Below are 57,671 nucleotides of genomic sequence, written 5' to 3'. Positions count from 1 at the left end.
GAGCCCTCAGATGGCTTTACTGTTCCGGTGTATTTCGTGCCGGAAGGTGCGCCAGACCGAACGGCAGCACCAATTGCAGCTAGGTTCTTAGCCTTTCGTGCAGCTCTCTCTTGTTCCTGCTGATCCCGAGCAACCTGGACTCGCTTGGCTTGGTAGGTATCGGCTTTACCCTGAATCTTGGACATCGCTTCGTTGAATTCTTCGAAAGCCTTTTTGGCTAAGCGAACATCCTTCTCCATCCGCAACACCCTGGCCCAGTCGATCAATTCCAGATCCGGGTCGTCAATCCAATCATTGACCACGCTCCGAACTCGCTCACAAGAATTGGCTTTACTGTTATCGAAACAAACACTCAACTCCTTATTTTTCGAGGCCCCCCTGAAGGTAAGGTTCTGGCTGCCAAGTGTGACGAAGTCAGCCTCGTCCATGATGACTTTCGCATGAAGGTCCTTCACCTCGTAAATCGTGCACTTGTTGATGAGCAACAGCTTGAAGGCAGCGATTGTTGACGCCATACAGACGAAGTCCCTTACCTCGAACCGTGTGTAAAACGTTGCTTGCTTGTTGGCCAAGAGCTTAAGCGTGCTGTTTTCTGTGATGTAGGGGGACAGCACTGTCAGAGGCGTGGTGGCTTCTCGGATCTGCCGATTCCATCGAGGAGCCAAATTGGTTCTGATGCGGATCATTCAACCGTCCCTGGTCTGCCTGGGCGCGAGGCGCGGGGTATATTGCAATCCCTCCAGTATACCGCCGGCGCAGCTGACCATCACAGGCTGTAACCTTGATCGGCAGAGAACAGCCAAAAGCGAACGATCAAGAGAGTGTCAGATTTTTTGTGTACGAGCGGTGATGGCCTACCGTGAGGCAAGCCTTCATTCGACAGTCGCCACCGCCCCTCTTCCGGGACTGATGAGCAAACCTCATGAAGCCTTGCCGATTTACCCGTCTAGTCCTCAGTCGTTAGCGCGCTTACTGTCTCCCCACGCCCAACGGGAGATCAACATGCACAAACGCACACTCGGCAACAGTTCACTCGAAGTATCCGCCCTCGGCCTCGGCTGCATGGGTCTGAGCCATGGCTATGGCCCGGCCACGGATACCGAGCAAGCCATCGCACTGATCCGCTCAGCCGTTGAACGAGGCGTCACGTTCTTCGATACCGCCGAATTCTACGGCCCCTATATCAATGAGCAAGTAGTCGGCGAGGCGCTGGCGCCAGTTCGCGACCAGGTTGTGATCGCTACAAAATTCGGCTTCGCCGTCGGCACCGACAATACAAAACAGGCTCTGGACAGCCGGCCCGAACGTATTCGAATAGCCGTCGAGGGTTCGTTGCGTCGACTGAAGACCGATTACATCGATTTGCTCTACCAACACCGCGTCGATCCGGACGTGCCGATTGAGGACGTTGCCGGGGCGGTGAAAGACCTGATTAGCGAAGGAAAGGTCAAGCACTTCGGCCTGTCGGAGGCAGGCGCGCAAACCATTCGTCGCGCCCATGCGGTACAGCCGGTCACGGCGCTGCAAAGCGAATACTCGCTGTGGTGGCGCGAGCCTGAGCTGGAAATCCTGCCGACCCTTTGGGAGCTGGGCATCGGCTTCGTACCGTTCAGTCCATTGGGTAAAGGCTTTCTCACCGGCACGGTGTCGGCCGATTCCACTTATGGCAGTGACGACTTCCGCAGCATCGTCCCGCGTTTCAGCCAGTCGGCGCTGCAGGCAAATCAGGGTCTGGTGGTGTTGATCCGTCAGATTGCTGCGCAGAAACAAGCGACACCGGCCCAGATCGCGCTGGCCTGGCTGCTCGCGCAGGCACCGTGGATTGTGCCGATTCCGGGCACGACCAAACTGCATCGCCTGGAAGAAAACCTCGGCGGCGCGAACATCACCCTCGACGCTGCCGAACTCAAGGCCATTGATACCGCGCTGGCGCAGATCCGCATCGAAGGCGAGCGCTATCCCGAGGCTCTCAAGGCGCGCGTCGGTCGATGAGTACCGATCACGATCCGCTGCGGCGCACGGTCATCGCCGCACTGGCCAGCGCCCCGCTGCTGTCGCTCGCCGACGCGCAAGGCGCCAGTGAAACACCGCGTTCGGGCTCGCGGATTCTGGTCGCGTATTTCTCGCGCTCGGGCAATACCCGCGTGGTCGCCGGGCTGATCCAGCGTGGACTGGGTGCCGATCTGTTCGAGATTCGCCCCGCCCACGCCTACCCCGAGGACTATCTGCAAACCGTGGAACAGGCGCGCCAGGAACGTGACAGTGGCTTCGAACCCGAGCTGCAAAACACGGTTCACGCCCTCAGCGACTACGACACGATCTATCTCGGCTTTCCGATCTGGGGTGAAACCGCCCCGCCGATCGTGCGCGCATTCCTCAGCGCCCACGATCTGACCGGCAAGACCCTCATCCCCTTCAACACCCATGGTGGATATGGCCTGGGCAACAGCCGCCGTGTGCTGGTCAAGCATGCGCCGAAGGCCAAAGTGCTGGAAGGTTTTGTGATGGAGGGTGAGCAGGAGCGCAAGACCATGGAACGCGTGAACGGCTGGCTGAAAGATCACCCTCTCACGCACTAATCGAATTCTGTACGGAGTAACTCCATGAAAATCCGCACGTTGGGTAATGGCCTGGAAGTGTCCGCCTTGGGTCTTGGCTGCATGAGCATGACGTCGGCCTACGGGCCGGCAGCCGACCAAGCCAGCATGATCAAGCTGATTCGTTCGGCCCACGAGCAAGGCGTCACCTTGTTCGACACCGCCGAAGCGTATGGCCCGTTCGCCAATGAAGAGCTGCTGGGGGAGGCCTTGCAGCCGATCCGCGAGCAGGTCGTCATCGCCACCAAGTTCGGTTTCGATATCGACTTGATCACCGGCGCACGTGGCGGCGGCACCAACAGCCGCCCGGAGCATATACGCGCCGTGGCCGAAGCGGCGTTGAAGCGTCTGCGCACCGATTGCATCGACCTGTTTTATCAGCACCGCGTTGATCCCCAGGTGCCCATCGAAGACGTGGCCGGCACCGTCAAGGATCTGATCGCCGAGGGCAAGGTCAAGCATTTCGGCCTTTCTGAAGCGGGTGTGGAAACCATTCGCCGGGCCCACGCGGTGCAACCGGTCACGGCGGTGCAAAGCGAATATTCGCTGTTCTGGCGTGGCCCGGAGCTGGAACTGCTAGCCGTGCTGGAAGAACTGCGGATCGGCTTCGTACCGTTCAGCCCGCTGGGCGCCGGTTTCCTCACCGGTCAGATCGACGAGAACACGCAGTTCGACGCGAGCGATTTCCGCAATTTCGTCCCGCGCTTTTCCCCTGAAGCGCGCAGGGCCAATCTGGCGTTGGTCGATGTGGTGAAAGCCGTCGCGCAACGCAAACACGCCACGCCGGCGCAAGTGGCACTGGCCTGGTTGCTCGCACAGAAACCGTGGATTGTGCCGATACCGGGCACGACCAAACAGCATCGCCTGGAAGAAAACCTGGGCGCGGTCGAGCTGCAATTGAACGGCGACGATCTGCGCGTGATCAACGAACAGATGGCACAGATTCGGGTGCACGGCGAACGTCTGCCGGAGTCGGCACTGAAAATGACCGGACTCTGAGTCTGCCCGACGCGGCGCCATGTGCGGCGTCGCTTTCTCTGTCTGACCGGAGAACTCATCCGATGAACCGATTGATTGCGCCACTCGTTGCTTTGTCACTGATGGCGGCAGAGTCCCAGGCCGCCAGCGAAATCCGCGTTACGCCGAACGGATCCCAGCCTTCGATCAAGGGCGCAGCGGAAAACTTTACCGGCTCTGTACGCGTCGATGGCCTGTTCAAAGGTGAAGCGCCCGCGCGCATCGGTGGCGGCACGGTGACCTTCGAACCCGGCGCACGCACGGCGTGGCACACCCATCCGCTGGGACAAACGCTGATCGTCACTGCCGGCGTCGGCTATGTGCAGCAAGAGGGTGGCGCGCGTCAGGAGATCCATCCGGGCGACACTGTCTGGATTCCACCGAACACCCGTCACTGGCACGGCGCCACGGCCAGCAACGGCATGACCCACATCGCCATCGCTGAAGCCGAGGATGGCAAGACCGTCACCTGGGCGGAGCAGGTCTCGGAGGCGCAATACGCCGGCCAATAAAGTTACGGAATGTGTCGAAGCTGCTCGACCGGCACGTTCGCGGCGAACCGCCACGTAACCTCAATGCGCCGTAACAACCTGCCCGCACCGGGATTCCAGCGGTTATCGCACGTCGACTCATGAGTTCTGCTCATGAGTCCATGCGCTATTTCGGGGTTAATCGCCACAACCATCCTCCTTACGATCCAGCAACACCGCAGCGCCCCGCAATGGATGGAGCCCTTCACGATGATCACTGACACCCGCAACCGCACTGCCCTCCCCACACTCATGGCGCTCTGCCTGAGCGTCGGGGCGATGTTCAGCGTCACCACTCAAGCAGCCGAGGCTTCGCCCACCATGACCAGCACACCCGCCAGCGCAGCCCGCTTGTCGAGCCAGCAACAAGCCATTCCACTGATCGCGGCGTTCATGGCGACCAGCGACATGCCCAACCTCAACACGGCGCTCAACCAAGGGCTTGATGCCGGCCTGACCATTAGCGAAACCCGCGAAGTCCTCGTGCAGCTCTACGCCTACGTCGGCTTCCCGCGCAGCCTCAACGCCTTGAATGAATTGATGACCGTGGTGCAGGCGCGCAAACAACGCGGCCTTGACGATGCGCCGGGGCGTGAGCCGAGCCGGGTGATACCGGTGGGGGATGAGCTATTGGCAGCGGGTACGGCGAATCAAACGAAAATCTCCGGCGCCCCGGTCAAAGGCCCGGTGTTCGAATTCGCCCCAGTGATCAACCAGTTCCTGCAAACGCACCTGTTCGGCGACATCTTCGAGCGCGACAACCTCGACTGGCAAAGTCGCGAATTGGCGACTGTCGGAGCGCTGGCAGCGACGCCGGGGGTCGAGCCTCAGTTGCGCTCGCACATGGCGGCGAGCCTGCGCGTCGGGCTCAGCGCAGCACAGTTGCACCTAGTCACCGAACTGCTGAAAAAGCATGGCGATGCACAGACTGCCGAGCGGGCCAACGCAGCGCTGGTCCAAGCCCTCGCGGCGTCGAGGAAGTGACATGAGAACTGCAAAACGTCTGCTGAGCGTCATGCTGTTGAGCCTGTTGGCGGCCTGCGCGAACCACTCCGAAGGCCCGCTGCTGATCCAGAAACAAGGCAGCTTCGCCGCCGGCGGAACGATGACCACGGCACCGGGCACCTTCAACCCGCGCCAACCGATGACGCCCAACGGTCAGACCTACCACGGTGACCACGCCTACGCCTTCTATCAAATCCCGGTGGACGCGCGAAAACTGCCCATCGTCATGTGGCACGGCGCAGGTCAGTTTTCCAAGACCTGGGAAACCACCGCCGATGGTCGCGAGGGTTTTCAGAACATCTTTCTGCGCCGCCACTACGGCGTCTATCTGATCGATCAACCCCGGCGTGGTGATGCCGGGCGCAGCATGGTCGAGACTACCATCAAGCCTGTGCCGGACGAACAACTGTGGTTCAACCAGTTCCGTATCGGCCTTTGGCCCCGCTACTTCAACGGCGTGCAAGTGGCACAGGACGCCCAGACCCGCGAGCAGTTTTTCAGGGCTATGACACCGAACACCGGGCCGTTTGACATGGGCGTGGTCTCCGATGGTGTGTCGGCGCTGTTCGACAAAATCGGCCCCGGCATCCTGTTTACCCATTCTCAGGGCGGCGGGCCGGGCTGGTTGACGGCGATCAAGAACGACAAGGTCAAAGCCATCGTGGCGTTCGAACCGGGCAGCAGTTTCGTGTTTGCTGACGGTGAAGTGCCGGCGCCGATCCCCAGCGCGTTCGACACGGTGCAAGGCGCAGCGGTGCCGATGGAGCAATTCATGGCACTGACGCGCATTCCGATTCTGATCCTGTACGGCGACAACATCCCGGAACAGGCAGTCGATCTGCCCGCTCAGGACAGTTGGCGCGCACGCCTGAAAATGGCCCGGCTCTGGCGTGACGCGGTCAATCGCCATGGCGGTGATGTGCGACTGATACACCTGCCGGAGATTGGCATTCACGGCAATACCCATTTCCCCATGTCGGATCTGAACAACGTGCAGATCGCTGACCTGGTCGCGCAGTTCCTCAAAGAAAAACAGCTGGACTGACCCAAATACTTTCGCAACTGCCGTCCTTTTTTTGCTCAGGAGCTTCACGTGAAGAACACCCTCAAAGCCACGTTCATGTCGGCATTGGTCGGCCTCTCGGCAGGCGAAGCCTTGGCCGCCGACTACAAGAAGAACCCATTCACCCTCGCCTACGACGGCGCGATCACCCGCAACGAACCGGGCAGGGTCAACATCCACCCGGTCAGCTATAAGCTCAACGGTCTGGACATCGCCGCCAACGTCTACACGCCTGCCAACTACGACGCGAAGAAGACCTACCCGACCGTGGTGGTTGCGCATCCAAATGGCGGCGTAAAGGAGCAAGTCGCCGGTCTGTATGCCCAGCGCCTCGCCGAACAGGGCTACATCACCATCACGGCCGATGCGGCCTATCAGGGCGCCAGCGGTGGTCAGCCGCGCAGCATCGATAAACCGGCGTATCGCATCGAAGACATTCACGGCATGGCCGATTTCATCAGCCAGTTCGCTGGCGTGGATGACAATCGTCTGGGCCTGCTCGGCATTTGTGGCGGCGGTGGTTATTCGTTGGCGGCGGCGCAAACCGACAAACGCTTCAAATCCCTGGCAACGGTGAGCATGTTCAACTCGGGTCGAGTACGCCGCAACGGCTACAGCGACTCGCAACTGGACAGCATCCAGCAACGTTTGCAACAGGCATCAGCAGCCCGCGCGCAAGAAGCAGCGGGGGGCGCGGTGCTGTATACGGGGGATGCCAACCTCACCGATGAGCAGACTGCCAAACTGCCTTTCGAACTGTATCGCCAAGGCTATGAGTACTACTGGAAAACCCACGCGCACCCGAACTCGACCTTCAAATACACCACCAGCAGCCTTATTGACCTGATGCGTTTCGACGCCACCGACCATATCGAGTTGATCAATCAACCGTTGCTGATGATCGCCGGCAGCAAGGCCGACAGCCTGTACATGACTCAGGATGCGTTTCCCAAAGCCGCCGGCACCACCGACAAGGAAGTGTTCATCATCGATGGCGCCACCCACATTGAAACCTACTGGGTGCCGCGTTATGTCGATGCGGCGATCGGCAAACTGACGGATTTTTACGCACGCACCTTGTGATCAGCGCGCCAAGGGTCGCACATCCGTGCGCGACCTGCTTTCATGGAATAATCACGCGCTCCTCATGAGAGGTTCTCATCAATGTCCCGCCCCAATCTCAACGACCTGCAAGCCTTCGTGGTCATCACCCGCGAAGGCAGTTTTACCCGTGCTGCCGCGCAACTGGGCGTTTCGCAGTCAGCGCTGAGCCACACTCTGCGGGCACTGGAAACCCGGCTGGGCGTGCGCTTGCTGACGCGGACTACGCGCAGTGTTTCACCAACGGAGGCGGGCCAACGCCTGTATCAAGCGATGGCGCCGCGCTTTGAAGAAATTGAACTGGAACTGGCTGCCGTCAGCGAGTTTCGCGACACCCCCGCCGGCAATGTACGGATTCAGGCGTCCGAGCATGCGGCGAACAATATTCTCTGGCCGAAGCTGCTGAAGGTGCTGCCCGACTACCCGGACATCAAGGTCGAAATCACCGTCGATTACGCCCTCGCCGACATCGTCGCGCAGCGCTATGACGCTGGTGTTCGACTGGGTGACCAGGTGGCCAAGGACATGATCGCCGTGCCGATCGGGCCATCGTTACGCATCGCCGTTGTCGGCTCACCGCAGTATTTCCAGCAGCGGCCTTACCCGATGGAACCGAGAGATCTGGCGGCGCACAACTGCATCAACCTGCGCCTGCCGACTCACGGCAGCCTGATGCAATGGGATTTCGAAAAGGATGGCCACGAACTCAAGGCCCGCGTCGAAGGCCAATGGACATTCAACAGCAGCGTGCCCATTCTGCGTGCGGCCGTGGCGGGATGTGGCTTGGCTTTCCTGCCAGAGGACATGGTGGCGAAGGAGCTTGCCGACGGTAGCCTTGTGCGGGTGTTGGAAGATTGGTGCCAACCCTTTGCCGGTTACCATCTCTACTACCCCAATCGCCGTGAACATTCGTCAGCGTTTGGCGTTGTAGTTGAGGCGTTACTCTACAAGAGCTGAGTCATCGACCTTCAAGGCGTCTGAATTTTTCCCGCCCCCTCAAACCGTGAATGAGCAGATGATTTTGATCGACTGCGTCGGGCGCGACCGGCTGCAAGCCGATTGCTGCCCCTCGTAACAAGCAGCTTCTGGCTTATCCCCCCTAAAGCCCCACCCAACACCGCCGATAACCTCCTACCACCAATCACCCCCCCGCTCCCCCACACCCGATTCGCTCCCCGCATGCCCGTATGGCACGTCGCATGCTTGCCTCACCCCGGCCCGTCCACATGGAGTACGAGTGAATGCCTGCCCAAGCCCGTTTCATCGAGCACTACCGCAAAGCCGACCGCATCATGCTCGCCCTGATCTGGCTGATGACCCTCTTCTCCCTGGGCCTGGCGTTCTGGCACGACACGCTGCTTCAAGCGCTCTTCATAGGCGCCGGCACCAGCGTGGTGCTGACCCTGGCCTATCGCGTCATCGGCGGCACCCGCCTGATGCGTTGCGCCCTTGGCGTCGGCCTGATGGTCATGGCGGCGTTGCACATCAACCAGGCCCAGGGTGTCATCGAATCGCACTTCGGTATCTTCGCGCTGCTGGCGGTGCTGACGTTCTACCGCGACTGGCTGCCTATCCTGGTGGCCGCTGTCACCATCGCGGTACACCACGTGGTGTTTCATGCCTTGCAGCACCAGGGTTTCCCGGTGTTTGTGATGGAGCATCACGGCGGCTGGAGCATGATTTTCGTCCACGCGTTCTACGTGGTGATGGAGACGGTCGCCCTGCTCTACCTCGCGGTGCACAGCCAGACAGAAGCGGTAGAAAGCCAGGAAATGCTCGAAAAAATGCTCGCCGTCACCACGCAGTTCAGCGGTGAGGCCGTCAAGGGCAGTCCGGAAAAAGTGCATGTCTCCCTTGCCACCCGTTTCGATCACTTTCTGACCCAGATCACCGGCCTGATCGACGGCGTCGCCCGCGACTCCCACGGCCTCGGCCAACTGGGTCAGGAGCTGGCTCACGCCAGCGGCACCTTCAAAAAAGGCGCGCGCCACCAACTGGCGGAAATCGCCCAGATGACCGGTTCCATGCAGCGCATGGACTAATGGCCGACAGTAGCCGCTCATGACAGACCACTTCCAGCCAAGCCAGTGAGCCACTCCAACCCTATCGGCGAACAAAACCAAAACACCCCGCACTTCAACCAAAGGCGGGGCGTTCTCTCCAGCATCACTTTACATCAATCACATCGCGGTATGAAAAATCTGCTCAATCTCATCCTGATTGGCAGGACGCGGATTGGTAAAACCGCAGGCATCTTTCATCGCATTGGCTGCCAGTGTCGGAATATCGTCAGCCTTCACACCCAGCTCAACGAGCCCGCTCGGAATCCCCACATCCGCAGACAGTTTACGGATGGCCGTGATAGCCGCCGCAGCACCCTTCTCCGCATCGAGTTGCTGAGTCTCAACCCCCATCGCATGAGCGATATCCTTAAACCGGGCCGGGCATACGCTGGCGTTGAAGCTCGACACATGGGGCAGCAGAATCGCGTTGCACACGCCGTGAGGCAGGTCGTAGAAACCGCCCAGTTGGTGCGCCATGGCGTGCACGTAACCCAGCGAAGCATTGTTGAAGGCCATGCCGGCAAGGAATTGCGCGTAGGCCATGTTTTCCCGGGCGGTCATGTTGTCACCCTGGGCAACGGCGGTGCGCAGGTTGGCCGAGATCAGTTCGATGGCTTTGAGTGCGCAGGCATCGGTGATCGGTGTGGCCGCGGTCGACACGTAGGCTTCGACGGCGTGGGTCAGTGCGTCCATGCCGGTGGCGGCGGTCAGGCCTTTGGGCATGGCGGCCATCAGCGAGGGGTCGTTGACGGATAACAGGGGGGTGACGTTGCGGTCGACGATGGCCATTTTCACATGGCGGACTTCGTCGGTGATGATGCAGAAACGGGTCATTTCACTCGCCGTGCCGGCGGTGGTGTTGATGGCGATCAGTGGCATTTGTGGTTTGGCGGATTGGTCCACGCCTTCGTAGTCGCTGATGTGCCCACCGTTGGCGGCGCACAGGGCAATGCCCTTGGCGCAGTCATGGGGGGAACCGCCGCCCAGGGAAATAATGAAATCACAGTCGCTGCGGGCCAGCAGTTCCAGGCCCTTTTCCACGTTGCTGACGGTCGGATTCGGTTTGGCGCCATCAAACAGGGTGGAGTCGATGTCTTGCTGGGCCAACAGGCCGGCGACCTTGGCCGCCACGCCGGCTTTGGCCAGGCCGGCATCGGTGACGATCAAGGCTTTGCGGAACCCGTACTTGCGGATTGCGAGCATCGCCTCGTCGAGGCTGCCAATGCCCATCATGTTCACGGAAGGAATGAAGAAGGTGCTACTCATGATAAATCCTCTTTTTATTATGGAGACACGGGAGTCAGTGAGGTTTTCTACTCATCTCGCAGGTGATGCGGCGCCTCTTGTTGTCATCGTTGACGATCACAAGGCTGAGCCTAAACCTATGGCGTCAGACCGAAATGGTCCTTTAGCGGGCATTGACACCTCCTTTAGTACTGGAAGCAGGGCTTCACCCACTCCATGGGGGGCGGCAGCAAAATCTGACTTGCGCAGACCCCGACCCGCACGGATGGTTATGATGGTTCGCTGAGCAACAACCCTCACCGACTCTCCTGTGCAGGAACTGATCGGGCTGTCCGTCAGCGTGTTTGTTCTCGGGTATCTGCCCTGGGCCTGCGGTCGCCCTTCTGTTTACCGGGCACTGGCAAATTCTCATCTTCGTAGTGGCGATGCTGGCGGGTATGCATGTGTTTTCCAGCCTGGAAGGCCGGCGCACGTCTTGATGGGGTTTGACCCCGATTTTTACTGAACGCAACTCAAGGACGGCTTCATGGAACAACTCCAACCTCGTGGCACTGATGCGGACGGTTATATCCTCACCGTGTCCAACGTCGAGACGCAGCCACAGTTTCAGGCTTTGCTGACGGACGTTTGCATGACGCTCGCGCGGCCGGAACCTTTGCTGGACGGGATTTATCTTTATGGCAGTGTCGCGAGAGGCGACGCCGTGCCGGGGGTTTCTGACCTTGACCTAACCCTTATTCTGCACAGCCCACCTACGTCGCAGGATCTGGAAATGCTGGAGTCGAAAAGGCGCACGCTGGAAAGTCGGCATGCCGAAGTCACCAAGATCGATTTCGATATCGGTAGTCGTGCTGAAGTATTGGCACCTGACAATCGATTGAGCTGGGGGTATTGGCTCAAGCATCACTGTCGTTGCTTATGGGGCGATGATCTGACCCAACGCTTCGACCGGTTCAAGCCGTCGCGCGCTATCGCCATTGCCGTGAATGGTGACTTTGAATCCGTGCTGACCCGGTATGCCGACCTTATCGACCAGGCGACCACACCGACGCAATCGCTACGCTTGCAGCGAGAAGCTTCGCGCAAACTCATCCGGTCAACTCAAGTGCTTCGCTCTGAACAGGACCTGATGTGGCCGCAAACACTGGAAGAGCTTGTCGAGCAGTTTGTTCAGCATTACCCGAGTATGAGAATGCAGATCTCTTTTTTCTTGTCCCAGGCAAGAAACCCGGATGCCAAGCCAAAGAAATTTACGACTCAGCTCCATGATTTTTTGACCTGGATGGCTACACAAACCGGTTGAATCCATAACGCGCCTATGAAATCAGGGGCGATTCATGTACCTACAGACGGGTTATCACGCATGCGATTACCGCGAAATTCGATATCCATAACCTGTTGGCTGCTCCGTGGTTTTACTGAATTGAGTGAGTCATCCTAAGCGTCTCAGGATCATCATCGAAAGATACACCTCCAAGCGACAACAGGCCTTGGATCAACTCCCCATGAATGACCGATACACCTTTTCTTATTGATGAGTGTCAGCCTCCTCTGCGGGATAAAACTCGCCCTCCTTCCCCATTTTTTTCAGCCGTTCGCGCACAATTACCTCGACGCTGGCTACGGCGGTTTGATCGTCAGGGTTGACCAACTGCAAGCACAGGCGTTGGACATTCTGATCGTGGGTGCCCTCGCTCATCATCTCGTGGGTGAAGACCTGTTCGCCACGCCATAGGCATAGCTGGGTATGCGTCCCGCCAAGCCATATTTCGTTGATTGATCCAAGGTCGGTGGTCTCTAGTTGATCGACGGTGATTGTCTTATCCATTGCGCTGTACCTTACCCATGAGTAGATACAGGTAGACTTGCCGGCATAGCGGGTCGTTCCACGCGTTGGCAGTTCAACCGGGCTAATGGTGGTTAAGCACGTCCCGGTTAGAACCAGGACAATTGACGATTGAAGGCGGACAGTACGAGCCGAGAAGGGCCATCACATGACTGATCCTGCTGTTTTACATGCAAATGACCGCGCTTGGATCAACTTTGATCTCCCCTCCTCGGGCCGATACTGCCAGCTCACAGATGGCGTGCAGCCTACGGAACGACCGGCTGCTATCGGCCAGAAGCGGCCGCTCCCGCAGAGCGGTTTTATAGCTGCGAGAACAGCGATATCTAAATGCGACTGATAGGATAGGATCTAGCTTGTGCATCGGTATTTGGCCGAGCGTCGTAGCGGTACGACGGCTGAACACTGCGAGCCGTAAGCTCAGACTGGATTTCCCGCCAAGTATCGCTATGGTATCCAGTAAGAGAAGGGTCATTCCAAGTGCCCGAAATGGTCACTTTATTGTAATCGCATATAAAATCTATAAATATGACTCACTGCAAGGATGATCAGTATGGCGGTAGAGAAAAGAGTGCGATCAGTGGGATCTGTAGCGGGAGAACTTATAAAAAAATCTAGAGAGTCCGCCCTTGCGTCAGTACAGATATTTAACAACCCTGCGCTCACCTTCAAGTCTGAAATATTTATTGTTTTAATGATGATATCTTGGACTTATCTCCTCCATGCATATTATCGTAAAAATGGAGTTGAGTATCGTTACTTCAAAATGGAAGGTACGCGAAAGAGATTTCAAAAAACTGCTAAAGGTGCTGTAAAGCATTGGGAGTTAGAGAAATGTCTGAATCAGCCAGAGTCACCGGTCGATTTGAGTGCCGCAAATAATCTTAGATTTCTAATCGGCTTGAGGCATGAAATCGAACACCAAATGACGACCAGGATAGATCAGTTTTTAAGTGCTAGATTTCAAGCTTGCTGCCTAAATTATAATGAACTTATAAAGTCGCTATTTGGCGCTAGCTTCGGTATAGACAAGCACTTATCCTTTAGCCTCCAATTCTCATCTTTGAATAAGGAACAGGTGGAGAAATTATCCCAGGCTGACGGTCTCCCTGAAAATATCCGGGCATATATAACTGCATTTGATCTGGCTCTAACCGATGAAGAGTTCAATGATCCAAAATTTTCTTATCGTGTTTTCTTCGTTCCCAAAACAGCGAACCATAAAGGTCAGGCAGATCAAGTTATTGAGTTTATCAAACCTGGCTCTGAAATGGCCCAAGGAATAAATACCAAATATATTCAAATCAAGGAGATTGAACGCCCTAAATATTTACCTTCGAAAATTATCGAAAAAGTACAGAGGTCTGGCTATCCACGATTCAATATGAGGCACCACACGCAAATGTGGCAGCTCAACGATGCAAAAAAACAAGGCAAAGGTTTTGGCGTCACCATAATGAACACATGGTACTGGTATGAGACATGGTTGGAAAATGTTCTAGCTGAGTGCGAAAAACGTAAAAAAGAATTTGTTTAAGATGTGCGCAACTTGCACTATTCGAGTTATAGAAACCGCTTGCACAGCGCCGGAATGCTCATGCTCTATAAAATTATCTAGTTTTTATCGAGTAATCACTAACTGAATAAGCAACAAAACAGCTGAGGCCGATGGCTAAATTTGAGCATTTATTCAGCTTCGTACTCATCCAGCGAATGCCAGCAGACCAATTAATTACGCACGCACTGGAGTAAAAATGTTAAAACTACATACTCAGTTGATTTGCGTTTATCACATGAGCAACCCAGACGACCCTTCTGAAGGCATCCCGACCCCGGATAGACGCGCAAACAAACCTATCGGCATTCACGAAACCTCCACAAATAAGACAGCTTTTTTTCAGAAAATAATAAAGCCAAAAATTGGTTCAAAAACCATTACAATAGTGGTCCCCAATGAAATCACTCTTGCAATAAATGTAGCAACCAAGTCGTTACAGCAAGCTAAAAAAATTAAAGTAAAACTCGAACGGTTATCAGAGTCTACTCAATCGATATATGATCACAATGTGGGGCTGGCATATGACTATCTTGAGAGCATACAGACGGCAATAATTTTCGCATATAAGGCAGTGGAATCATTTTGCAATGCGGCAATCCCTGACTCACATGTATACATAAAGTCCACCAACAAATCTACAGAACATTATAGCAAGGAGCAAATCGAACGATGGATTTCTACTTCTGAGAAAGTTTCATCAATATTGCCACCAATATTAAAATGCCCTCCACCTCAATCCGAGAATTTCTGGTCCGATTTCAAGAGTCTTGAAAGACTAAGAAACGAGATAGTACACAGCAAGTCCAGTAATACAGATGCAATATTGGAAGAGTTATTCGCAGAGTGTGTATACAGGCACATACAGTCAGCACTGGTTTTACTGGAGTTTTTTATTGCGATCGACCCGTCAAACCCAATATTTCCGTTAGGCTTTGGAAAATCTATGGTGCGAGTTATGAATGTAGCAAAAGCGGAAGATATATTAGGTAAGGTTGACGAAAGTTAACTCCGTCCATCCGGTTACGCATATAGAATAATTTCTACGATGCGTTAAATTTTTAAGAACACAACGCTCGCTCACGACCGGAATTTACCACTTCACCAAAGGCTGCTTTTGGCCGATTGCAGCCCCTCGTAACAAGCAGCTTCTGGCTTATCCCCCCTAAAGCCCCACCCAACACCGCCGATAACCTCCTACCATCAATCAACCCCCGCTCCCCCACACCCGATTCGCTCCCCGCATGCCCGTATGGCACGTCGCATGCTTGCCTCACCCCGGCCAGTCCACATGGAGTACGAGTGAATGCCTGCCCAAGCCCGTTTCATCGAGCACTACCGCAAAGCCGACCGCATCATGCTCGCCCTGATCTGGCTGATGACCCTCTTCTCCCTCGGCCTGGCGTTATGGCACGACACGCTGCTTCAAGCGCTCTTCATAGGCGGCGGCACCAGCGTGGTGCTGACCCTGGCCTATCGCGTCATCGGCGGCACCCGCCTGATGCGTTGCGCCCTTGGCGTTGGGCTGATGGTGATGGCGGCGTTGCACATCAACCAGGCCCAGGGTGTCATCGAATCGCACTTCGGTATCTTCGCGCTGCTGGCGGTGTTGACCTTCTACCGCGACTGGCTGCCTATCCTGGTGGCCGCTGTCACCATCGCGGTACACCACGTGGTGTTCCATGCGTTGCAGCATCAGGGTTTCCCGGTGTTTGTGATGGAGCATCACGGCGGCTGGAGCATGATTTTCATCCACGCGTTCTACGTAGTGATGGAAACGGTCGCCCTGCTCTACCTCGCCGTACACAGCCAGACCGAAGCGGTAGAAAGCCAGGAAATGCTCGAAAAGATGCTCGCCGTCACCACGCAGTTCAGCGGTGAGGCCGTCAAGGGCAGTCCGGAAAAAGTGCATGTCTCCCTTGCCACCCGTTTCGATCACTTTCTGACCCAGATCACCGGCCTGATCGACGGCGTCGCCCGCGACTCCCACGGCCTCGGCCAACTGGGTCAGGAGCTGGCTCACGCCAGCGGCACCCTGGAAAAAGGCGCGCGCCACCAACTGGCGGAAATCGCCCAGATGACCGGTTCCATGCAGCGCATGGAAGATGCCATGGGCCATATCGCCGTGCACGTGGAGCATGCCGTCGAGCACGCGGGGCAAGCCAGCCAGCAGATCATCCGTGGCCAGGAAAGCGTCGGCCGCGCCCAGCTGGAAATCACTCAACTCGCCACCCGCCTCCACGACACTAACGAGACGGTCGAAGGGCTGGCCGTGCAAGCCGAACAAATCGGCTCGGTGCTGGAGGTGATCAACAGCATCGCCAACCAGACCAACCTGCTGGCCCTCAACGCCGCCATCGAAGCCGCCCGCGCGGGTGAGCAAGGGCGCGGGTTTGCCGTGGTCGCCGATGAGGTCCGCAGCCTGGCGCAACGCACGGCGGTGTCGACCCAGGAGATCAAGACGATTATTGAAGGGTTGCAACACGGCAGCCGGCAAGCGGTAGAGGCCATGCACGACAGTCGCCAGGGCGTGGAGCGCTGCGTGGAGGACAGCCAATTGGCGGTGGAGATGCTGCGGGCGGTGGGCAATGATATTTCGCAGATCGATCAGTTGAATGGGCGGATTGTGTCGACCACTCGGGAGCAATCCACGGCGAATGTGGAGATTGTGGGGCGGCTGCAGTCGGTGCAGAGCATCGCGCAGAATACGGCGCAGGATGTGGAGACGCTGGCCAGGAGCAGTGAGCGGTTACCGCCGATTGCGGTGCGGTTGGATGCGTTGGGGCGCCGGTTTCATCAGTGAGTGGGAGCATGGGCCGGTGCTTGATTCAAGCGCTGCTTCTGACGCGGATTGTTAGTCCAGGCGTGAGCGTCGCTACGGGCAGATCGGGTTTCAATCAAATGAATCGGGCCCTTTCTGCTCCTTTATTTGGACGTGCCGTGTTCATTTTGAGCGTGGGCCGGATAACGCATAGCGGCTTGCCTCTTCCATCAAGTCATCGCACATCGGATTGGCTTTGAGCATGTACGCAGCCGGGTCGATTATCGACAAGCCAGGCGATGTCTCTTCTGTGGCAGATGCCCAAACTTCTCCCATTGGCCCGACAATCTATTTCACTGCCCTCGCAGGTGCGTAGGGGTTGATTTACCGCTACCTTCCCTGGAAATCTTGCAAAGAGACGATGCACATGGATGTTGAATGGGCGCATGCCATCGAAGCCGCAGAAAGCGAGTACTTGTGTTCCCGCGTTGAGAGCTTATCGCGGGTTAGTGGAAATCCTTTTGGTGCTCGTGTGTTTTCCAATGGGGCCTTTCCGTGCTTTCAGGTGAAGGCAACACCTAGCCCGATGTTCAATCGTATCTACGGTGACAGCACCGGCAACCCCCTTTCACTGCTGAGCTTGCTCAAGGAGTCAGCGGAGTATTCAACAGTAACGCCCCTTATCGGGAAAGCCTCGACGTTGGAGCAATTCGCTTTTGTGGGTGAGGAGCGATTCGAGCGTTTGAGGGGGTGGACGCATCTGCAGCTTGCGTGCCCCATCGAGGATGCGGTGTTGCCACCCCAATTATTCAACATCGAAGAGGCCACTTCAGACTCTCTTCCGGAGTTCGCGGCAGTTCATGCGAGTGGCTTTCATACCAAGCCAGAGCATCGTCAGTTGAGCCAGGCTTGTTTTGCAGGACTGATGTCGAATGAACGCCTGAAAATCTACGTCCTTAAAGCTGATGGGCAAGTCGTTGCAGGCGCGTTGATGTACCTGGCCAGCAATGGCGTTGCCTACCTGGGCACGGCTGCCACTCGAAAAAATGCACGAGGCTTGGGCTATCATGGAGCGCTGATATCTCACCGGATAGAGCAAGCAAAGAAGCACGGCAGCCTGGTGATTGCTGCAACTGCGCTTCCAAGTTCGCAGAGTCGCCGCAATTTGCAGCGCATTGGGCTGGCGGCGTCTCATGCTCAGGCGCTGTACCGCTTGGCAGATGGTTGAAACAGATTCGTAATCTACCTTCCGCTTGTGCGAACGGTAGATGTAAAAAGCTGCTGCTCCTATGGCGAAAATGGTAAGTCAGCCAGAGCTGTTCATATTCATTTAAAACCTCGGCACATCGACGTCGCGCAGAAGTTCCTCGGTGGCACATTTGAAACGCTCCACCAGAAAGTCCAACAGGACCCGCACTCTGGCAATTCGGTACCGATTGCCATGCAGCACCGCAAACACCCCAGCTTCTGCTACGCAATAGTCAGGCAGCAGCACCTTCAACCGCCCGGCACGGATATCCGCTGCTGCGTCCCAAATGGTCTTGCGTGCAATGCCATGACCGGCCAATGCCCAAGCACGTGCCACGGCGCCATCGTTGGCTTCCCAGGCGTTTTCCAATGGCACACTGTGGTTCCATGTCTGGCCGTCCACCCTGAAATGAAAGGTGTTTAAAGGACCCGCCGGAGTCACCAGCAGAATAAATTTATGCCCGGTGAGCTCGGCCGGCGTCTGCGGCTCGCCGTGGCTCGCCAGGTAGTCCGGCGAGGCACAAAGCACCCGCCAGTTGGGTGCCAGTTGCCGGGCGATCAACGAGCTATCACGCAGTGGGCCGAAACGAATGGCTAGGTCGACATCGTCCTGTACCAGGTTAGACATAGCGTCCGACAAGGTCAGCGCCACCTTCAACTGCGGATGCTGCGCGCAAAAGGTCTCGAGCCAGTCATTAAGCAGGTGACGGCCAAAGTCAGTAGAGGCAGACAGACGGACTTTACCGCGTACTTCCTGCTGACTCGCCTGCAACCCTGCCTCCGCCTCATCAATGGCGCGCAAGGCGACCCAGCATTGCTGCAGATAGAACCGGCCTTCATCAGTCAGGCGCAGTTGACGGGTTGTGCGATCAAACAAGCGGGTATGCAGCGCCGCCTCCAACTTGAGCAACCGTGCGCTGGCCGCCGCCGGCGACAACCCCAACTTGCGTCCAGCGGCTGAAAGACTGCCGAGGTCGGCAGCCTCAACGAACAAGCGCATGTCCCCCAATCGATCAGTGGCCATCTTCAATCCAGATTTGATTAAGCATCAAATTCTAGACCAATTATCAAATCACAGACACTTCATCACAATCAGGCCTCACCTGTTTTTCGAGCAAGCTCATGAACCGCGAAGAATCGATTCAACCCAACCCCCCGCCGTCCTCAGAACTACCTATCACTGGCTTACTGGCCCTGACCACCGCGAGTTTTATCGCCACTGCCAACGAGAGCGTACCCGCCGGCCTGTTGCCACACATCTCCGACACGTTTGAGGTTTCCCAGGCATGGGCGGGGCAATGGGTCACCGCGTGTGCCCTCGGTTCCGGGCTGGCGGCCGTTCCCTTGACCTTGGCCTTGCAAGGTTGGCCACGGCGCCTTGTGTTATTACTGACAGTGGGGGTGTTCTGTTTGTGCAACGCGGTAACTGCCTTGTCGCCGTATTTTGCCCTCACCCTGGTCGCGCGCCTGATCGTCGGGGTCGCCACTGGTGTGGCGTGGAGCCTGTTGGCCGGTTATGCGCGACGCATGGTCGCCGCGCCCTTGCAAGGCCGCGCGATGGCAGTGGCTATGCTGGGTATCCCCGTCGCCTTGGCGCTGGGCGTACCACTGAGTGCCTGGCTGGGTGAACAGATCGGTTGGCGCAATGTGTTCGGGCTGCTAGCGGCGTTGAGCCTGGCGCTGATGGTTTGGATTCGGCTGAATGTCCCTGACTTTGCCGGGCAACGGGCTGGTCAGCGCTTGTCCCTGGGCCATGTTTTGTCCAGGCCAGGCGTGCGACCGGTGCTGACGGTAGTTATGCTGTGGATCATGGCTCATTACATGCTCTACACCTATATTGCGGCATTCCTGGCATCGGTCGGGTTGGATGGACAGGTCGAGCAGGCATTGCTTGCGTTCGGCATTGCGGCTCTCGTGGGTATCTGGCTCACTGGGCTATTGATTGACCGCTGGCTGCGGCGGTTGGTGCTGTTGAGCCTGGCCGGGTTTGCGCTGGTATCGCTGGCATTGGCGTTGGGTGGCTTGCCTGCCATAGCGGTTTATGTGGCGATGGCTGCCTGGGGCCTGAGTTACAGCGGTGCACCGACCCTGCTACAGACAGCTTTGGCGAATGCTGCTGCCGACGGTGCCGATGTGGCTCAGTCGATGCTGGTGACCGTGCTGAACCTCGCGTTTGCGGGCAGTGCCGTAGTGGGCGGTGTACTGCTTGAGACGACAGGCGTGGGATCGATCCCCTGGGCAACCTTGGGATTGGTGCTGCTGGCCTGGTTGGTTGTTAAGGTGGGTGGCCAAGCTGGGTTCAGGAGCTTGTCCAAGCCCTGACCGGTTTTACTGCCGCTTAGTCCGAATTCGGCTCAGCCAAAATGCAGGCAAGCCAGTTCACACAAATGCTGTGTGATGCCTTCCTCGGAGTGTTCCGGAGCTGCAATCAACAGCATCTCCGAGGCACTCGATGAGGCTCAAGCGACGGCACGCAATGCCGGTGATATTACGCCGCCGCTCAATCTCAACTTCGTCACTCTAAGCAGCTCGATTAAATTGTTCGGAGCGCCGTCTGAGTATCTGCGTCCAGTTCAGATGCTCGGTTACTACCCTGACGAAGTCCTCAAGCGCTAATTTTAGCTCGATGAAGCACGCCTAGCCGAGCAGAGCATCCTAGTGTCACAGGCCATTTGAACGGCCTCTGACTGCTAACATTCCGTTGGCAGCCAGTCGGATAATGGCCGTAACGTTGGGCCTCATAGTGGTGAGGCATTTTCAGACGATATAGCCACTTATGCCGTCCCACAGAAGTTTTACCGCCGTGACTACGAGCAGGCAGTAGCAGGCAAGGTACATCTGGCGTTGATCCAGCTTGGTGTGCAGTCGCCAGCCCAGCCAGACACCACTTGGAACTGCTAACAGGCAGATGACCATCAGGCTTAGCACGTTACCGGTGGGCCTGGCTAACAGCAGCCAAGGCACTGCCTTGAGCAGATTGCCTACGGTAAAGAACATGCTGGTGGTGCCGGCATAGGTTTTCTTGCTTAGACCGAGCGGCAACAGGTACATCGCTAATGGTGGCCCACCAGAATGCGCGACCATAGTCGTGATCCCAGAGGTGACGCCTGCGGACACCGCCTTGAGCGATGAGCGCTGGCTGACCCTGATTTCCCCACCGGTTTTGAACCAGAGGCCGACAAAAATCAGGGTAACCGCCGCCATCACTAACGCGACTGCGCGGTGATCCATGACGCGAAAGAGTAGATAGCCGACACCGATGCCGACAATCAGACCTGGTAACAACAGCACCAAGTCGGGTTTAGACCAAGTGGATGGCTTCCAGTAACGCAGGCCGAACAGGTCCATCGCGATAAACAACGGCGCTAGCAGTCCGCCGGCTGTGAGCGGATCCATCACCAGCGACAGCAGCGGAATGCCGACAATGGAGAAGCCTCCACCGAAGGCACCTTTCATAAAGCAGATCAAAAAAACTCCGGCGAAGGTCACCAGAATCGTGGTGGTGGTCAACTCAAGGTCCACGGTGCTGCCCCCTGATCCGGCTGCTCAAGGTTGGCCAGCATTATCGAAGAAAGCTCAACGTGCCCGCGCTCGCGCAAGTGCGCGATCGCAGACAAGCGATCAGCGTGCGACTTGTTTTGATTGAGCTTGCGCTTGCATTCAACGCACTGCATTTCGATCTCGATACCGACGACTCTCGACACCATCTCGTCCAGATATTCACGCGGCGCATCGCCCATCTTCCAGGGCTTGATCTCCTTGGACTCCTGGTGGCGAGTCAGCAGGGCCAGGGTGCGGCGCAGGAGTTTTTCTTCCGACATCACGTGCATGACGCCATGCACATGCACCACCTCGTAGTTCCATGTGGGAACCTGGCGATGCGTTTCGTGCTTGGACGCAAACCAGTTGGGCGAAATGTAGCCTTCTGCCCCCCTGAAGATCACCATAACAGGCGTGCTGCCGGCGCAACGTTGCCACACAGGATTGGCGCGGGCCACATGAGCGGTCAGCAACCCGTATGTTCCGTGGCCGGTATCGAGTTCAAAGGGAATGTGGTCCGCATCCATGCCGGATTCACCCTCAGTCACGAGGATGCCCAGCGGATTGTCGCGGATAATTCGGTGCAACTGTTCCGGGCGGTGCTCTGCGAAGTGTTCGGGAATGTACATGGGATTTCACTACGGATTGTTGGGAGTCCATAATGTCGACCACGACCTGCATCATCGAAAGTGCCAGTTTCGAGGTTTTTCCATGGGCCAGTTTTCAGCCAATCCGGATGCATTTTCCCGCGGCGCGCAACGTCGGATCTATGCCAGGCTGCGCGCGCAGATAGAAGACGGCACGCTTGCCGCCGGCACGAGGCTCATGTCGACGCGGGCAATCGCGGCCGAACTCGGCGTGTCGCGAACCACGGTAACGGCGGCTTACGAGCAACTGGCGGCCGAAGGCTTTGTCCTGACATCAGTGGGCAAGGCCGCCACGGTAGCGAGCATAATCAGCACTCAATCCGGGCATGCCCAAGGGGACTCGGCGCAGCAAAAGGAACTGCCGCCAGTGCTTTCCCTTTACGGGCAACGAGTGGCCATCATGAAGCCGTACAACATGGCGTCACCCCAAGCCCGCATCGATTTCAGGTACGGCTCGGTCGCTACCAGGGATTTTCCGGCGCTGGGTTGGCAGCGCGCCTACCGTTCCGAACTAGTCAAGCGTCAACCGAGCCTCGCTTACGGCCACCCCGAAGGGGAAGAGCGCTTGCGCAATGCGCTGCAAGGTTATCTGCGACGCGCACGCGGTCTGGCGTGCGATGCGGATCAAATACTCGTAGTGCATGGCTCGCAGCAAGGACTTGACCTGTGCGCCCGGCTTTTGCTGAACCCGCAAGATGCATTCGTCTTCGAAGAGCCTGGCTACCGCATGGCCAGATATTGCTTTGAGGCCACGGGCGCGACGGCGTTGCCCATACCCGTCGATGCCTCTGGACTGGATACCAGTGCTCTGCCGGAAGGTGATCGCGTGCGCCTGGCCTTTGTCACTCCGTCGCACCAGTTTCCCATGGGGGCGGTGCTTCCTGTCGCACGTCGCCTCGAACTGCTGAGTTGGGCGAGGCGACATCGCGCGTGGATCATTGAGGACGATTACGGCGGCGAGTTTCGCTATGGCCAGCGGCCCATCGACGCACTGCAATCCATGGACGCAGATGCTCGCGTCATTTATGTCGGAACGTTCTCCAAGGCACTCTCACCGCAACTCAGGTTGGGTTATCTGGTTCTTCCACGCGAGTTGGTTCACGTTTTCCGTGAAGCAAAACGGCTGACCGATCGACACTCACCGCGCTGGGAACAAAACGTGCTCGCCTCATTGATCGAAAGTGGAACCTATGAGCGTCACGTTCGCCGCCTGCGGCGGGAAAATGAACTGCGGCGAAGGGCATTACTGGAGGCTTTTGAACAGCATCTGGCGGAATATGGGCAACTGGCCGGCATGGCGGCGGGCTTACACGGCGTATTAACGCTACCCGCGCTTCGCGCTCAGGATGAGCCGACGTTGCAGGCGATAGCGCTCGAACGCGGGGTTGGCGTATATCCGCTTTCGCCGCTGTTTGCCGAACCCACGTCGGTAGAATACGAGCGACCGGCAGGGCTCATTTTGGGCTATGCCGGCCTGACAACGCAGCAGATTCATGAAGGGATCGGCATTCTTGGCACGGTGGTTCGGGAGGTTGAAGAGCTTGGGGCTCGGTCCGGATCAGTGGATGACTATGTCATCTAATATGCGGCTCGAACACGAGCAAATTTACAAGGTAGAGATAAGGCGAATAAGAAAAAGTGGTCGGCTTGAGTGACTGCTAAGGGTGGAAAATGGTTCTGGACGGAGGGACCGCTATTGGCCGATTGCAGCCCATCGTGACGGGTAGCTTTTTGAAAACTGGCCCCCATTATCGGCCCCAATTTTTCGATGCTGATAATTGGCTACTTTTCCCCGGAAAACCTCCTGGCTTGGGTCGAAGTCGTCGATACAACTACCACCGCCTCCACCACGCTTTCTGAGCAACCACCTCAGGCTTCAGCGAGGCGATCTTAGAGCCAGCAATCTTTACCGGTGCGACGTCCAGACCATCGAAGCTACCTAGACCCAGAGGGGGGCTTTCTGTTTGTAGAAAGCGAGTGGTTTCTGCTGAAGCCACCGCATGCAGTAACGACGAGGGCATTATATTCCGACTCAAGACGTGAATGCCGCTCTCTGGGTCATGCAGACCACTTACGTCGGCGCCTTCAACCCCATCTATCAGAAGCGGCTGGATCATGACCGTGCCAAGCTCGTAGGTGATATCCAGATCACCGCAAACGCAACGCAGCCTTTGCAGTTCACCATTCGACGATACACACACAAAATCCAACCCGTCGTCATCCGTGCAAAAGCTGCAAACGTGTAATTGAAGGCTTTTACTCAGCGCTAAATTCACATTCAGGAAAGCTCTCTTGAAGTAGTCGGCTAGCTGAGCATCCTTAAGCACTTTGTATATCCGCGATAGCGCTGCCAATTCTTGAGGGAGCTCAAGCGGTACATCCTTGATGGGTGGCATAGACGTAAAGGGCCATTTCCGTTCTTCGCCAGCCTTGAACGTGTCTAAGTAGAACGACGTGGCGTTTTCATCCTGGTGCAATGACCAACCAATGCTCACCGGCAACGTAGAAAGTGGTTCTAACTCCGGCTTCACATTCATCGCGTGAGCAACGACAAGGTACCCCATTGTTTAGATCCTTCAGGTACAGGGCTGAATCGCTCCAAGCATAGTCGATACTTGAGTGTGTGCTATTGGCCGATAGCATTCGCGCATGGCCGAGAGCTGACTCAAACAGCCTGAAAAATTCCGGGGATTGAAAATGGAAGAAACGCTCTCTTCGATATTTATGCACTAAAGGAAAACCCATAAATATGAATGGGAAAACCGTAGTTGCGATCATCAACCCCGATTTTTCCTAGCCGATTTACAAATGTTAACTCCTTCAACTGGCTATTGGCTTTAGGCTTCGAATCACAAAGTCCGATCGGACCCAATCAGCTCTAAGACGACTCTACAACCATGAATCTGCACGCCATCGCCGCGACGCTTTTTGCGTTTTTCACACTGCTTCCTTCCTCAGTGCACGCCGCGACACCCATCGCCCATGTCGCTATCTACCGAGGCCCGGCGGGCTGCGAGGGATGTTCAGAGAATGTCAAAACAGCCCTGCTGCGCGTCCGCCCGAATGCGCAGATTGACTTTGTAGGTGCCGATGAATCGATCGACATCACGCCGCAAAGCCTCGCTCGTTATGACCTCTACGTTCAACCGGGTGGCGGTCAGGACATCCCTGCGGCGCTTGATAGTTTGGGGGATGCGCGGGTGCAGGCCATTCGTGACTTTGTCGCCCAGGGTGGGCGCTACCTGGGGCTTTGTATGGGTGCTTATCTGGCCGACGACAGCAACTTTGGCCTGATACCCTACGACCTTGATTCAGAGGCGGGCAGGCCTGGGTTTGAGGTCGCGGGCATTGCGGACGCGGCGGTGCAGGTTGTGTGGGATGGGAAAGCCGATAGCGTCTTTTATCAGGATGTGCCTTACTTCCCCAAGCCTGACGCGACCTCGCCTTCTTCAACCATTGCGACCTACCGGAATGGTGATGTGGCGGCAGCGCGTTACACCTATGAAAACGGGATAGTGGTGCTGAGTGGCCCGCATCCTGAGGCGGATCGGGAGTGGTTCGAGAAGGCGAATATTCCCTTGAGCGAGATGCCGCGGGGTGAGCTTTTTGGGGCGTTGGTGCGCAGCATTGAGGGGCACAGGTAGGGGGCGATGATGACTTCCGGATTTCAGCTGGATGCTCCAGCCAACTGAAAAAGTCATATGGCCGCCAGCTATTTACCCAGGTTTTGATTCATCAAATTGTCCAGTACGGGAAGTTTGGTGGCCGCCTGCCATTCGCGTAAATGCTTGCAGCCTTCATCATTGAGCTCGGCAAGGTTGCTGCGAGCGTCGCATATCGTGAACCACTTCTGCCGGAGAGATGGATACTTTACAAACTCTTCCCGGGTTGGGGGTTGGTTAGTGGACAAACGCAGAACTGACAGCACTAAAAGTGCAGACACTCCGATACCGATAGAGCCGTTTTTATAATTCATATCAACTTCCGCCAATGAGAAACCTAACCCCACAGCTGAACTAATGACCGCTGTTAACTGCTTGGGGCGTTGGTCGACTATAAGAAGAGAAATGGATCGATAAAAGATCCATTTTCGACATATCTCATAGGGCCATTTATTCACAAGGTGGGGAAATCAGAAAAAATCGGGGCAGTCTACCGAACGCTCGGGCAATCACGAAGCTGCCGACGAACCTGGCGCACGTCGAGCAAAACTCAGCCCAACTCGCGCCCCAAAAACGGCGCCGTCCGGCTGCTCTTGCTCTTCGCCACCTTCTGCGGCGTGCCACTCACCACCACCTTCCCGCCTCGATCCCCGGCCCCCGGCCCGATATCAATCACCCAATCACTCTGCGCCACGACACGCATTTCATGCTCCACCACAATCACCGTGTGCCCCGCCTCCACCAGATGATTCAACTGGCTCAACAACCGATCCACATCCCGCGGATGCAGCCCGGTCGTCGGTTCATCCAGCACATACAACGTCGCGCCCCGGGCATTGCGTTGCAGCTCGGTCGCCAGCTTGATCCGCTGCGCCTCCCCACCTGACAACTCGGTCGCCGGCTGGCCAAGGCGCAAATAACCCAAGCCAATATCCCGCAGCACTTGCAGCGAGCGCAGCACACCCGGCTCTTCGGCAAATACCTCTACCGCCTGTTCAACCGTCAGCCCCAGTACCTGGGCGATGGTCAGCCCTTCCCACTTGATTGCTAACGTTTCCGGGTTGTACCGCGCCCCGTGGCACGTCGGGCATGGCGCGTACACGCTGGGCATGAACAGCAATTCAACGCTGACAAACCCCTCGCCTTCGCAGTTCGGGCAGCGGCCTTTGGCGACGTTGAAAGAAAATTGCCCAGCGTCGAAATGGCGCTTTTTCGCCGCGGGTGTGGCGGCGAACAGTTTGCGTACGTTGTCGAACAGGCCGGTGTAGGTCGCGAGGTTGGAGCGCGGTGTGCGGCCAATGGGTTTCTGGTCCACCTGCACCAGGCGGCGGATGTGTTCCAGCCCGCCGCTGATACGGCCGCCGCTGGTTTGCGGGGCGTCGTCTTCGAGGCTGGGTTCGTCTTCGGTTTCCACCACGCGGCCCATGCCTGCGCCTACCAGTTCCAACAGCGCCTGGCTGACGAGGCTGGATTTGCCCGAGCCGGAAATGCCGGTGACGGCGGTGAAGCAGCCCAGGGGAAAGTCCACGCTGAGGTCGTTGAGGTTGTTGCGCGTGACGCCTTCCAGGCTCAGCCAGCCGGTGGGTTGGCGCGGTGGTTGGCTGACCGGGCGCTTTTCGGCGAACAGGTATTCGCGGGTTTGCGAGGCTTCAATCTGTGCGAGGCCGGCGGGTGGGCCGCTGTACAGGACTTGGCCGCCGTGTTCACCGGCAGCCGGGCCGACGTCGATCAGCCAGTCGGCGCGGCGCATGGTTTCGAGGTCGTGTTCCACCACGAACAGCGAGTTGCCGGCGGCCTTCAGGCGGTCGAGGGCGGCGAACAGGGCTTCGCCGTCAGCGGGATGCAGGCCGGCGGAAGGTTCGTCGAGCACGTAGATTACGCCGAACAGTTGCGAGCCCAGTTGGGTGGCCAGGCGCAGGCGTTGCAGTTCGCCGGAGGACAGGGTCGGTGTGCTGCGTTCCAGGGCCAGGTAGCCGAGGCCGAGGTCGGTCAGGGTGCTGACGCGTTCGAGCAGGTCCTGGGCGATGCGTTGGGCGGCCAGGCGTTTTTCCACGGAGAGCTTTTTATCGCCCTGCCCTTCGGCCACCGGTCGCAGCAGTTCGGCGAGTTGCAGCAGAGACATTTGCGACAGTTCGCCAATGTCCACGCCGGCAAATTTCACCGACAGCGCGGCCTTGTTCAGGCGTTTGCCTTCACACAGCGGGCACGGGCTGCCTTGCATGAACTGCGACACGCGCTTTTTCATCAGGGCGCTTTGGGAGTGGGTGAAGGTGTGCAGGATGTAGCGCCGGGCGCCGGTGAAGGTGCCCTGGTAGCTGGGCTCAAGTTTGCGTTTGAGGGCGTCGCGGGTTTGGGCCGGCGTGAAGCCGGCGTACACCGGTACGGTGGGGGTTTCTTCGGTGAAGAGGATCCAGTCGCGCTGCTTTTTCGGCAGGTCGCGCCACGGGATGTCGACGTCGTAGCCGAGGGTGACGAGGATGTCGCGCTGGTTCTGGCCTTGCCATGCCAGTGGCCAGGACGCCACGGCGCGTTGGCGGATGGTGAGGGAAGGATCGGGCACCATCAGGGCTTCGGTCACTTCGTACACGCGGCCCAGGCCGTGGCATTGCGGGCAGGCGCCCTGGGGCAGGTTGGGGGAAAAGTCTTCGGCGTACAGCATCGGTTGCCCCGCCGGGTAACTGCCGGCGCGGGAGTAGAGCATGCGGATCAGGCTGGACAAGGTGGTGACGCTGCCCACTGATGAACGTGTGCTGGGTGTACCGCGCTGTTGTTGCAGGGCCACGGCGGGCGGCAGGCCTTCGATGGCGTCGACGTCCGGTACGCCGACCTGGTCGATCAGGCGGCGGGCGTAGGGCGCCACGGATTCGAAGTAGCGGCGCTGGGCTTCGGCGTAGACGGTGGAGAATGCCAGCGACGACTTGCCGGAGCCTGACACGCCGGTGAACACCACCAGGGCGTCGCGGGGGATGTCCACGTCGACGTTGCGCAGGTTGTGTTCCCGGGCACCTCGTACCCGCACGAAGCCAGGGCGTTGGGTGGTGAGTGAGGTGTCTGGTGGCAGGTTGCGCTGGGAAGTCATGGGTAACCTTATCGGTGTGTTCAAGGCAGTGAAGATCAACTGTGGGAGCCGGGCTTGCCCGCGATGACGGTGTGCCAATTACCGGATGGGGTGCCTGACACTCCGCCATCGCGGGCAAGCCCGGCCCCCACAGTGGTTTGGTGTTGCTGGCTGGATCTTCATTCGTCACATCATTCGGGAGGTCAGTACCGAGCGCACCCGTTGCGCCAAGTCATCCGGGCCATAGGGTTTGCTCAGCAGGTGAATGTCGTTGCCCAGCAGGTGGTTGCTGGAAAGAATGTCGCGGGTATGCCCGGAGGTAAACAGCACCGCTATCGCCGGCACTTGCCTGCGCGCCCACTCGGCCAGGTCGGTGCTTTTGACCCGGCCCGGCATCACCACGTCGGTGAAGATCAGGTCCGGTTGCAGGCCGGCCTGGAGCATCAGCATGGCCCGGTCGCCGTCTTCGGCGGTGAGCACGGTGTAGCCGGATTGTTCGAGCAATTCCACCGCGGCCGCGCGTACGCCTTCGTTGTCCTCAACCACCAGGATCGTCTCATGGCCGCCGGTGGGTTGTGTGAGCTCGACGGGCGCATCGTGGTTTTCCGGCTCTCCCAAATTGCGCGGGAAATACATTTGCACCACGGTGCCGCTGCCCTCCACGCTCTCGACCTCAACATGCCCGCCACTTTGGCGCACGAACCCAAACACCATGCTCAGGCCCAGGCCGGTACCGTGGCCATTCGGCTTGGTGGTGAAAAACGGTTCGAAGGCACGGGCCAGGATCGTTGGTGACATGCCGGCGCCGCTGTCGGCGACGGCCAGGCGCACGTATTCACCGGGGTTGATGCTTTTACCGGCGCAATCCGGAGGGTTGAGGATGATGTTTTCGCCGGTGATCCGAATCACCCCCTCGCCTTTCATGGCATCCCGGGCATTGATCGCCAGGTTGAGCAGCGCGTTTTCCAGTTGGTTGCGGCCGACGTTAATGCACCACGGATCCTGGGGCAGTTGCACATCAATGTGGATGGTTTCTCCCAGCGCCCGCTGCAGCAGCTCGCCCAGGCCTTCATAGATGCGCAGCGGGTTGTACACCGCCGGTGACAATGGCTGGCGACGGGCGAAGGCCAGCAGTTGCGAGGTCAGCTTGGCCCCACGTTCCACTGCCGCGATGGCGGCGCTGACCCGGCGCTGCACCTGGGGGTTGTCCGGCTCATGCCGGGCCAGCAGGTGCAGGTTGCCGGCGACCACTTGCAGCAGGTTGTTGAAGTCGTGGGCCACGCCGCCGGTCAGGCCGCCGATGGCTTCCAGCTTCTGTGATTGACGCAACTGTTCTTCGGCGGCGGAACGGGCCTGCACCTCCGCGGCCACGCGCTGCTCCAGGTTGTGGGTGAGTTCCTGGCGCAGGCGCTCGGAGATCATATGTTCGGTGGTCTCCACCACAATCGCCAGGACCCCGGCCGGTCGTTGGTCGTCGCCGGCCACGGGGCTGTAATACAGGTCCATCCAGACTTCTTCCGGGCGGCCGTCGCGCAACAGTTCCAGGGGCAGGTTGCGGTAGGACAAGGTGCCGCCAGCCAGGCAGGTGTCGACCACATTGCGGTTGAAGTCGGCGACTTCCGGCCAGCCCAGTTCCACCGGCGCACCCAGCAGATAAGGGTGGCGACCGCCGGCAAATACCGAATAGCTGTCGTTGTAGATCATGTAACCGGCGTGCCCCCACAGCATCACCATGGGCATGGGCGATGCCAGCATCATCTGCACCGCGCTGGTCAGGCTGGAGGGCCAGGCATTCATCGGGCCGAGGTCGGTGGTGGACCAATCGAAAGCACGAATCCTCTGGGCCATTTCCCCAGCCCAACCCTCACAGCCGTGGGTATTGGATAAAAACTGCATCGGTCGGCTCTGCAAAAGATAAAAGGTGGGCGGCAATGAAAACTTTGAGCCCGGCAGTGGCGGTTGGTTTCATCGCATATTGCTTATGCCGGCAGGAAGGAGCAAGGGCCGGCTCAGCGAAAGTCCCGGCTGCGCACACTGATGCCCGACAGCAACGGGGTCAGGTCGGTCAAGCGCCCGGCGATCAGGTGCCGAACCTCGCCCACCGCCTCCCAGCGGCCATCCACCTTGAGCAACCGCGAGCCCACCAGCGCCTGGCGTTGGCGCTCGGCCAAATCGCGCCAGACCACCACATTGATATTGCCGAACTCATCTTCCAGTGTGACAAAGGTAACGCCGCTGGCCGTGCCCGGGCGTTGTCGACCGGTGACCAGGCCGGCGACGCTGACGTTGCGGCCATGCTCAACCTGCAGCAATTCCCTGGAACTGCGGCAACGCCGCGCGCGCAGTTCATCGCGCAACAGCGCCAACGGGTGTGGGCCCAGGGTGGTGCCGACGCTGGCGTAGTCGGCATACAAATCTTCGCCGACTGTCGGTTGCGGCAGCTCCACCACCGCCTCTTCCGGGCTGGCGATACCGGCAAACAGGCCCAGTTGTTTCTGCACCCCGGCCACCTCCCAACGCGCCCGGTGCCGATGCCCGGCCAGGCCGCGCAAGGCACCGGCATCCGCCAGCAGTTCCTGGGCGCGAGTGTCCAATTGGGCACGCTCGCCCAAGTCGGCAATATCAAAAAACGCCCGGGCCTGGCGCGCCGCTTCGATACGCCGGCCGTCCTCTTCGCGAAACCCGGAGATCATGCGCAAGCCCATGCGAATCGCCGGTTGCTGGCCTTCGATCGGCTCAAGGCTGCAATCCCAGTCACTGGCCTGCACATCCACCGGGCGGATCTGCAAATGATGGCGACGGGCGTCCTGCAGGATCTGGTCCGGGCTGTAGAAGCCCATGGGCCAGCTGTTGATCAGGGCGCAGGCGAACGCTGCCGGTTCATGGCATTTAAGCCAGCAACTGGCATAGGTCAGCAAGGCGAAACTGGCGGCGTGGGACTCGGGAAAACCGTAGCTGCCAAAGCCCTTGATCTGCTCGAAGATCTGCGCGGCGAAGGCTTCGCTGTAGCCGTTTTTCAGCATGCCGGTGCGCAGGCGTTGCTGATGGGGTTCGAGGCCGCCGTGGCGTTTCCAGGCGGCCATGGAACGGCGCAGTTGGTCGGCTTCGCCGGGTGTGTAATCGGCGGCGACCATAGCGATCTGCATGACCTGTTCCTGGAACAGCGGGATGCCCAGGGTGCGTTCCAGTACGGACTTTAGTTCCGGCGATGGGTAGGTGGTTTCTTCCTCCTTGTTCCGCCGCCGCAGGTACGGATGCACCATGCCACCCTGGATGGGCCCCGGCCGCACGATGGCGACCTCAATGACCAGGTCGTAGAATTTTTCCGGTCGCAGGCGGGGCAACATCGACATCTGCGCCCGCGACTCAATCTGGAACACGCCGATAGTGTCGGCCTTGCTGATCATCGCGTAGGTTGCCGCATCTTCCTTGGGCACCGAAGCCAGGCTCAGGTCCCGGTTGCGATGGCGGCGCAGCAGGTCGAAGCAGCGGCGAATCGCACTGAGCATGCCCAGCGCGAGGATGTCCACCTTGAGCAGGCCCACGGCGTCGAGGTCGTCCTTGTCCCACTGGATGATGGTGCGCTCGGCCATGGCAGCATTTTCCACCGGCACCAGGGTGTCCAGCGGGTGTTCGGAAATCACGAAACCGCCGGGGTGCTGGGACAGGTGCCGGGGGAAGCCGATCAGTTGCTGAGTGAGTGTGAGCACCCGGCGCAGCACCGGGCTGTCGGGGTCGAAACCGCCTTCGCGCAAGCGTTCCAGGGGCGGTGCTTCGTCGCTCCAGCGCCCACAACAGTCGGCCAGGGCATTGACCTGATCCGGCGGCAACCCGAGGGCCTTGGCCACGTCGCGCACCGCGCCGGCGCCGTGGTAGCTGCTGACTACCGCCGTCAACGCGGCGCGGGTACGACCGTAGCGCTGGAAGACGTATTGCAGCACTTCTTCGCGGCGTTCGTGCTCGAAGTCCACGTCGATGTCCGGCGGCTCGTTGCGTTCGCGGGACAGGAAGCGCTCGAACAGCATGTTCATCAGGCTCGGGTCGATCTCGGTGATGCCCAGGGCAAAACACACCGCCGAGTTGGCCGCCGAGCCGCGGCCCTGGCACAGGATCGAACGGCTGCGGGCGAAGCGCACAATGTCGTGTACGGTGAGGAAATAGCTTTCGTAGCCGAGGTCGCTGATCAGTTCCAGTTCGTTATTGATCTGCTGGAGGGTCTTGGCGTCGACCCCTTTCGGCCAACGCTGGGCGATGCCTTGCTCGGTCAAGCTGCGTAACCAGGATTTTGCATCCTGGCCTTCAGGTACCAACTCCCTGGGGTATTGATAGCGCAATTGGCCGAGGTCAAAGGTGCAACGCCGGGCAATGTTCAGGGACTCTTCCAGCAAGTGCGCCGGGTACAGCGCGGCCAATGCATCGAGGCTGCGCAAGTGCCGTTCACCATTGGGATGCAGGCGCGCGCCGGCTTCGGCCACCGGGACGTGGTGACGGATTGCGGTCATGGTGTCTTGCAACGCACGGCGACCGCGCACATGCATATGCACATCGCCGCAGGCCACCGCCGGCAGGTGCAGGCTGGCGGCCAGGTTCAGGCGTTGCTCAAGGTGACGGGCATCGTTCTGGCCGCAATGCAGTTCCACCGCCAGCCACAGGCGATCGGTGAAGGTGCTGCACAGCCATTGGATATGGGCCTGGGTGTCGGTGTCTTCGACCATCCATAACGCGAGCAAGCCGTGTACCGCGGTGAAGTCTTCCTGCAGCAACCGGTAGTGACCTTTTCCCGCACGGCGACGGGCGATGGTGATCAGCCGGCACAGGTGTTGATAGCCTTCCAGGTTCTCCACCAGCAGCACCAGCTTGGGGCCGTTTTCCAGGCGCATCTCGCTGCCGATAATCAGCGGCAACCCGACTTCCTTGGCTGCCTGCCAGGCACGGACGATGCCCGACAAGGTGCATTCATCGGTGATCGCCAGCGCCTCGTAACCCTGCTGCCTGGCCCGTTCAAACAGCTCGCGGGCACTGGAGGCGCCCCGCTGGAAACTGAAGTTGGACAGGCAGTGCAGCTCCGCGTACTTCATGCAAACCAGCCTTGCAGCCACAGCGTGCCGCTTTCACCCACGGTGCGGTAAGCCCAGCCCTGCTGGCCGGCGCGGGTGCGCACCAGGTAGTAATCGCGGCGCACATCGGCGCCATCCCACCAGCCGGATTCGATGCGCTCCGGGCCCATCAGGATGTGTAGACCCTGCTCGGCCAGGGGCGTCGGTTCATGCAACAACCAGCCCGGGCGTTGCACGTTGTTTGAGGGTGAGCACGGGCGAAGATCAGCACCGGCTTGCCAGGCGCATTCTGGGCGGTGGTCGGCGTGAAAGCGCAGGCCTTGCACCGCTTCGTCCCCCAACCGCGCCCGCAGGCGTTCGCGCAGTTGTTCCCACGGCAGGGTTTGTTGCGGGCGCTCGTCGAACAGGTCCTGGCGCTGGGGCACAAACACCGGCAGGTCCTCGGCCACCAGGCGAAAGCCGCGCACCGGCGAGGTGACTTGCACTTGCTCCAGGCGCCCACGGGCCAGTTCGAACAGCATCGCCGCGTCACGCTCGGCGCTGAGCAGGCCGACCTTGATCACGCTGTCGGGCTCGGCCGCGTGCTCCAGGTGCAAGTCAAAACGCTGCACGCCACTGTCGCGGCCACACAGGAACGCCGACAGGTCGCCAGTCAAACGGCGCAAGGGAAACAGCAAGGCCTGGTGGGACAACACATCAAAATTCAGCTCGATGCGCACATCAAACCGGTCCGGCGGCTGGTAGAACGCCAGCGCCAGGGGCCGTTGGCCGCACAGTGCATCTAGGTGCTTGAGCAGCGCAGCGTCGAAGCGCCGGGCCAGGGTATGCCGAGGCAACGCCTGCACCTGGGCCAGGGTGCGCAAGCCCATGCGCGACAATGCGCTGGCGGCTTGCGGGTCGAGGCCGGCGCGGTCGATGGGGATCGGTGCCAGGGCGTGTTGCAGGTATTGCTCATCGGCCACGGCCAGGCCGTCGTAGGCATTCGCCAATATCCGCGCCGCCGCCGGGTTCGGCGCGGCGACGATGCGATGACGAAACCCCAGTTCGGTCAGCTCCTTGCGCAAGCGTGCTTCGAGCAACGGCCAGGGCCCGAACAGGCCCAGGCTCGACTCGATCTCGAACAGCAACGCCCGTGGGTAGAACACGCTGACCTGGGAGCTGAAACGGTAGGCCCAAGCGGCGAGAAACTGCTGCCAGTATTCGATCTGCGCCGGGTCGTATTCGGCGCAGGCGAACGCCTTGGTCAAGGCATGGGCCGCCGTCAGGGATTGGCCGGGGCGCAGGCCGAGTTTGCGCGCGGCGTCATTGACGGTTTGCAGCACCCGCCGCTGCGGCGTGCCGGCCAGCAGGGCCAACGGCTGGTCCGGTTCGGGGCGCGAACGCAGCACCCCGTCCAGCGCCAATTGCGGGAACACAATACACACCCAGCGCATGCCAACCTCAGTGCCCAAGCGCAATGGGCGCGGGATGGGCCAGGCCACCCCGGCACTTGAGCACCCGCACTTGCGCCGGGCTCGCCTCAACCGCCAGGCGCAACGCGGCCGGTGACGGGTTGATGGCCTCGTTCAAGGAGCGCCAGGCAAAGGCCAGGGTCTGGCCGGTTTCCGCCGCCACCTGCAAGCGGCGCAAGGCGCGGTCATCGGCCTTGCGCGGCCAGCACAGCACCGCGCCACAGCTGCCGGAACGCAGGCATTGCTCCACTGCCCACAAGGCATCGCGTTCATCGGCCTGGATCACTGACAGCTGGCGCACATCCACCCCGGCGTTTTGCCAGGCGTGGGGGTACGGCGTGTAGGGCGGCGCCACCAGCACGATGCGCTCACCGGCCGCCGCCAACCGTGCCAGGGTCGGCCACACCAGCTGCAACTCGCCCACGCCTTCCTTGGCCATGAGGATTTCGCTCAACGCCGCTTCCGGCCAGCCACCGCTGGGCAGCACCGCATCCAGGGCCGCAAGCCCGGTGGGATGGACGCTGGCCGGCGGCGCGGCGGGCCGGCCTTTCCAGACCCGGCCGCCATTGAACAGCGAGTCCAGTGCAACGACGGCGCCCATCAGCCTTGCCTCACCAGGCCGCAGAACACCCCTTCGATGGCCAGGTCCTGATCGGGCCGCACCACGATGGGTTGATAGGCGGGGTTGCGCGGCAGCAGGCGCACGCGCTCGCCCACGTGTTCGAAACGTTTGATGGTGACTTCACCGTCCAGGCGTGCCACCACGATCTGCCCGTTCAAGGCCTCGGCACTGCGGCGTACGCCCACCAGGTCGCCATCGAGGATGCCATCTTCGATCATCGAATCGCCCTGCACCCGCAGCAGGTAATCCGGGGTTTTCGCGAACATGCCCGGGTCGAGCAATAGACGGTTGTGCACTTCGGCATCGGCGCCAATGGGCAAACCGGCGGCCACCCGGCCGAGCACCGGAATATCCAGCAGCTCCGGCCGCGCCGGTTGATTGAGCAGGCGGATGCCGCGCGCCTGGTTGGGGTTGACCTCGATAAAGCCGCCCTCGGTCAGCGCCAGCACATGCTTGCGCGCCACGCTGCGGGAGGCAAAGCCGAACGCCTCGGCGATCTCGGCGAGGCTGGGGGACTGGCCTTGCTGCGCGATACGGTCGCGGATAAAGGTCAGGATGGCGGTACGGCGGGGCGTTAGATTCTTCATGGAGTACATTTGTACTCCTGTGGGAATTTTCTGGCAATATCCGTCAGTCGCTTCCCTGGCAACCGCCGGAAAAGTACCCGCCAAGTTGACGAACGGTCTTTCGAATGTTCAGATGCCGGCCTGTTTCAGGTGCCTCATGCCGCCGTGCATGGGGTGAAACGGGAAACCGGTGCCGCTCTTTTCGAGCCAGTCCGGTGCTGCCCCCGCAACGGTAGACGCGTGACCCCTTCGACACACCACTGTGGCCTGCGCGCCATGGGAAGGTGAAGGTGTCCATACGCGTGAGCCCGGAGACCGGCCTGGAATTCTGTTTGGCAAAATCCTGCGGTGGGCGGGCATGGGCCGGTATTGGCGTGTGCTCGGTGCCTACTCGTGCGTGCTTTTCGCGAAAGATACTTTTCCGAGAAGACTATGATTCGACCTTACAATACGTCCGTGCCCAGCCTGCTGCTCGGCTGCCTGTTCAGCCCCCTGCTGCTGGCCGACGACCCTCCCCTTGAGCTCAAGCAGCAGATCATTTCCGCACCGTCGGTGGAATCCACTACCGTGGCCGACATGGCCCAGTACGGCAGCAAGGTCGAGATCGTCACCCGCGAACAGATCGAACGCGCCGGCCCCGCCGCCGATGTGTCGCGCGTGATGCAGATGTTCATCCCCGGCCTGTACGTGGCCCCCAAGAACGGTCCGTTCGACTACGGCACCTATTCCCTGCTGGGCGGGCGCAACGATGACACGTTGATCCTGCTGGACGGCGTGCGCCTGAACAACCGCCTGTACGGCGGCCTGTACCTGGACACCCTGCCCGCCAACGCCATCGAGCGCATCGAAGTGCTCAAGGGTGGCCAGAGCCTGCTGTTCGGCACCCAGGCGGTGTCGGGGGTGATCAACATCGTTACCCGCAGCCCGCAAACCCGCGAGGCGTCCGGCGAGGTGAACCTGGGCGCAGACACCTTCGGCGGCACCACCGGCGACGCCCGGGTCGAGAAGATTTTCAATAACGGATTTGGCGACCTCGGCTTGCTGGCCTACGTCAGCCGCAACGCCTCCGAGGGCTACCAGCCGTTTCGCAACCGCGACATGAAAAACGTCAGCGACAAGAAACGCTCCTACGAAGTCACCACCTTCGGCACCAAGGCGATCCAGTCGTTTGGCGATGACACGCGCCTTGAGCTGTTTTACCAGTACGCCGACGCCAACCTCGATTTCGCCCGCCCGGTGGACAACCACAAGACCACCAACGACCGCGTGCAACAGATCGCCACGGCCACCTTCGAGCAAACCCTCAACGAGCGCCTGAGCTACTTCGTCAAAGGCCATATCAACGATTGGGACACGCGCTATACCCGCATCAACAATATCGAAGGCGGCGGCACCCGGGTCATCAACCACAACGACTACTGGGGCTTCACCGACTGGGGCGTGCAGGCCGAAGGCAAGGCCGTGCTGCCCGGCGAGCACGTGCTGGTATTCGGGTCCGATAACCAGTGGTTCAAGGGCCAGGACGATGTATTGATCATCGACGACAACAAGGCCCAGGCCCACGCGCTGTACACCCAACTGCGCCCGACTATCGAAGCCCTGCCGAACTGGCACCCGAGCATCGGCGTACGCCACGAAGCCATGAGCGGCGGCGACAGCGCCACCGTCGGCATGCTCACTTCGCTCTACGACCTCAACGACAACTGGGCCCTGCGCGGCCAATACGGCACTGCCTACAAACTGCCGAATGCCGAGCAACTGTTCGTCAACGAAGACGATGAAAAAGGCAACCGCAACCTCAAGCCGGAGAAGAGCCGCAACGCCGAACTGGGCGTCGACTACAAGGGCAGCCTGCTGGCCCGGGACTTCAGCGCCAGCGTCACGCTGTTCAAACGCAAGATCACCGACCTGATCACCCTGGACGATATCCAGTGGGTCAACGGCCAGGGGCAGATCCAGATGCGTGGTTTCGAGGCCGACGCCAAGCTGCAGCTCAATGAACAATGGAGCGTGCAGGCCGACATGACCCGCAACCTCACCGAGTCCCGTGCGGGTGTCACCATCAACGATATCCCGGGCTTCTTCGCCCGCTCGCGGGTCGGCTATGAATCGGCGGACCGCCTGTGGGGCGCCGGCACCTCCGTGCGTTACATCGGCGATATCGTCAGCTCGAAAAAGGTCGAATACGGCAACTACACCGTGGTGGATGCCGACGCCTATCGCTACCTCGACAACGCCCACCAACACCGCGTGAGCCTGCTGGTAGAGAACCTGTTCGACCGCGACTACGTCACCAGCCGCGCCAGCAACGTCGACAACCTCGGGCGGCCGTTCACCTCCGAAGTACGCTACACGTATCGCTTCTGATGAGTACGCCCGTGGAAACTCATCCGGACTGGTCCCACGTGCCTGACCACGCCCGTCACGTGTTCCTGTGCACTGGCCCACGCTGTACGCAGCGTGGCGCGCTGCAACTGTGGAAAACCCTGCGCCGCCACCTGCTGCAACACGACTGCATCGAAAAGCCTGGCGGCGTGCTGCTGACACGCACCCACTGCCAGTTCCCGTGCAACCTGGGGCCAATCGTGACGGTGTACCCGGACACGTGCTGGTACGGCGTGCACAGCAACGCAGACGTGCAACGGCTGGTGGAAGTGCATCTGGTGGGCGGCGAAGTCGTTGAGGATCTGCTGATCAAGGAGCGCCCATGAAGGCCTCGTGGCTGCTGCTGGGCGCCCTGCTCTGCGCGCCATCGGTATTGGCCGACAGCTATCGCAACTGCAACCAGGATTGGACCGCCGCCCACTCACCGCCTTCGCGCATCGTGGCCCTCAACCAGCATGCCGCAGACCTGCTGTTGACGCTGGATGTCGGCCCGGCCTTGGTGGGCGTGGCGTATCTGGATGACAACGGTGTGGCCCACCGACACGGCGAGTATTTCGGCGTGCCGGTGATTGCGCCCAAGTACCCGTCCAGCGAAGTGCTCTATGCGCAGAAACCGGATCTGGTGGTCGGTGGTTTCGCCAGCGCATTTGGCACTGGCGTCACCTCACGCACCGGCCTGGCCGGCAACGGAGTGGCGTCGTACTTGCTGGAGTCGGCGTGCGACGGGCATTCGCTGGATTACTTCGGGCATATCCGCAACGACCTGTTCACCCTTGGCGCCCTGGTGCATAAACAGCCACGGGCGCGGGCGTTGAGCGATGCCATGGACGCCGACCTGGCCAGTGCCCAGGCGCTGGCTAGTGAGGGTAAACCGCTGTCGGTGTTTTACCTGGACAGTGAGGTCAACGGGTTGGACAGCGAGGGTCGGCGTGGTTTTGTCACCACGTTGGTGGCGGCTGCTGGTGCGCGCAATTTATTTGCCGGGATCAACCAATACCGCGTCACCGTGAGCAGCGAAACCCTGCTGATGAGTGACCCGGATGTGATCTTACTGGCAGATGCGCTGTGGTCACCGGCCAGCCGCAAACGTCAGTTGCTGACCACCGACCCGGTGCTGTCGCGTTTGCGGGCGGTGCGGGAGAATCGGATGATCGATATTCCGTTTACCCATTTGGTGCCTACCGCCAATAGCGGCCGAGTCGTGTTGGAGTTGGCGAGGCAATTCAAACAACTGGCTGAATAATTCACGAGCGAAGCGCCTGACCAATTTACTCAGTCCATGCCACCGACCAAAGTTGTGAAACGCTGTAGGTTTCCAATGCTGAGCGCATCGTACTTTTGATCTCCTCCAGCTCCTGGCCTGACAGATCAGGGTGATAGAGCTCGCACTTGGTGGCCGAGATATCACTCATCCCGGCTTCAGTGACTACCGGCTCGACCGCGCTACCATCCACCGGGAAAAGCCGGGGCCCCAAGACGAAAAAAAGGGGCGATCAATGATCGCCCCAAATACAACGAGAGGTCCTTTTCTAAAACTACAAGCTGATCTGCTGGCGCTCCTCATCCGTCAACCGCGCCCGCGCCTGGTCACTCAACGGTCCGGCGCCGAGCACCTGCACCGGGCTGTTGGGGTTGTAGCCCGAGGTCTTCTGCCCGTCCTCCGGCTTGCGCTCAACTGGCTCGCTGCCAAAGCTCAACACTTCCACCGTGACAATCGACGCCCGGCCCTGTTTGGCCGCCGCCTGCTGGCTGCGCGCGGCATCTTCCGCCGCCTGGGACGCCGCCGCACCGGCTGCGCTCGCCGAGGTCATGGCCCCGGTGTTTACCGCCGCCGACACCGGCACCCCGGACGACTTGCCCTGGGTCTGGATGTTGGCGGCATTAACGACGCGCAACGCGGCAATGTTGATGTTGCCCGAGACCCGAATCCCCGCTTCACCCGCATCGATGGTGCCCAGCGGGGCGATCAGGTCGATGTCTCCGGCCGGCACTTCGGGAATCGGGTTCAAGGTGGCAATCCCCGCCCCAGTGCTCGGCACCGCCGGCGACAGGGTCACGTTGCCCCAGTTGTCGTAGACACGCTTGGGCGGCGTGTACACCACGGTGGTCTTGGATCCGCGACCGGCGTTGATGTCGCCCTCGCCGGACCAGCCCATGATCGAGCCGCCGAAGGTGGTCATGATGCGGCTCTGGCCCAGCAGGATGCTGCCCATGGAATACAGCTGGATATCGCCGGCGCCCTGGGTGATCACACCGGCGGTGGACGGCGGTGCCGCGCCTTCGATGCCGAAGGTCTGCCCACCGCCCGGGGTGAGCATCTGGATCGAGCCACCGAAATTGGTGTGTACACCGGAGCCGCCGAACAACGTGATATCGCCCTTGTAGGTGATCGGGTTGCCGGCCACGTCCTTGTCCGGGAACAGCGCGGCAATCGCTGCACGCCCCCGTACATAGCTGCCCTGGCGCACACCGCCCACCGCGTTGTACTCACGGCCGGCGGCCTTGAGTTCGGCGAAGTACACATCACGGGCGAACACCCGTTGCTGTTCAGCGGGCAGTGCGGCGTAAACCGCGCGGGCCTGCTCGCGGGTGCCGACGAAACCGAAGCGCTCGGCGAGCCAGGTGACCAGTTCGTTCTCATAGGTCTTGGCGACCTTGCCGCCCTGGATCGACAGGGCTTCGCCTGGCTGGACGAGGTTGGCCGGGTCCAGGTAGGCCTCGACAAAGCGCCGGTAATCCGGGCCGTTGGGGCCGACGCCAGCTTGCATGACGATGCCTGCGCCAGGGCGGTTGTCGCCCGCGACCACCGGGCCCAGGCTGGTGATGCTGACTTCGCCGCCCTTCGCCGGGTCACGCCCGGACATCAGGATATTGCCGCCCGCCGTCACTTCCAGCAGGCCAGGACCGGCAACCTGGAAGTTGCTGTACAGAATGTCGCGCCCGGCGGAGACGATGGAGATGTCAGTGGGGTTGTTGTGGATGAACAGGTTGCCGGTCGACTGCTCGCTGACCGCACCGGGGGCCGTATTAAAACGGCTGCCACTGCTGACAATGTCTCGCCCCGCCATCATCCAAACCGGCCCGTTGCCCTCGTACCAGGTCTGCCCCGAATGCAAAAACGTGGGGGAAGAATTGAACGTCAGGGTCCGGCCGCTGCTGACCCCCACCAGATCGCCGGTCAAGGCATAGAACCGCGCCGGTTCCGTTGGCGCGTAAGCGGCTGCCGACGCCGTGGCGGAGCCAAAGGCAAACAAAGGACGCGGAATGGAACCCGACGAGCTACCGTTCTCCGACAGATTGTTGCCATCGGCAACCACCTGACCATCAATGGTCCCGACGAACGCCGGCCGCCAAGGTGTGGCCATGATGCTGGGGTCGGCCCCGGAAGGCGTGACAAACATACCGCCCGCATAAATCGAGTCATGGGCCAGGAATTGCAACTGGCTGCTGGCACCGGGGGCGAGCACCAAGGCATTTATCGGACTCGTATCGGCTTGGTACCCCAGGACGGCGTTACCGTAATAAATACTGCCGCCAGCCGCCGTCGCTCGAACGATCGATGGGTAGACGGTTGCCAGGTCGGACGCTGCGGCGGAGACAGATGGCGTCAAGTTGCCCCCCGCTGAAAACAGGTCGATTGCCGTGTGACCGGTCCACAACGAGAACCAACTTTCGCCGGTCCCACTCGTCCCGCCACGGGTAAACGATGAGTTGTTCAGCAGGACGACACGGCCCGGGTCAATCACTTGCTGCAGCACCAGGTCACCCAATGTCGTCAGGTTGAATGTGGCATCCCCCGGCACCAGGGTGATACCCCCCACTGCCCGACCACGGGTCGCCTGGAACGGATCGAATGCGCGGGTTTCGCCCGGGCTCTGCTCAGAGCTGTTGCTGCCGTAGGTCAGGTCGATCCGGCCCGTGGTCGCACTTTGCAGTTGGACATTGCCCCGGATATTCACCAACTGGCCGTTCTGATCGTTTACATCAACCACGCTGCCAGGGTTCAGGGCGCCACCGATACGCACCCGCAGATCACCACCGCCCGTCAACTGCAGGCTGCCATCACCGGCAACCCGCCCGGTACTGCCGACCGCCAGCACCAGCCCCTGGCTGCGCGGGTTGGCAGAGGCCGACATTGGGTTGCCGTCCATGCGCCGAAGCACACCGGCATCCCCGCCTACCTGTACATCCACGTCACCGCCGCCGAGGGTGCCGAAACCGGTAAACCCGACGAACGCATCAGCCTTGGAGGCGTTGGCGGTATAGCTCCCGAAATTGATCCACCAGGCCGTCGGCTGCGCCTGCCCGCCGGTGTTCACCGTGCCGCTGCCCTGGCGCCACAGCCAGTTGGCCACATCGGCGGAGTCGATGCCGTTATCCAGGGGGTTGGGCCGACTTGGGTTGAAGACGCCTCCCAGGATATTCCCCGTCAGGTTGCCCCCCACGTTCACGCTCAAATTCCCCCCTGCCTCCGGGTACCAGGCACGGTACAGGCTGTCAGATGAGCCGTTGACGAACTGTTCAAAATAACTGTTGGTATCGTTCAGCACCGTCTTCGCGCTGTTCAGCGCCTTGGGCTGGCTGTAGGGGTCACTGGCACCGGTTGCAGTGGACGATGTACCGGCGGTGTAGACCCCGTACAGGGAGTCCATGCTCAAGTCGCCGGCGCTGAGCAGTTCGAGGTCGCCCGTACCGGTGCGAATCACACTGAAACGGCTGCTGGAGGGGGTCGCCGCATACTCTTTGCCGCTTTGGGCCTGGCAGTAGGCGGGCGAGCTTGCACAGAACTCATCGATGGACGGGATACCGAACTGGTCCAGGATGCTTTGCTCGATCGGCGTTCCGACGGTGACGATAATCCCGTTGTCCGCCAGGTCCTTGGCGCCGAATTCGGTCCAGACATAGCCAACTTTCACGGCGCAGTACGCCGGATTGCCCCCACAGAAATCATCAATCGAACCCAGGCCGAAATCATCGAGGATCTTTTGGTCGATCGGGTCGCCTTCCTTGACCACCACCCCATTGGCCGCAAAGTCCTCCACCGCGAAGGCGGTCCAGGTCAACTTGCCCTTGGCGGGCATCTCCTTGGCAAACATGCCGTAGTGGCTGTCAGCCAAACGCAGGTCGCCGCTGCGCGGATGGGCTTGCAGGATGCGGCTGTCGGCCGCCTCGGTGTCAGCACCTGCAACCAACCGCAGCGACCAGGATTGCGAACCTTCGGCCAGCATCGGCGAGAGGGCCCACAGCTTGCCCTGGCGCCCCGCCACTTCCGGGCGCAACGCCACCGACTCAGCCCCGCCCGGCAACTTGACGTTGGTGCCGGAAGGAATCAACGCGCCGCGCGGCAGCGGTATGTCGCCATTGAGGGTCACGTAGTTTTGCGTCGGGTTAAGCGCCTCGTAGTTCGTCGGCAACGGCACCCCTTTGGGCCAGGTCAGCGCCCCGAGCCGGGTGTCCTGGGTCAGCAGGCTGCCGGCGTCCAGCTGTGAGCCGGCCGCCAGGGTGTGTGCCTGGCTCAATAACGTGCCTGCGGCAAACAGCACATTGCCCGCGCTGTCGAACACCGCTGCGGCCAATACCGTACCGGCAGGCAGCGTCAGGTCCTGGTTCAGCGTCGCCCGGGTCGGCAAGCGCGTACCGGCGGCCACGCCCACGGCCTTGATCGGCAGGTCGTAGTTGAGCACGGTGCCCGCCGGGAAGGTCGTGCCGTCCGCCAGGGTGATGCCGTTACCCGGCACGATGATCGTGCCGCCGGTAAAGTCGATGCCCGGCAACAACACCCAGCCCTTGTCATCGACGGTCTGCGGTGGCGGCGCAAAACCGTCGTTGATGCTGCCGTAAATATTCAGGTCGCCACCGGCGCGCAGGGTCAGGCTGCCCGACTCACCGGAGCCATACACCGAGGTTTTCTGGCTGTTGGGGTTGAGGCTGGCGTAACGGTAGCCGGACAGGTCCAGATCGCCCTGCACCACCAGGTCACCGTCCGCGGTCTTGCTGACGATTTCCACGCCCGGGCGCAGGTGGAAGGCATCGGCGTAGGTTGCATTGTTAAGCCCGGCGAGCTTGTTTTGCAGCAGGTTCTGGTTGAGCAATGCACCGTTGATAAAGGCCGTGCTCAGCACATGCTTGCCATCCAGGTAGGCCTGGTCGATCTGTTGGTAAGGCCGCCCGCTGGCCGTCGAATCGGTGACCAGTGGCGCATCGTCGTAACTGATCATGCCGTTGAGGGTGATCGAGCGCGCGCCCTGGATCGTCAGGCGGCCATGGGCATCGATGTTGATGTCGTTGCTGGTGCCATCGACGTTGATCAGCCGTGGTGCATTCAGTTCCAGGGTGCCGCGGTTGCGCCCGTCATTGCCCTGGACCGCCTCGGTGCCGTGGCGCAGGTCGATGCGTGCGCCATCGGCCAGGGTCAGTTGACCGGTGCCGGAGCCGAGCACCACCATGGCCCGGTTGGGCGAGTCGATGATCTTGCCGTAGCTGTCCACCCGCAGCTTGCTGCCATGGGCGTCGAGTACCGCGCCGCCGTCCAGCGTCAGGCCGTGCTTGCCGGCCAGGTTGATGCTGCCGACGCGCTCGCCACTGGCGTCCACCAGGCCGGTGACCCGCAGGCTGCCGTTGTCCACGGAGACGTTGACGGTGCCGGCCTTGAGGCCATTGCCGATGGTCAAGTCGCCCTGCTTGAGTTGGAAGCTGCGTGTGCCGAACACCTGGCCTTGATTCAGGCGCTGGTTGAGGTCGGCGAACTGCTGGTCCAGTGAACCGCTGCTGCCCAGGCGCTGGGCCTGGATTTCCACGGTACCGGCCTCATAAGGCATCGTGGTCCCGCCCGCATCGTAATAGCCACTGCTGCCGGCGAGGATCGTGCCTTGCAGGTCGACGATACCGCCCGCCGCGTCCACCGCAACCGCCCGCAGTTTGCCGGCCTGGTTGTTTTTGGCCGAGAGGTCGATGGTCGAGCCGGCAGCCTGCAGTATGTTGCCGCTGCGGCTGTCCAGCAGCACCGTGCCGCCCGCGCCGTACTGGGTCACATCGTTGAACACAGTGGCGCCACCGGCCACGTCGATCAACGCCGCATCCGTCAGCACCACATCACCCCGGGCGCCCAGGCTGACTTTGCCGCTGGGCAGCACTACCGCCGTGGCCAGGCGAATGCTGTCGCCTTGCAGGGACAGTTCGGCGCCCTGGCCGTCGGCCTTGCCACGCGCCCCCGCGGACGCTGCAATATCAATCGCCCCTCCTGCGGTGATGCGGTTCACCGAACCGGCTTCGCCGGTCATCAGTGGGGTGAGGATATTCAGGTCGCCGCCGCTGTACTGGAAGCCCTTCACCGGGTCATAGGCGCCCTGGCTCTGATACACCGAGAGGCTGCCCTTGTGGTTGGCGGTAATGCGCTCGCTGGCATTGAGGTTCACGCTGGCAAAGCCCAAAGCCAGGCGATCGAAACTGCTCACGGTGTTGGTCTGGGCAAAGGCGCCGTAGCCGAACTCAATACGCTCGGCGTTGATATCCAGGCGCCCGCTGCCAGTACCCGCCCCGCCGGCGATCACCGAGCCCGGTGGGGTGGTCGCGCCCTGCCAGATCAGGTTGGCGGTATGAATGTTGGCCACGTCGCCAGCGGCACCGGCACCGTAGATCGCCGGAGTGGAGAGCATCAGGTTGCTCAGCCGCGACTTACCCGTCAGTGGGTCATAGGTGTCCAGGGAGGTACTGCCGTAGAAGTTGAAACTGTCCCGCGCCGAGAGCTGCAGGGTTTCCAGCGCCGGCGCACCGAACTGTGAATCACCTTTGAGCAGGCGATCAAGAAGCGCCTGGGTGAGTGTCAGGCCAGCCGGCAACTGATTGGCCGCAGCGGCCGCGGCCAGGGTTTGGGCGCTGCCGAGGTTAATGGTGTTGACCCCCAGGTTGAGGTGACGGGTGCCGTAGCGCACCTGGTCGCCCAACTGGAAGGTATTGTTGGTCAACGCCACGATGCTGCCTTCGGAGTACAGCCCGGTTTGCCCGCTGCACAGGCCCGTGTCACACACACCGATGCTGATCCCGCCGCTCGGCACCGTCGTATTGAATGCAATGACATTGAGCAAGCCGTTGGACGCCGCCAGCATATTGGTGACTTTGTAGATAAAACCGTCACGAGCGTCGTAGCTGGCTTTGCCACGGCCGATGGTGTTGATGGATGCGCCCTGCTCCAGGACGATCGCGTTGGTGTCACTCAACAAAAAGACTTCCGGCGCTGCGAGCGTCACACCTTCCCGAAGCGTGACGGTGCTGTTGGCCCGACTCGTACCGCCCGCCAGGACGATGTAATTCCCGGACTGGCCATACGTAACTGCCGTCATCCCCCCCACCATCAAACGCGAGGCTCCCAAGGCGTTGAGGCTCTCATCGTTGAAGGTAATGCCGGAAAAACCGCTGGTTGCGGAACTGCCCGCCGCGACGACTTCAATACCCAGTTTGCCTGGATCAATCACCGCCACCGCGCCGCCATAGCCACCCGCCGCGGCCTCAAAACGGCCTATGCCCTGGAACGAAAACGCATCAGCGCCGCCCCCCGGCCGCAAGGCCAGTTTCAGGGTCTTGGCGTCGACAGCGAGCATCGGGCGTGGCACACCCTGTTTCGCGGCGTCGGCCATGGCGAACTGGGCGTAGCTGGTTTCGTTGTATTGGGAATAGCGACGCAAGGTATCGGCCGAGGTCAGAATCAACTGGCTGGCAACGCTGCTGCCGATCCCGGTGTTGGCGATGGACAAGCGCCCGGCGGTGGACCAGGAGCCATTGCGCATGCGCTGGGTGGCGGCATCACTGCCGAGCCCGGCCAGGCCGTTGATCTCGACGCGGAAAGCGCCGGGCATCAAGGCGTAGGTGGACGGCATCAGGGTATAAGTACCCGCCGGCAGCCCCGGCACTCCGGCGCCGATGGTGACCTGCTGGCCCACCAACGGATCGACTGCGCCTTTCTCCGGTGCCACCGGCGCCGAGCCAGGCTGCACCCCGGGCACGATGGCGTAAATCGGGTTGGTGCCCAGGCCCGGCAACACAAAACCGCCATTGGCACCAAACTGCACCAGTGGGCTGTAGCGCGCATCCGTAGAGCCTCCGCGCCCGGAAACGAAACCGGCCCCCAGCAATTCGCCGCCGCCCGACAGGTCCAGGGTAGCCTCAGGCTGCACCTGCACCGACTGGCCGCCGAGAATCACCCCGACGCTGAGTTCCGCGTCCTGGTTGACCAGCCCGCCCTGGCCGACAAACGTCACGGTCTTGCCGTTGTACTTATAGACCTGCCCGTCCAGGGTGCCGCCATACGGCAGCACCAGGCCCCTGCCGCTCACCGAGGTCACGCTGCCCGGCAGCAAATGCACCTGGCTGCTGCCCATGCTGCCGATATCGATCAACCCCAGGGGCGCCCGCACCACACCGCCCTGCCGCACCGTCGCGGCGCCCAGTTGCAGGCGCCCGAATGCCGAGTAAGGCACCGCGGCATCCGTGTTGCCGGTACGGCCAATGGTCAGGGTGCGCAGCGGGTCGAACGTGATGTTGAGGCTATTGAATTCGCTCAGGTAGCCGGCAATGACCCGCGCACCGACCTCCGTGGCCGGATACAACTGCGCCGCCCGCAAGGTCATGTCGCCCTGGGTCAATAACTGGGTGCTGACCCTCAAGGCCACGCCGTCCGGGTTCGCACCCGCCAGGAAGCGCAGATCGCCCTGGCTGGTCAGGTTGACCTGATCAAAGCCGCGACGCTCAAGGCCGACCAGGCTGTCGTCGGCCTGGCGCAGTTTGCCCTTGCTGCCAAACAACACGCTGCCGCGCACATCGATCAAGCTGCCGCTGGCATTGAACTGCGCCTCGGTGGCGCGCAGCGAGGGTAACGGCAACACCGACACCGGGTTCACGTAGAACTCCCGGGCCGGCGAATCCATGCCGGACAGCAGCAGAGACGGTGCCGACAGATTCACCCGGGCATTGGCTGCCGCGCCCTCACTGAGGTTGAAGGCACCGCTGTACAGGCGCAGGCTCTGGCCCATGTTCAAGGACACATCGCCGTCGAAACTCAACAGGCCGTTGCTCATCAATGCCAGGTTGTCGAAGCCGCCCGCACTGACCTGGTCGACGCCCAGGCGAGCGTGGCCGTATTCCAGGCTGTCGGCCGCGTCGGCGGCGGTGCCGGCGAGCGTGTGGGCCTGATGGGTCTGGCCGAGCACCAGTTCACGCACCTTCAGCACGCGATCCGTGACACTGCTCTTGGTGTAATACGGGCTGTCCAGCGCTACGTTCAGGCTGCCGCCCGCTGCGCCGGCACCGCCGGCCCGGGCTACCAGACTGCCGTCCAGGTACAAGCCATTGTTGGACGCCAGGCTGATGCTGCCGCCATTGCTGGCCACCCGGGTTGCGCCCTGCCCCGGCACATCCAACACCGCTTGCGTGCCCGACGCGTCCAGCCGGGCGCCCTCGCGTACCACCACAAACAGGTCGCTGGCAGTGACCGTGCCGGTGCTCAGGTTGATCTCGCCGCCGATGCTGATCTTGCCGCCGTCACGGACCAACCCGTATTGGCTCCCGCGATTGTCCACGGCAGTCGCGGCCCGGGCGGCGACATCGATCAGTGCGTTTTCACCCAGCCAGATGGAGCGGCCGTGGCCAACCGCGTTGGCCGGCTCGAACGCACGCGTGGTCAGGCCGTTCAGGTTGACGCTGCCACCCCAGGCATTGAGCGTGCCGTCGACCGTCAGTTGGCCGATGCTGCGCAGGTTGATCGACTGGCCCGGGTCGACGCGGATCACCGCGCCCTTGCCGACCACCAGCGCGGTTGTCGGCAGTTGCTCGGCAGGCGACTCCAGGTGGCCGGCGGAAAGGGTCAGGCTGGCGCCACGGCGTTGGTTGAGTACGCCCTTGCTGGCGTCTTCCTGGTAAAGCGGCGGGGTCCAGCGTTCCATGACGCTGGCCGCGTCGCCGTCGCCCGGTGTCGTGGCGGCCTGCTCCGAGAGCCGGTAGGCCGGCACGTTCACATCCACCTGAGTACCATCGGCGACCAGCAATCCTTCGTTGCCGGTGATGTCATAGGCCGAAAAACCCTTGTTGAAAAAATCCCCGGCCAACTGCAAGGTCTTGGCATCCGGCGCCTGCGGGCTCTGGCCGATCTGCACCTTGTTGGCCTGCAAGGTCAGGGTGCCGCCTGCGCTGACGCCATAGCCGCGAATCTCGGCGCCCAGGCCCAAAGCCCCCAGTGCGCCCACGGTCACGTCGCCGCCCTTGCCGCCCCGGACTTTGCCATCCAGGCCGATGGTCGCCCCGGACGACGTTTCCACCAGGCTGCCCGCCGCGAGGTTCACGTCGCCGGAGCTGCGCAACGACACCTTGCCACCGTTGATATACGCCACCCCGTCAGTGGCCGAAGGGTCCAGCGCCAGATTATTCCAGCGCCCGGAACTGTCCAGCTTGACTCCGGCGGCCATATCGAGCCGGCCGATACCCGGCAGAATCACATCGCCAACGACATTGGAGCGATTGAGGTCGACCTGATTCAGCAGGTTGCCCGCGTTGATGCTGCCGCCGTGGGCCGTGAGGTTGGCATTGACTGAAACCACGGGGCCGAACAGGGTGATGTCGCCGCCGTCAGCCACCTTGAGTGCGCCATTGACGTCAATCTGCTGCTTTGCGCCGACCTTGATCGCGCCCAACCGGTAGCCATTGAGCTGGTCACTGTCGAGCACCAGTTTGCCCTGGCGTTCGGTCGGCAGCGCAGTGGCCAGGTCCAGGCCGTCGGCGATTTTTTGCGTGCTGCCCTCGATCAGCACCTGGTCGATGGTCGGGGTCAAGGCGTAGCGCAAGGTGCCGGTGGCCTTGTTGTACACCGGCGTGTACTGGCCAATGATCAACTGCGCCCGCTGGGCCATGGCCTGCTGTGACTGCTGATAACCATCAAGGTTGATATTCGGTGCCTGGGTCTGGCGATCGCCCTGGAATACATCGCTGATCAACTGGCCTTCCAGCACCGCGTTGGTGGTGCCCACCACCAGCTTGCCGGCGTCGCGGCCCACGGTGTAGCCCGCCTCGTAGCGGCTTTGCTGGGCCACCAGCGGGTTGTAGTAGAAATCGCTGCGGCCCCAGCGGACGCTGGTGTCTTCAAAGCCCTTGTAGATCCCCGCGTAGAGAATGTCCCCGGGGGCTTTCGACAGCTCATAGAGCTGGCCGTCAGGCCCCTTGAGCCAGGTCTGGCGGATGTAGCCGGCCTGCACATCGACGGTGCCGCCCGACAGATTGACCTGGGCACCCTGCTGGGTCACCACGTCCTTGCCGGTGAACGTCACAGTGCCGCCCTGGGCCATCCACTCGCCGACCGAGTGGCCCTGGGTGCCCAGGTAACCGCCGACTTCCAGCAGCCCGCCGGCGGTGTACCAGCGGTCCGTCGCATAGCCGTTGGTGCCGGCCGGGACGAACACCAGGTCCCGCAGGTCGACCCACACGTCATTGTTGATCAATTGCCCGCCGTCACGGTTGGCGGGCGCGTCGCGCTGTTCGTTGCCCTGCACGTTGATCTTGATGTTGTTGGCTTCCATCGCCACCTTGACGCCAATCGCGCCGGCCACGTCGATCATCGCGCCGTCACGCACCAGGCTGCGCTGGCCGGCACTGACCGCCACCTGGCCGCCGGTGGCCAGGGTGATCGAGCCTTTGCGCAAATCCACAGTGCCGCCGCTGACGATCTCGATCCGCGACTGGTCAGTGCGGTCGGCCACCGCGCTGAGGTTGTTGAACTGGCCGGTGATCAGGTTGGCAGGCAAGCCGTCGAGCTTGATCAGGCCGTTGTCCTTCTGGCTGTTGAGGGCGGTGCTGCCGCTGGCGTCCAGCAGGATCGCCGTGGTGCTGCCCTCGCTTAGGGTCACGCTGCCGGTGGCATCGCTGGCGGCGTTGAGCAAGTGAATCGTGCCACGGGTATCCACCGAAGTGCTGGCCAGGACCACGCCGTTCTGCTGCACCTGGTGCCCGGTGAGGGTGATGTCGCCGGTCGACGCCATGATCAGGCCGCTATTGCTGACCTTGCCCGACGTGCTGCCGGCCTTGAGGCTGGTGGCCACTTCATTGCCACGGGTGGTGGAGCGGTCGTTGCCGGTGGTGCCGACGCCCTTGCGGATATAAAAACTGTCGCCGGCGGCCAGGGTGGCCTGGCCCCTGGCGGTGATGATGCTGCCGGCGTTCTCGACCTCCGAGCCGAGCAGCAAGGCATAGCCACCGGCGTCGGTAGAGGTGGCCGGGTTGTGAGTCTGGATCAACGCGCCGCGCTGCACCTCGACCTTGCCCGCCGCGTCGGTGAAAGTCGGCTGGGTGCCGTTGGCATCCACATAGATCCCGCGTTGGGTGAATTGGTCATCGGTGATGGTGGCAGCGGCCGCCACCAGGTTGCGCACATTGACCTGGCTGCTGCCGCTGAAGATCACACCGTTGCGGTTCATGATCATCACTGTGCCAGGGGCGTTGATCTGGCCCTGGATTTCGCTGGGGCGCGCGTTGGGGTCGTTGACACGGTTGAGCACGGCCCAATTCGATTGCTGCTGGAAATCGACCGTGGTGTTGCGTCCGACGTTGAAGGTTTCCCAGTTGAGGATCGCCTTGTCGGCGGTCTGCTCGATGGTCACCGTGGTCTTGCCACCGGACTGGCTCTGGGTCGGGCCCTTGGCGTTGGTCCAGCCCTGGGTCAGGCTGTTGTCCACCTGCAAGCCGCCCTTGCCGAGGCCGTCGGGAATCGTCGAGACCTGGCCGAGCGCCGCTTGCCGGCCAGCGGCCTGGGCGGCCTGCTGGGCCGCAATCGCCGCGACACTGTTGTTGAGCGTGCTGATGGAACGTGACAACTGCTGGTTCGCCCGCGCCTGCTGATTCAACGACGGAATCCCCGGCACCTGCGCCCCGTTGAGGCGGGCCGCTGTCGCCGCCTGGGAGGCACCCTTGTCGGCAAACCAGCCGGAGCTGAACGCTGTCGCCGCGTGGGCGCTGCCTGCCACCATGAACAAGGCAATCGCCTGGGCCAGGGGTTTGAGGCGCAGGATCGTCTGGCCGCCAGGGCCTTGGGCATTCAGGTTGACCGGTGGTTTGCAGCGGACCATCAGGAAGCTTCCTTCTTTGTTATTGCCCATGGGGAACTGGCGAAGTGCGTCACGTATGGGAGTTAGGCGGTTGGCGAGGGGCGGGACTGAACTTCTGTCATGGAAAGTTCATGTAAGGCTGATAGCCGAGCCGCAAACGCAAAAATCAGCAACGGCACAGGCCGTTGCTGATCGAGTGTTGACGGTCGGTAAAAGCGTGGGTTACAGCGGACGACCGATGGCGTTGCAGACATCAGACTTGCCGATGCTCAGCGCGCTGGTTGCGGTAACGAAGTTGCTGGTGATCGCGGCTTTCCAGGCAGCTGGCAGTGGCACGAAGCGGTTGGCCTTGATCGCGTTGTCGTTGCTGTTCAAGGCGCTGGCACCGAAGTGACGGGTGAAGAACGCACGCACTTGCGAGGTCTGGGTGGCGTCGGCGTAGCACTGGCTGAAGATCAGGTTGGTGAAGCCCAGGATCGGATAACCGCTGCTTGGGTAAGGCACGACGCTTGGATCGTTGGCATCGGCGGCGGCAGCAAACACCGGTACCCAGGCGTTCTGGTTGGCGACGTTGGCAGCAGCCGGTACGGGCACAGCAGCGATGGCGGCGGAAACGTTATCAGGGGCTGGAGAAACACCGGCGACCTTGGCCACTTTGGTGGCGTCATCCAGGCCAGCCAAGGTAGGCGCGGCATAGTCCGGGCTCATATAAGTGATGCGGCCATCACCGGCGTTCAGCGCGTCCATCACGCCTTGGCTGGTGACGGCAGGCACGGCGCCTGGTGGCACGCCGAAGCTGTCCGCGAAGTTGGTAGTGACCACAAATTTCTTGGACTCATTGACGCACTTGGCCGCCAGGAAACGGGTGAACAGCTCGGTGGTGCCACTGGCTTCGTTACGGTAAACCACCACGATGTTACCGGTGCGACCGGTAGCCGGGAGTTGGTTCCACGTGGTGATGCGGCCCGAGAACACGCCGCACAGTTGATCAACGCTCAGGTCAACTGCGTTGGTACCGGCCTTGTTGAATGGAATGGCAACCGAAGTGGCGACCGAAGGCACTTGAATCAACTTGCCCCAGGTCGCTTGTTTGGTGGAGGCGTAGGTGGACAGTTCAGTCGAGGTCAGCTTCGAGTCGCTGCCCGCCCAGTGAACGTTCTTGGTGCCGGTGCCGAACTGGCTGTAGTCGTTGTTCAGGAACGCCAGTTTGCCCTTGCCGCTGCCCACGCCGATGTACGGGGCGAAACCGGCGGTCAATACGCCGGAGGTCTGGTACAGCGGTTGTGGCAGGGTGGCGCCGCCGCCGTTGATGTCTGCCATGGCAGCCTGGGCCGAGCACAGTGCAGCGAGGGTCATGGATACCGCGAGAACGTTGCGCTTAAACATGAAGAAGCTCCTTTCGTCGTGTTTGTACGTTGGGGTAGATGACGCTATGGCTTCGGTCCCGGGCTGTGTTCCGGGGGGTACCCAGGGGTGAGGCCATGGGTATGAAATTTCGCAGCATCCGATGACAGCTAAAGGAAAAAACCTCGGGAGGAACGGCTTGATTTTTAAAAAGATTCTCGGGTGTTTTGGTCACACTTTTGAGCGGTTTGGGGGTGAGGTGACAGCGAGGTTTCAGCGCGGATTTCGAGGACCGGGCTGGAGGCGTTACGGGCCGTGTGGTGGGGTTGGGCAGATGACAGAATGAGGAACCCGAGGTTGGGACCCGCGTGTCGGGCGCGCGAAAATAGTCTTGAAGAAACGCGATTCAAATGTGGGAGCTGGCTTGCTCGCGAAAGCGGTGGATCAGGCGCGACATGTGTTGACTGACACACCGCTTTCGCGAGCAAGCCCGCTCCCACATTTTTGATCGTGTTTCGTCAGCAGTCAGGTCACCAGTTGATTGATTTCGATGATCGGCAGCAGCACGGCCATGACGATGACCAACACCACGGCTCCCATCACCACGATCATCAGTGGTTCAAGCAACGCCGTCATGCCCATCGCCCGACGCTCGATATCCCGCGACAGGGTTTGCGCCGCGCGTTCGAGCATCGGCGGCAGCGAGCCGGTTTTTTCGCCGCTGGCGATCAGGTGGATCAGCACGGGCGGAAAGACCTTTTCCACCGCCAGCGCAGGCGCCAGGTTGACGCCCTCGCGCACCTTGGCGGTGGCATCTGTGACGCACTGGCTCAAGCGGTCGTTGGACAAGGTCTGGCGCGCCGCTTCCAGGGCGCGCAACAACGGCACGCCCGCCCCGCCGAGAATCGCCAGGGTCGAGGCAAACCGCGCGGTGTTGAGGCCCAGTACAAAGCGCCCGATCAACGGCAGGCGCAACACCCGGCTGTGCCAGCTCAACCGTGCCACGGGGTTGCGCAGGTACAGGCGCCAGCTCCAGAAACCACCCACGATCCCGGCAAAACACAGCCAGCCCCAGGCGCGGATAAAGTCACTCGCATTGAGCATCGCCAACGTCAGGCCCGGCAGGTCCTGGCGAGCCTGGGAAAACGCACTGACCACCTGCGGCACCACGTAGCTGAGCAGGAAAATCACAATGCCGATGGACACCAGCCCCACCACGCCCGGGTAGATAAACGCCGTGAGGATCTTGCCCCGCAGGTTGTTGCGCTCCTCGATGTAGTCGGCGAGGCGCTCCATGACCTGGGCCAGGTCGCCGGACTCCTCCCCCGCCGCGATCAGCGCCCGATAGATCGACGGAAAGTCCCGGGGCCGCGCGGCCAACGCATCGGCCAGGCGCATGCCGCTGCGCACATCGGCGCGCACCGCGCTCAAGGTCTGGGCGATGTGTTTTTTCTCGGCTTGCTCCACCGTGGCGCTCAACGCGGCCTCCAGTGGCAGGCTCGCACCGAGCAGGCTCGCCAGCTGGCGCGTGGCCCAGGCCAGGTCATTGTCCGAGAGCTTGGCGCTGAACCGGCTGCCACCGCCGGCACGCTCGCTGTTGTTCTCGACCTGCACCCGCAAGGCCGTCAGGCCACGGCTGCGCAGGTGGGCAAACGCGCCGCTCTGGCTGTCTGCCTCAAGGTGCCCGGACTCCAGCTTGCCGCTGGCGTCGGCGGCTTCGTAGCGGTATCGGTTCATCAGGCGTCCCGTGTTACGCGCAGGATTTCTTCGGGGGCGGTGGCGCCGCTGCGTACCCAGCGTTCGCCATCCTCACGCATGCTGAACATGCCGGCGCGGCGTGAGGCGGCCTTCAAGGCCTGCTCGCCGGCGCCCTGGTGGATCAGCCCGCGCAGCTCGTCGTCGATGCAGAACAATTCATGGATACCGGTACGCCCGCTGTAACCGATCTGGTTGCACTGCGCGCACCCGACAGGCCGCCAGGTGCCGGGCGCGGCCGGGTCTTCCTGCTTGCAGTGCGGGCACAGCCGGCGCACCAGGCGCTGGGCCAATACGCCGAGCAGTGACGAGGCCAGCAGGAACGGTTCGACGCCCATGTCGATCAAGCGGTTGACCGCCGAGACGGCGTCGTTGGTGTGCAGGGTGGCGAGCACCAAGTGGCCCGTGAGCGAGGCCTGGACGGCAATTTGTGCGGTCTCCAGGTCGCGGATTTCGCCGATCATGATGATGTCCGGATCCTGGCGCAGGATTGCCCGCAGGGCCAGGGCGAAGGTCATGTCGATCTTGGCGTTGACCTGGATCTGGCTGATGCCCGGCAGGTCGTATTCCACCGGGTCTTCGACGGTCAGGATATTGCTGGTGCTCGCATCCAGCCGGGCCAGAGCGGCGTAGAGGCTGGTGGTCTTGCCGCTGCCGGTGGGGCCGGTGACCAGCACGATGCCGTGGGGTTGGCGGATCAGGGTGTCGAGTTTGGCCAGGACGGCGGGGTCCATGCCGAGGGTTTCCAGCTGCAGGCGGCCGGCTTGTTTGTCCAGCAGGCGCATCACTACGCGCTCGCCATGGCCGGTGGGCACGGTGGAGACGCGGATATCGATGGGGCGACCGGCCACGCGCAGGGCGATGCGGCCGTCCTGGGGCAGGCGTTTTTCGGCGATATCGAGTTGGGCCATGATCTTGATGCGTGAGACCAGAGCGCCGTGCAGGGCCTTGCGCGGGGACACCACGTCACGCAGGGTGCCGTCGACGCGGTAGCGCACCACGGAGTGGGTTTCGTAGGGTTCGATGTGGATGTCGCTGGCTTCGTCGCGGGCGGCCTGGGTGAGCAAGGCGTTGATCATGCGGATCACCGGGGCGCCGTCCTGGGTGTCGAGCAGGTCGGTGATTTCGGGGATGTCTTGCATGAGGCGGTCGAGATCGACTTCGTTTTCGGCGGCGCCCACGACGGCGGCGGCGCTGCCGGTGTCGGCGTAGGCAGTGGCCAGGAGGCCGTCCAGTTCGTCGTCGCGCACCTGGATCAGGTGGGTTTGGCCGAACTGGCGGTGGACTTCGCTGATGGACCAGCCGGGGGTCGAGGGGCAGATGGTCAGCGTCGGGCCCTGGGTTCCCGGGTGAAGGAGGATGCGTTGGGATTTGGCCCAGGCGTAAGGCAGGAGGCTCATGCTTTTGGGCTTCGTTTGGTTGAGTACATATCCATTCCTTCGGTAACGGCTTCGATTGGTTCCGCTCTTACAGCG

37 protein-coding genes, 2 pseudogenes and 1 riboswitch (1 of these 40 running past the window's edge) are annotated in these 57,671 nt (G+C 60.9%); of the genes and pseudogenes, 21 read left to right on the top strand and 18 right to left on the bottom strand.

What is annotated here, in order from left to right; genetic code table 11:
• Nucleotides 1-686, bottom strand: partial view of a phospholipase D family protein gene (locus HX807_RS10215; RefSeq protein ID WP_102605913.1) — the 5' portion only. It extends 628 nt beyond the left edge of the window; only the first 686 of its 1,314 coding nucleotides appear in the window; it begins with the start codon at nt 684-686; its stop codon lies off the left edge, out of view.
• Nucleotides 687-1,002: 316 nt separating this feature from the next.
• On the opposite strand from HX807_RS10215, the gene HX807_RS10210 reads away from it, so the two are divergent.
• The 9 genes and pseudogenes from HX807_RS10210 to HX807_RS10170 form a co-directional block, all read left to right on the top strand.
• Nucleotides 1,003-1,992 carry an aldo/keto reductase gene (locus HX807_RS10210; RefSeq protein WP_003209745.1) on the top strand — a complete coding sequence of 330 codons (990 nt, stop codon included), beginning with the start codon at nt 1,003-1,005 and terminating at the stop codon, nt 1,990-1,992.
• A complete protein-coding gene (locus HX807_RS10205; RefSeq protein ID WP_102605912.1) occupies nt 1,989-2,579 on the top strand; it encodes a flavodoxin in 591 nt (196 codons plus the stop codon). Before HX807_RS10210 ends, HX807_RS10205 begins: the two co-directional genes overlap by 4 nt.
• Nucleotides 2,580-2,603: 24 nt before the next feature.
• A complete protein-coding gene (locus HX807_RS10200) occupies nt 2,604-3,596 on the top strand; it encodes an aldo/keto reductase (RefSeq protein WP_008432612.1) in 993 nt (330 codons plus the stop codon).
• A 62-nt stretch (nt 3,597-3,658) separates the two neighbouring features.
• Entirely contained in the window at nt 3,659-4,126 is a 468-nt protein-coding gene (locus HX807_RS10195; RefSeq protein WP_008432610.1) for a cupin domain-containing protein, read from the top strand.
• Nucleotides 4,127-4,354: 228 nt separating this feature from the next.
• Nucleotides 4,355-5,128 carry a carboxymuconolactone decarboxylase family protein gene (locus HX807_RS10190; protein WP_003209734.1) on the top strand — a complete coding sequence of 258 codons (774 nt, stop codon included), beginning with the start codon at nt 4,355-4,357 and terminating at the stop codon, nt 5,126-5,128.
• Nucleotides 5,129-5,249: 121 nt separating this feature from the next.
• The gene (locus HX807_RS10185; protein WP_173406085.1) at nt 5,250-6,194 is read left to right on the top strand and encodes an alpha/beta fold hydrolase; all 945 of its coding nucleotides are present in this window, start codon (nt 5,250-5,252) and stop codon (nt 6,192-6,194) included.
• A gap of 48 nt (nt 6,195-6,242) precedes the next feature.
• Complete coding sequence (locus tag HX807_RS10180; protein WP_008432604.1) at nt 6,243-7,295, top strand: alpha/beta hydrolase; 1,053 nt, start codon at nt 6,243-6,245, stop codon at nt 7,293-7,295.
• An 81-nt stretch (nt 7,296-7,376) separates the two neighbouring features.
• The gene (locus HX807_RS10175) at nt 7,377-8,270 is read left to right on the top strand and encodes a LysR family transcriptional regulator (protein ID WP_003209726.1); all 894 of its coding nucleotides are present in this window, start codon (nt 7,377-7,379) and stop codon (nt 8,268-8,270) included.
• Between the two features lie 284 nt (nt 8,271-8,554).
• Nucleotides 8,555-9,352, top strand: a pseudogene (locus HX807_RS10170) (methyl-accepting chemotaxis protein); the annotation flags it as partial.
• A gap of 141 nt (nt 9,353-9,493) precedes the next feature.
• Here the strand turns inward: HX807_RS10170 and yiaY are convergent.
• Nucleotides 9,494-10,642, bottom strand: coding sequence for an L-threonine dehydrogenase (gene yiaY, locus HX807_RS10165; protein ID WP_102368759.1), 1,149 nt, complete (start codon nt 10,640-10,642; stop codon nt 9,494-9,496).
• Nucleotides 10,643-10,971: 329 nt separating this feature from the next.
• On the opposite strand from yiaY, the pseudogene HX807_RS31630 reads away from it, so the two are divergent.
• Together HX807_RS31630 and HX807_RS10160 are read left to right on the top strand one after the other, a co-directional pair.
• A pseudogene (locus tag HX807_RS31630) lies at nt 10,972-11,100 on the top strand (DUF6691 family protein); the annotation flags it as partial.
• 47 nt (nt 11,101-11,147) lie between these two features.
• On the top strand, nt 11,148-11,924 hold the full coding sequence (locus HX807_RS10160) for a nucleotidyltransferase domain-containing protein (protein WP_003212643.1): 777 nt from the start codon (nt 11,148-11,150) through the stop codon (nt 11,922-11,924).
• 225 nt (nt 11,925-12,149) lie between these two features.
• Here HX807_RS10160 and HX807_RS10155 read toward each other — a convergent pair whose 3' ends face one another.
• Entirely contained in the window at nt 12,150-12,449 is a 300-nt protein-coding gene (locus HX807_RS10155) for a hypothetical protein (RefSeq protein WP_003212641.1), read from the bottom strand.
• A 571-nt stretch (nt 12,450-13,020) separates the two neighbouring features.
• On the opposite strand from HX807_RS10155, the gene HX807_RS10150 reads away from it, so the two are divergent.
• From HX807_RS10150 to HX807_RS10135, 4 genes are all read left to right on the top strand, one after another.
• Nucleotides 13,021-14,004, top strand: a complete 984-nt coding sequence (locus tag HX807_RS10150; RefSeq protein ID WP_256347043.1) for a DUF3644 domain-containing protein — start codon at nt 13,021-13,023, stop codon at nt 14,002-14,004.
• Nucleotides 14,005-14,260: 256 nt separating this feature from the next.
• Entirely contained in the window at nt 14,261-15,031 is a 771-nt protein-coding gene (locus HX807_RS10145; RefSeq protein ID WP_177022082.1) for a hypothetical protein, read from the top strand.
• Between the two features lie 297 nt (nt 15,032-15,328).
• Nucleotides 15,329-16,825: a methyl-accepting chemotaxis protein gene (locus HX807_RS31830; RefSeq protein WP_177049864.1), complete on the top strand. Its 1,497-nt coding sequence runs from the start codon at nt 15,329-15,331 to the stop codon at nt 16,823-16,825.
• Between the two features lie 385 nt (nt 16,826-17,210).
• Nucleotides 17,211-18,011 (top strand): GNAT family N-acetyltransferase, encoded by an 801-nt coding sequence (locus HX807_RS10135; protein ID WP_177049862.1) that lies wholly within the window; start codon nt 17,211-17,213, stop codon nt 18,009-18,011.
• 102 nt (nt 18,012-18,113) lie between these two features.
• Here HX807_RS10135 and HX807_RS10130 read toward each other — a convergent pair whose 3' ends face one another.
• A complete protein-coding gene (locus HX807_RS10130) occupies nt 18,114-19,055 on the bottom strand; it encodes a LysR family transcriptional regulator (RefSeq protein WP_177049860.1) in 942 nt (313 codons plus the stop codon).
• Nucleotides 19,056-19,153: 98 nt separating this feature from the next.
• Here HX807_RS10130 and HX807_RS10125 point away from each other — a divergent pair, with 98 nt between their 5' ends.
• Complete coding sequence (locus HX807_RS10125; RefSeq protein WP_177049858.1) at nt 19,154-20,353, top strand: MFS transporter; 1,200 nt, start codon at nt 19,154-19,156, stop codon at nt 20,351-20,353.
• A gap of 435 nt (nt 20,354-20,788) precedes the next feature.
• On the opposite strand, the gene HX807_RS10120 is transcribed toward HX807_RS10125, so the two are convergent.
• Both HX807_RS10120 and HX807_RS10115 read right to left on the bottom strand, forming a co-directional pair.
• Complete coding sequence (locus tag HX807_RS10120) at nt 20,789-21,553, bottom strand: sulfite exporter TauE/SafE family protein (protein WP_003210527.1); 765 nt, start codon at nt 21,551-21,553, stop codon at nt 20,789-20,791.
• On the bottom strand, nt 21,538-22,200 hold the full coding sequence (locus HX807_RS10115) for an FMN-binding negative transcriptional regulator (RefSeq protein WP_177028433.1): 663 nt from the start codon (nt 22,198-22,200) through the stop codon (nt 21,538-21,540). Before HX807_RS10115 ends, HX807_RS10120 begins: the two co-directional genes overlap by 16 nt.
• On the opposite strand from HX807_RS10115, the gene HX807_RS10110 reads away from it, so the two are divergent.
• The gene (locus HX807_RS10110) at nt 22,199-23,800 is read left to right on the top strand and encodes a PLP-dependent aminotransferase family protein (protein ID WP_008432589.1); all 1,602 of its coding nucleotides are present in this window, start codon (nt 22,199-22,201) and stop codon (nt 23,798-23,800) included. The two genes, HX807_RS10115 and HX807_RS10110, sit on opposite strands and share 2 nt — an antisense overlap.
• 250 nt (nt 23,801-24,050) lie before the next feature.
• Here the strand turns inward: HX807_RS10110 and HX807_RS10105 are convergent, their stop codons facing one another.
• Nucleotides 24,051-24,782, bottom strand: a complete 732-nt coding sequence (locus HX807_RS10105) for a hypothetical protein (protein ID WP_177049856.1) — start codon at nt 24,780-24,782, stop codon at nt 24,051-24,053.
• A gap of 333 nt (nt 24,783-25,115) precedes the next feature.
• Here HX807_RS10105 and HX807_RS10100 point away from each other — a divergent pair, with 333 nt between their 5' ends.
• Nucleotides 25,116-25,862, top strand: coding sequence for a BPL-N domain-containing protein (locus HX807_RS10100; RefSeq protein ID WP_177049855.1), 747 nt, complete (start codon nt 25,116-25,118; stop codon nt 25,860-25,862).
• A gap of 68 nt (nt 25,863-25,930) precedes the next feature.
• On the opposite strand, the gene HX807_RS10095 is transcribed toward HX807_RS10100, so the two are convergent.
• The 7 genes from HX807_RS10095 to lexA all read right to left on the bottom strand — a co-directional run bounded on the left by HX807_RS10095 (nt 25,931) and on the right by lexA (nt 36,664).
• A complete protein-coding gene (locus HX807_RS10095) occupies nt 25,931-26,194 on the bottom strand; it encodes a hypothetical protein (RefSeq protein WP_177049853.1) in 264 nt (87 codons plus the stop codon).
• A gap of 236 nt (nt 26,195-26,430) precedes the next feature.
• Complete coding sequence (uvrA, locus tag HX807_RS10090) at nt 26,431-28,959, bottom strand: excinuclease ABC subunit UvrA (RefSeq protein ID WP_177049851.1); 2,529 nt, start codon at nt 28,957-28,959, stop codon at nt 26,431-26,433.
• 165 nt (nt 28,960-29,124) lie between these two features.
• On the bottom strand, nt 29,125-30,834 hold the full coding sequence (locus HX807_RS10085) for an ATP-binding protein (protein ID WP_177049837.1): 1,710 nt from the start codon (nt 30,832-30,834) through the stop codon (nt 29,125-29,127).
• A gap of 113 nt (nt 30,835-30,947) precedes the next feature.
• Complete coding sequence (locus HX807_RS10080; protein WP_371316465.1) at nt 30,948-34,037, bottom strand: error-prone DNA polymerase; 3,090 nt, start codon at nt 34,035-34,037, stop codon at nt 30,948-30,950.
• Nucleotides 34,013-35,428, bottom strand: a complete 1,416-nt coding sequence (locus tag HX807_RS10075; protein ID WP_177049833.1) for a DNA polymerase Y family protein — start codon at nt 35,426-35,428, stop codon at nt 34,013-34,015. The genes HX807_RS10080 and HX807_RS10075 overlap by 25 nt, the downstream gene beginning before the upstream one ends.
• Nucleotides 35,429-35,435: 7 nt before the next feature.
• Nucleotides 35,436-36,047, bottom strand: a complete 612-nt coding sequence (imuA, locus tag HX807_RS10070; protein WP_008432576.1) for a translesion DNA synthesis-associated protein ImuA — start codon at nt 36,045-36,047, stop codon at nt 35,436-35,438.
• Nucleotides 36,047-36,664 carry a transcriptional repressor LexA gene (gene lexA / locus HX807_RS10065; protein WP_003210482.1) on the bottom strand — a complete coding sequence of 206 codons (618 nt, stop codon included), beginning with the start codon at nt 36,662-36,664 and terminating at the stop codon, nt 36,047-36,049. The genes imuA and lexA overlap by 1 nt, the downstream gene beginning before the upstream one ends.
• A 101-nt stretch (nt 36,665-36,765) precedes the next feature.
• Nucleotides 36,766-36,973, top strand: a riboswitch (cobalamin riboswitch).
• Between the two features lie 93 nt (nt 36,974-37,066).
• On the opposite strand from lexA, the gene HX807_RS10060 reads away from it, so the two are divergent.
• Genes HX807_RS10060 through HX807_RS10050 form a run of 3 tightly spaced genes read left to right on the top strand, consistent with a single transcriptional unit; the run spans nt 37,067 to nt 40,262 of the window.
• A complete protein-coding gene (locus HX807_RS10060; protein ID WP_003210480.1) occupies nt 37,067-39,001 on the top strand; it encodes a TonB-dependent siderophore receptor in 1,935 nt (644 codons plus the stop codon).
• Nucleotides 39,002-39,012: 11 nt separating this feature from the next.
• Nucleotides 39,013-39,345 (top strand): ferredoxin, encoded by a 333-nt coding sequence (locus HX807_RS10055; RefSeq protein ID WP_003210478.1) that lies wholly within the window; start codon nt 39,013-39,015, stop codon nt 39,343-39,345.
• Entirely contained in the window at nt 39,342-40,262 is a 921-nt protein-coding gene (locus HX807_RS10050; RefSeq protein ID WP_003210477.1) for an ABC transporter substrate-binding protein, read from the top strand. The genes HX807_RS10055 and HX807_RS10050 overlap by 4 nt, the downstream gene beginning before the upstream one ends.
• A gap of 292 nt (nt 40,263-40,554) precedes the next feature.
• Here the strand turns inward: HX807_RS10050 and HX807_RS10045 are convergent, their stop codons facing one another.
• The 4 genes from HX807_RS10045 to gspE all read right to left on the bottom strand — a co-directional run bounded on the left by HX807_RS10045 (nt 40,555) and on the right by gspE (nt 57,596).
• Nucleotides 40,555-53,118, bottom strand: coding sequence for a filamentous hemagglutinin family protein (locus HX807_RS10045; RefSeq protein WP_177049831.1), 12,564 nt, complete (start codon nt 53,116-53,118; stop codon nt 40,555-40,557).
• A 201-nt stretch (nt 53,119-53,319) separates the two neighbouring features.
• Nucleotides 53,320-54,483, bottom strand: coding sequence for a substrate-binding domain-containing protein (locus HX807_RS10040; RefSeq protein ID WP_087694713.1), 1,164 nt, complete (start codon nt 54,481-54,483; stop codon nt 53,320-53,322).
• Between the two features lie 483 nt (nt 54,484-54,966).
• Nucleotides 54,967-56,178 (bottom strand): type II secretion system inner membrane protein GspF, encoded by a 1,212-nt coding sequence (gene gspF / locus HX807_RS10035; RefSeq protein ID WP_177049829.1) that lies wholly within the window; start codon nt 56,176-56,178, stop codon nt 54,967-54,969.
• On the bottom strand, nt 56,178-57,596 hold the full coding sequence (gene gspE / locus HX807_RS10030; protein WP_177049826.1) for a type II secretion system ATPase GspE: 1,419 nt from the start codon (nt 57,594-57,596) through the stop codon (nt 56,178-56,180). Before gspE ends, gspF begins: the two co-directional genes overlap by 1 nt.
• Nucleotides 57,597-57,671: the final 75 nt, after the last annotated feature.

It is taken from the genome of Pseudomonas sp. D8002, assembly GCF_013385695.1.
Classification (GTDB): Bacteria; Pseudomonadota; Gammaproteobacteria; order Pseudomonadales; family Pseudomonadaceae; genus Aquipseudomonas.
The sequence above is the reverse complement of the archived record's forward strand: the minus strand, read 5'-3'. Positions and strand labels throughout refer to the sequence as shown.

What these genes read in the sequence shown, in the direction of transcription:
- HX807_RS10075 (WP_177049833.1), bottom strand. Translation starts at nt 35,428, where the DNA reads ATGCGCTGGGTGTGTATTGTGTTCCCGCAATTGGCGCTGGACGGGGTG.
- gspF (WP_177049829.1), bottom strand. Translation starts at nt 56,178, where the DNA reads ATGAACCGATACCGCTACGAAGCCGCCGACGCCAGCGGCAAGCTGGAG.
- HX807_RS10200 (WP_008432612.1), top strand. Translation starts at nt 2,604, where the DNA reads ATGAAAATCCGCACGTTGGGTAATGGCCTGGAAGTGTCCGCCTTGGGT.
- HX807_RS10160 (WP_003212643.1), top strand. Translation starts at nt 11,148, where the DNA reads ATGGAACAACTCCAACCTCGTGGCACTGATGCGGACGGTTATATCCTC.
- HX807_RS10115 (WP_177028433.1), bottom strand. Translation starts at nt 22,200, where the DNA reads ATGTACATTCCCGAACACTTCGCAGAGCACCGCCCGGAACAGTTGCAC.
- HX807_RS10135 (WP_177049862.1), top strand. Translation starts at nt 17,211, where the DNA reads ATGGATGTTGAATGGGCGCATGCCATCGAAGCCGCAGAAAGCGAGTAC.
- HX807_RS10185 (WP_173406085.1), top strand. Translation starts at nt 5,250, where the DNA reads ATGACCACGGCACCGGGCACCTTCAACCCGCGCCAACCGATGACGCCC.
- HX807_RS10150 (WP_256347043.1), top strand. Translation starts at nt 13,021, where the DNA reads ATGGCGGTAGAGAAAAGAGTGCGATCAGTGGGATCTGTAGCGGGAGAA.
- HX807_RS10110 (WP_008432589.1), top strand. Translation starts at nt 22,199, where the DNA reads ATGGGATTTCACTACGGATTGTTGGGAGTCCATAATGTCGACCACGAC.
- HX807_RS10100 (WP_177049855.1), top strand. Translation starts at nt 25,116, where the DNA reads ATGAATCTGCACGCCATCGCCGCGACGCTTTTTGCGTTTTTCACACTG.
- HX807_RS10085 (WP_177049837.1), bottom strand. Translation starts at nt 30,834, where the DNA reads ATGCAGTTTTTATCCAATACCCACGGCTGTGAGGGTTGGGCTGGGGAA.
- HX807_RS10060 (WP_003210480.1), top strand. Translation starts at nt 37,067, where the DNA reads ATGATTCGACCTTACAATACGTCCGTGCCCAGCCTGCTGCTCGGCTGC.
- HX807_RS10205 (WP_102605912.1), top strand. Translation starts at nt 1,989, where the DNA reads ATGAGTACCGATCACGATCCGCTGCGGCGCACGGTCATCGCCGCACTG.
- uvrA (WP_177049851.1), bottom strand. Translation starts at nt 28,959, where the DNA reads ATGACTTCCCAGCGCAACCTGCCACCAGACACCTCACTCACCACCCAA.
- gspE (WP_177049826.1), bottom strand. Translation starts at nt 57,596, where the DNA reads ATGAGCCTCCTGCCTTACGCCTGGGCCAAATCCCAACGCATCCTCCTT.
- HX807_RS10045 (WP_177049831.1), bottom strand. Translation starts at nt 53,118, where the DNA reads ATGGTCCGCTGCAAACCACCGGTCAACCTGAATGCCCAAGGCCCTGGC.
- HX807_RS10050 (WP_003210477.1), top strand. Translation starts at nt 39,342, where the DNA reads ATGAAGGCCTCGTGGCTGCTGCTGGGCGCCCTGCTCTGCGCGCCATCG.
- HX807_RS10175 (WP_003209726.1), top strand. Translation starts at nt 7,377, where the DNA reads ATGTCCCGCCCCAATCTCAACGACCTGCAAGCCTTCGTGGTCATCACC.
- imuA (WP_008432576.1), bottom strand. Translation starts at nt 36,047, where the DNA reads ATGGGCGCCGTCGTTGCACTGGACTCGCTGTTCAATGGCGGCCGGGTC.
- HX807_RS10195 (WP_008432610.1), top strand. Translation starts at nt 3,659, where the DNA reads ATGAACCGATTGATTGCGCCACTCGTTGCTTTGTCACTGATGGCGGCA.
- HX807_RS10130 (WP_177049860.1), bottom strand. Translation starts at nt 19,055, where the DNA reads ATGGCCACTGATCGATTGGGGGACATGCGCTTGTTCGTTGAGGCTGCC.
- HX807_RS10125 (WP_177049858.1), top strand. Translation starts at nt 19,154, where the DNA reads ATGAACCGCGAAGAATCGATTCAACCCAACCCCCCGCCGTCCTCAGAA.
- HX807_RS10190 (WP_003209734.1), top strand. Translation starts at nt 4,355, where the DNA reads ATGATCACTGACACCCGCAACCGCACTGCCCTCCCCACACTCATGGCG.
- HX807_RS31830 (WP_177049864.1), top strand. Translation starts at nt 15,329, where the DNA reads ATGCCTGCCCAAGCCCGTTTCATCGAGCACTACCGCAAAGCCGACCGC.
- HX807_RS10145 (WP_177022082.1), top strand. Translation starts at nt 14,261, where the DNA reads ATGAGCAACCCAGACGACCCTTCTGAAGGCATCCCGACCCCGGATAGA.
- HX807_RS10095 (WP_177049853.1), bottom strand. Translation starts at nt 26,194, where the DNA reads ATGAATTATAAAAACGGCTCTATCGGTATCGGAGTGTCTGCACTTTTA.
- HX807_RS10105 (WP_177049856.1), bottom strand. Translation starts at nt 24,782, where the DNA reads ATGGGGTACCTTGTCGTTGCTCACGCGATGAATGTGAAGCCGGAGTTA.
- HX807_RS10040 (WP_087694713.1), bottom strand. Translation starts at nt 54,483, where the DNA reads ATGTTTAAGCGCAACGTTCTCGCGGTATCCATGACCCTCGCTGCACTG.
- HX807_RS10155 (WP_003212641.1), bottom strand. Translation starts at nt 12,449, where the DNA reads ATGGATAAGACAATCACCGTCGATCAACTAGAGACCACCGACCTTGGA.
- lexA (WP_003210482.1), bottom strand. Translation starts at nt 36,664, where the DNA reads ATGTACTCCATGAAGAATCTAACGCCCCGCCGTACCGCCATCCTGACC.
- yiaY (WP_102368759.1), bottom strand. Translation starts at nt 10,642, where the DNA reads ATGAGTAGCACCTTCTTCATTCCTTCCGTGAACATGATGGGCATTGGC.
- HX807_RS10210 (WP_003209745.1), top strand. Translation starts at nt 1,003, where the DNA reads ATGCACAAACGCACACTCGGCAACAGTTCACTCGAAGTATCCGCCCTC.